This window comes from Thermostichus sp. OS-CIW-29, assembly GCF_054058195.1.
In genome coordinates, this window is record NZ_JBSSAB010000029.1 from 1 (window position 1) to 45,443 (window position 45,443).

38 protein-coding genes are annotated in these 45,443 nt (G+C 55.9%); 19 read left to right on the top strand and 19 right to left on the bottom strand.

Features of this window, described 5'->3' with window-relative positions; all coding sequences use genetic code 11:
* Positions 1-108: 108 nt before the first annotated feature.
* From rlmD to ACVWZJ_RS10480, 9 genes are all read right to left on the bottom strand, one after another.
* A complete protein-coding gene (gene rlmD / locus ACVWZJ_RS10440; protein WP_457395986.1) occupies positions 109-1,503 on the bottom strand; it encodes a 23S rRNA (uracil(1939)-C(5))-methyltransferase RlmD in 1,395 nt (464 codons plus the stop codon).
* A 151-nt stretch (positions 1,504-1,654) separates the two neighbouring features.
* Positions 1,655-2,842, bottom strand: a complete 1,188-nt coding sequence (locus ACVWZJ_RS10445; RefSeq protein ID WP_457395987.1) for a GNAT family N-acetyltransferase — start codon at positions 2,840-2,842, stop codon at positions 1,655-1,657.
* Entirely contained in the window at positions 2,827-3,015 is a 189-nt protein-coding gene (locus ACVWZJ_RS10450) for a DDE transposase family protein (protein WP_457395988.1), read from the bottom strand. Before ACVWZJ_RS10450 ends, ACVWZJ_RS10445 begins: the two co-directional genes overlap by 16 nt.
* 68 nt (positions 3,016-3,083) lie before the next feature.
* Positions 3,084-4,142: an ATP-grasp domain-containing protein gene (locus ACVWZJ_RS10455; RefSeq protein ID WP_414418888.1), complete on the bottom strand. Its 1,059-nt coding sequence runs from the start codon at positions 4,140-4,142 to the stop codon at positions 3,084-3,086.
* A gap of 36 nt (positions 4,143-4,178) precedes the next feature.
* Complete coding sequence (locus ACVWZJ_RS10460) at positions 4,179-4,997, bottom strand: alpha/beta hydrolase-fold protein (protein ID WP_457395989.1); 819 nt, start codon at positions 4,995-4,997, stop codon at positions 4,179-4,181.
* A 66-nt stretch (positions 4,998-5,063) separates the two neighbouring features.
* The gene (locus ACVWZJ_RS10465) at positions 5,064-5,717 is read right to left on the bottom strand and encodes an LON peptidase substrate-binding domain-containing protein (protein WP_457395990.1); all 654 of its coding nucleotides are present in this window, start codon (positions 5,715-5,717) and stop codon (positions 5,064-5,066) included.
* Positions 5,718-5,812: 95 nt separating this feature from the next.
* The gene (gene ruvC / locus ACVWZJ_RS10470; protein WP_457394499.1) at positions 5,813-6,361 is read right to left on the bottom strand and encodes a crossover junction endodeoxyribonuclease RuvC; all 549 of its coding nucleotides are present in this window, start codon (positions 6,359-6,361) and stop codon (positions 5,813-5,815) included.
* Entirely contained in the window at positions 6,336-6,854 is a 519-nt protein-coding gene (gene pgsA / locus ACVWZJ_RS10475; RefSeq protein ID WP_414329287.1) for a CDP-diacylglycerol--glycerol-3-phosphate 3-phosphatidyltransferase, read from the bottom strand. Before pgsA ends, ruvC begins: the two co-directional genes overlap by 26 nt.
* Before the next feature lie 78 nt (positions 6,855-6,932).
* Positions 6,933-7,868 (bottom strand): nucleoside hydrolase, encoded by a 936-nt coding sequence (locus ACVWZJ_RS10480; RefSeq protein ID WP_011432144.1) that lies wholly within the window; start codon positions 7,866-7,868, stop codon positions 6,933-6,935.
* A gap of 121 nt (positions 7,869-7,989) precedes the next feature.
* Between ACVWZJ_RS10480 and ACVWZJ_RS10485 the strand changes: the two genes are divergently transcribed.
* The 7 genes from ACVWZJ_RS10485 (at position 7,990) to ACVWZJ_RS10515 (ending at position 16,113) form a co-directional block, all read left to right on the top strand.
* Entirely contained in the window at positions 7,990-8,994 is a 1,005-nt protein-coding gene (locus tag ACVWZJ_RS10485; RefSeq protein ID WP_011432143.1) for a circadian clock protein KaiA, read from the top strand.
* A 2-nt stretch (positions 8,995-8,996) separates the two neighbouring features.
* The gene (gene kaiB / locus ACVWZJ_RS10490; protein ID WP_011430723.1) at positions 8,997-9,299 is read left to right on the top strand and encodes a circadian clock protein KaiB; all 303 of its coding nucleotides are present in this window, start codon (positions 8,997-8,999) and stop codon (positions 9,297-9,299) included.
* A gap of 28 nt (positions 9,300-9,327) precedes the next feature.
* A complete protein-coding gene (gene kaiC / locus ACVWZJ_RS10495; RefSeq protein WP_011432142.1) occupies positions 9,328-10,953 on the top strand; it encodes a circadian clock protein KaiC in 1,626 nt (541 codons plus the stop codon).
* Positions 10,954-11,133: 180 nt separating this feature from the next.
* Positions 11,134-12,291 carry a type IV pilus biogenesis protein PilM gene (gene pilM, locus ACVWZJ_RS10500; protein ID WP_238376866.1) on the top strand — a complete coding sequence of 386 codons (1,158 nt, stop codon included), beginning with the start codon at positions 11,134-11,136 and terminating at the stop codon, positions 12,289-12,291.
* 60 nt (positions 12,292-12,351) lie between these two features.
* Positions 12,352-13,059 carry a PilN domain-containing protein gene (locus tag ACVWZJ_RS10505; RefSeq protein ID WP_011432140.1) on the top strand — a complete coding sequence of 236 codons (708 nt, stop codon included), beginning with the start codon at positions 12,352-12,354 and terminating at the stop codon, positions 13,057-13,059.
* Complete coding sequence (locus ACVWZJ_RS10510) at positions 13,059-13,760, top strand: hypothetical protein (protein ID WP_011432139.1); 702 nt, start codon at positions 13,059-13,061, stop codon at positions 13,758-13,760. The genes ACVWZJ_RS10505 and ACVWZJ_RS10510 overlap by 1 nt, the downstream gene beginning before the upstream one ends.
* 262 nt (positions 13,761-14,022) lie before the next feature.
* On the top strand, positions 14,023-16,113 hold the full coding sequence (locus ACVWZJ_RS10515; protein ID WP_011432138.1) for an AMIN domain-containing protein: 2,091 nt from the start codon (positions 14,023-14,025) through the stop codon (positions 16,111-16,113).
* Between the two features lie 193 nt (positions 16,114-16,306).
* Here the strand turns inward: ACVWZJ_RS10515 and ACVWZJ_RS10520 are convergent, their stop codons facing one another.
* Entirely contained in the window at positions 16,307-16,873 is a 567-nt protein-coding gene (locus ACVWZJ_RS10520) for a DUF2854 domain-containing protein (protein WP_011432137.1), read from the bottom strand.
* 122 nt (positions 16,874-16,995) lie between these two features.
* Between ACVWZJ_RS10520 and ACVWZJ_RS10525 the strand changes: the two genes are divergently transcribed.
* Positions 16,996-18,537 carry an aminotransferase class I/II-fold pyridoxal phosphate-dependent enzyme gene (locus tag ACVWZJ_RS10525; protein ID WP_011432136.1) on the top strand — a complete coding sequence of 514 codons (1,542 nt, stop codon included), beginning with the start codon at positions 16,996-16,998 and terminating at the stop codon, positions 18,535-18,537.
* A 15-nt stretch (positions 18,538-18,552) separates the two neighbouring features.
* Here the strand turns inward: ACVWZJ_RS10525 and ACVWZJ_RS10530 are convergent, their stop codons facing one another.
* Both ACVWZJ_RS10530 and ACVWZJ_RS10535 read right to left on the bottom strand, forming a co-directional pair.
* Positions 18,553-19,995, bottom strand: a complete 1,443-nt coding sequence (locus ACVWZJ_RS10530) for a hemolysin family protein (RefSeq protein WP_457395992.1) — start codon at positions 19,993-19,995, stop codon at positions 18,553-18,555.
* Positions 19,996-20,230: 235 nt separating this feature from the next.
* Positions 20,231-20,491, bottom strand: a complete 261-nt coding sequence (locus tag ACVWZJ_RS10535; RefSeq protein ID WP_457395994.1) for a PepSY domain-containing protein — start codon at positions 20,489-20,491, stop codon at positions 20,231-20,233.
* Positions 20,492-20,867: 376 nt separating this feature from the next.
* On the opposite strand from ACVWZJ_RS10535, the gene ACVWZJ_RS10540 reads away from it, so the two are divergent.
* A complete protein-coding gene (locus tag ACVWZJ_RS10540; RefSeq protein WP_457395995.1) occupies positions 20,868-21,788 on the top strand; it encodes a branched-chain amino acid transaminase in 921 nt (306 codons plus the stop codon).
* A 65-nt stretch (positions 21,789-21,853) separates the two neighbouring features.
* Positions 21,854-22,372 (top strand): phosphoribosyltransferase, encoded by a 519-nt coding sequence (locus ACVWZJ_RS10545; protein WP_414329088.1) that lies wholly within the window; start codon positions 21,854-21,856, stop codon positions 22,370-22,372.
* A gap of 207 nt (positions 22,373-22,579) precedes the next feature.
* Here ACVWZJ_RS10545 and ACVWZJ_RS10550 read toward each other — a convergent pair whose 3' ends face one another.
* Positions 22,580-26,359, bottom strand: a complete 3,780-nt coding sequence (locus ACVWZJ_RS10550) for an FkbM family methyltransferase (RefSeq protein WP_457395997.1) — start codon at positions 26,357-26,359, stop codon at positions 22,580-22,582.
* A 203-nt stretch (positions 26,360-26,562) separates the two neighbouring features.
* On the opposite strand from ACVWZJ_RS10550, the gene ACVWZJ_RS10555 reads away from it, so the two are divergent.
* Positions 26,563-27,096: a type IV pilin protein gene (locus ACVWZJ_RS10555; protein WP_457395998.1), complete on the top strand. Its 534-nt coding sequence runs from the start codon at positions 26,563-26,565 to the stop codon at positions 27,094-27,096.
* A gap of 109 nt (positions 27,097-27,205) precedes the next feature.
* Here ACVWZJ_RS10555 and ACVWZJ_RS10560 read toward each other — a convergent pair whose 3' ends face one another.
* From ACVWZJ_RS10560 to ACVWZJ_RS10570, 3 genes are all read right to left on the bottom strand, one after another.
* A complete protein-coding gene (locus tag ACVWZJ_RS10560) occupies positions 27,206-28,156 on the bottom strand; it encodes a glycosyltransferase family 2 protein (protein ID WP_457396000.1) in 951 nt (316 codons plus the stop codon).
* A gap of 17 nt (positions 28,157-28,173) precedes the next feature.
* Entirely contained in the window at positions 28,174-29,493 is a 1,320-nt protein-coding gene (locus ACVWZJ_RS10565; RefSeq protein WP_457396002.1) for a 2OG-Fe(II) oxygenase, read from the bottom strand.
* Between the two features lie 159 nt (positions 29,494-29,652).
* Positions 29,653-29,796: a hypothetical protein gene (locus ACVWZJ_RS10570; protein WP_011432125.1), complete on the bottom strand. Its 144-nt coding sequence runs from the start codon at positions 29,794-29,796 to the stop codon at positions 29,653-29,655.
* A 171-nt stretch (positions 29,797-29,967) separates the two neighbouring features.
* Here ACVWZJ_RS10570 and ACVWZJ_RS10575 point away from each other — a divergent pair, with 171 nt between their 5' ends.
* From ACVWZJ_RS10575 to ACVWZJ_RS10585, 3 genes are all read left to right on the top strand, one after another.
* Positions 29,968-30,240, top strand: coding sequence for a hypothetical protein (locus ACVWZJ_RS10575; protein ID WP_457384947.1), 273 nt, complete (start codon positions 29,968-29,970; stop codon positions 30,238-30,240).
* A gap of 42 nt (positions 30,241-30,282) precedes the next feature.
* Positions 30,283-32,001 (top strand): glycosyltransferase family protein, encoded by a 1,719-nt coding sequence (locus tag ACVWZJ_RS10580; RefSeq protein ID WP_457396004.1) that lies wholly within the window; start codon positions 30,283-30,285, stop codon positions 31,999-32,001.
* Between the two features lie 201 nt (positions 32,002-32,202).
* The gene (locus tag ACVWZJ_RS10585) at positions 32,203-34,170 is read left to right on the top strand and encodes an O-linked N-acetylglucosamine transferase, SPINDLY family protein (protein WP_457396006.1); all 1,968 of its coding nucleotides are present in this window, start codon (positions 32,203-32,205) and stop codon (positions 34,168-34,170) included.
* 951 nt (positions 34,171-35,121) lie between these two features.
* Here ACVWZJ_RS10585 and ACVWZJ_RS10590 read toward each other — a convergent pair.
* Positions 35,122-37,386 carry a serine/threonine protein kinase gene (locus ACVWZJ_RS10590; RefSeq protein ID WP_457396007.1) on the bottom strand — a complete coding sequence of 755 codons (2,265 nt, stop codon included), beginning with the start codon at positions 37,384-37,386 and terminating at the stop codon, positions 35,122-35,124.
* A gap of 241 nt (positions 37,387-37,627) precedes the next feature.
* Here ACVWZJ_RS10590 and ACVWZJ_RS10595 point away from each other — a divergent pair, with 241 nt between their 5' ends.
* The 4 genes from ACVWZJ_RS10595 (at position 37,628) to ACVWZJ_RS10610 (ending at position 41,742) form a co-directional block, all read left to right on the top strand.
* Positions 37,628-38,845, top strand: coding sequence for an RNA-guided endonuclease InsQ/TnpB family protein (locus tag ACVWZJ_RS10595; RefSeq protein WP_457396009.1), 1,218 nt, complete (start codon positions 37,628-37,630; stop codon positions 38,843-38,845).
* Positions 38,846-39,051: 206 nt separating this feature from the next.
* Positions 39,052-40,020, top strand: coding sequence for an NAD(+) kinase (locus ACVWZJ_RS10600; RefSeq protein WP_414424646.1), 969 nt, complete (start codon positions 39,052-39,054; stop codon positions 40,018-40,020).
* A 59-nt stretch (positions 40,021-40,079) separates the two neighbouring features.
* Positions 40,080-40,718 carry a histidine phosphatase family protein gene (locus ACVWZJ_RS10605; RefSeq protein ID WP_011432118.1) on the top strand — a complete coding sequence of 213 codons (639 nt, stop codon included), beginning with the start codon at positions 40,080-40,082 and terminating at the stop codon, positions 40,716-40,718.
* A 64-nt stretch (positions 40,719-40,782) separates the two neighbouring features.
* Entirely contained in the window at positions 40,783-41,742 is a 960-nt protein-coding gene (locus tag ACVWZJ_RS10610) for a patatin-like phospholipase family protein (protein WP_011432117.1), read from the top strand.
* Between the two features lie 104 nt (positions 41,743-41,846).
* Here the strand turns inward: ACVWZJ_RS10610 and ACVWZJ_RS10615 are convergent, their stop codons facing one another.
* Together ACVWZJ_RS10615 and ACVWZJ_RS10620 are read right to left on the bottom strand one after the other, a co-directional pair.
* Positions 41,847-42,890 (bottom strand): DUF58 domain-containing protein, encoded by a 1,044-nt coding sequence (locus ACVWZJ_RS10615; protein WP_238376861.1) that lies wholly within the window; start codon positions 42,888-42,890, stop codon positions 41,847-41,849.
* Positions 42,891-43,151: 261 nt separating this feature from the next.
* Positions 43,152-44,309: a DegT/DnrJ/EryC1/StrS family aminotransferase gene (locus ACVWZJ_RS10620; RefSeq protein ID WP_457396013.1), complete on the bottom strand. Its 1,158-nt coding sequence runs from the start codon at positions 44,307-44,309 to the stop codon at positions 43,152-43,154.
* Between the two features lie 194 nt (positions 44,310-44,503).
* Here ACVWZJ_RS10620 and ACVWZJ_RS10625 point away from each other — a divergent pair.
* The coding region (locus ACVWZJ_RS10625) for a glycosyltransferase family 9 protein (protein WP_457396011.1) at positions 44,504-45,443 on the top strand (940 nt) is incomplete at its 3' end.

Below are 45,443 nucleotides of genomic sequence, written 5' to 3' on the forward strand. Positions count from 1 at the left end.
ACATGGCCGGCACTGCGTTTTTAAAGGGCGTCGGCTACGGTCGGCGCTATCCTTCCCTGCCCTGAAGGACGGGGCTTGCCGCGCCTTTTGGTCAGCGGTGCGTACTCTTCAAACTCGCTCCAAAAAGGCCACCCCCTCCACATGCCCGGTTTGGGGAAAGAAGTCAGCCGCCCGCCATTGGGTAAGGCGATAGGATCCCTCTGCCAGTAGGATCTGCAAGTCTCGCGCCAAAGTGGCAGGGTGACAGCTAATGTAGACGATGCGTGGTGGTCGTCGCAGCTTTAGGGTCTCGAGCACTTGGCGGTCGCAGCCGCGCCGCGGCGGATCCAGCACCACAATGTCGGCAGGGGGCAGGGTCGGCAAAACCTGTTCCACCGTGCCCTGGAAAAATTGGGCTGAGGCGATACCGTTGAACTGGGCATTGTAGCGGGCTTGGGCGACCGCTTCCGGCAAAGCTTCCACCCCCATCGCCCGTTTCGCCCGTTGCGCCAGCAGCAAGGTTAAGGTGCCGATGCCACAGTAGGCATCCAGGATGGTTTCCTCTCCCCGCAGGTTCAGTTGGTCGGCTATCCAGGTAAAAAAGGCTTCTGCTTGCTCTGTGTTGACCTGGAAGAAAGAGGTGCTGTCGATCCAGAGGGAAAAACCGGCAAATTCCTCCCGCAAAGACCCCCGACCGGCAATCACCTCAGTCTCCGGGCCGAAGATGGCATTGGTGCGGGCCGAGTTGAGATTGAGACAGACCCCCACCAGGTCAGGGTAGCGCTGCATCCAGCGTTCGGCCCAGCTTTCCAGATGGGGCAGGCGACGACTGCAACTGACCAAGGTCAGGAGCACCTCGCGGGTACGGCGACCGATGCGCAAACCCAAGTGGCGGAGATGACCTTGGTGACGACTTTCGTCGTAGACACTCCAGCCCGTTTCTTGGAGATCCCGCTTGATTTCCCTCAGGAACACATCCAGCCGCTCGTCTTGCACGGGGCATTGGTTGAGGTTCACCAGGCGGTGGCTGCCCCGTTGGTAGTAGCCCATGCGCAAGGGCTGGCCCTCCGGTTTGGCCATGGGGTAGGTGACCTTGTTGCGATAGCGCAGCGGCTGCCGGGATCCCAAAATGGGGACAGGCTGCGGCAGAGTCAGACCGCCAATCCGCTCCAGTGCATCCCTGAGGATTTGCTGCTTGGTGGCCAATTGCTGGGCATAGCTGACATGTTGCCATTGGCAGCCACCACATTTGTCCGCCACAATGCAGGCTGGTCGCACCCGTTGGGGAGAGGGAGAAATCAGCGACCGAATTCGCCCGACCAAGTAGTTGCGCTTGATCTCGGTTATTTGGGCCACCACCTGATCCCCGGGCACCGCCTGGGACACAAACACCACTCGCCCTTGTCCAAGTCCTACCGTGTGGGCAATGCCATCTCCCTGGGGGGTCAGGGCCGTGACCTCCAACGCCAAGAGATCCCCAGGTTTAACGGGATCAGGAAGGCCGGAAGGGATCGGATGTTCCATTAGGCTGTTTCGCCGAAATTCGAAATAACTATAACCATAGGTCAGGTCGTGTTGGCTGGAGTCAGCATTGCCGGAAAAAGCTGTAGCAAGGCAAAAAGCATGTCAGCCGCCAACTGCTTACGGGATTGAAAACCCCATCCAATGAAGTGGTTCACTCCTTGGTCAAAGCAGATAGAGAAGGCAAAACATCTTCTCGAAAAGGAACCTCGTTTTGATTCACGTTCTCCAGCTCGGCCAACATGAGAGGGTTAACCCGGTTTAGGTAGGGCACCAAAACCTGTTGTAGCCTTCGGCTGTAGAAGCGGTGGTAGCTGTACACAGGCGTGGCCGGAAATCCCCGTCGAATCTTATGGGATCCCCCTGCGCCGGGATCAAAGTTGCGGATCCCTTCTCGGATGGCGAGGGCAATGGGCTCGTAGTAGCAAACGTTAAAGTGCAAAAACTTCACCTCCTCCCGACAACCCCAGTAGCGCCCGAACAGGCGATCTCCCTTACGAATACAAAAAGACATCCCCACAATTTCTGCATTCCGTTCCCCGGCCACCAGCACAACTCGCTCCCGATAGTCGGGATAGAGAGACTCGAAAAAGCGGCGATTGAGATATTTGCTCCAGTTCCAAAATTGGGCGCAGGTGTTGCTGTAAAAGTCGTACATGAGAGACAACAGGCGGGGCGTGATCTCCTCTCCTGTGTAAATCTTGAGTTCTAGGCCGCTTTTTTCCATTGCAGCCCGCTCTCGCTTGATGTTGCGCCGCTGGTTGGCATTGAACTGGCTCAAAAAGTCTTCGTAAGAGCGGTAGCCGGGGTTGTGCCACTGGTAGTTGTGGGTGATCCGGGGCGTAAATCCATCCGACTCCAATTGAGTCCGCCAGTCCAGATCTACATAAAGCAAGCTAAACACCGAAATATCCTTCTCTTGGCAAAACCGGTCAATGGCTGCCAGCATCAACGACCACACCTCTGCTTCCGAATACTCGGGATGGACGAGGATGCGATAGCCCGTGGCCGGGGTGAAGGGGGCCATGCCGATTAACTTCGGGTAGTAGCGTTCCCCCAATTGGCCGGCAACTGCAGCCCATTCTTGGTCAAAGACAAACTCCCCCTGGCTGTGGCTTTTCAAATACAAGGGGGCAGCAGCAACCAACTGGCCGTCCGCCTCCACCAACAAGTGACAGGGCAGCCACCCTGTCCTGCGGCTGGCACAACCTGAGCTCTCTAGGCTGTGCAACCATTCGTATTCCAAAAAAGGAGAGGTGCGCTCCGTTTGCAAGGCGTGCCAGGCCCCTGCTGGGATCTCGCGAATATCGTGGCACCAGCGCCATTTCAAGCCGGTTGACATTTGCCTGCCTGGATCAGACCAACCCGCCGCCCAATCGCCTCAGCTTGGCTGGGAAAAGGCCCCCAATGCTCTTGTCGACTCAAGAGGGGATCCCCCGCCGCCAAATGCAGCACCTGGCAGGATCCCTGCGCCTGCTTGATTATGGACCACCCTGAAGCGGGGTCGGAAACCACGCTGCTGCTCCTTTGCCCGTCCACAACTTCCCCAGCGGAAAACCACACTTGTGGGTTCTGGTTTGATTTTAATCGGGATCCCTGGGCTCGTAGTAACGGTTGGCCAATTCCAAAGCCATCTGAAACTTCTGCTCGCGGGTGAGATCGGCCCGTCGGGCAATGTGGGCAAAGCGGTTGATATCTGGGGGCAGGAAGTCGAAAGGACGCTGTTCCCGCACGATGTCCAAGACCAAATCGCAAAGGGCCTGCTGGTAATCGTTGTAGAAGATCTCTCCCAAAGCCTTGAGCCGCCCATCGGGCACCGGATTGTTAAAGTCGATGGCCTGCAGCTCTCCCTGCTCGTCGATGAATAGCTCCACCGAGTTCATTTCATAGCCCAAAACTCGATTGATAATCCGACAGGTATTGATGACTTTCTGGCCCATTTCCGGCGTGAGAAATTCTGGATCAAACAGATATTCGCTGGCATCGAACTTGCGAAAGATATACTTGATCGGAATGATCTTTCGGCCAATGCAGAGGGCGCGAATCTGCCAAGGGTAAGGGGTTTTGACCTTCTCTTGGATCATCATCACCTGAGATCCAGAGCGGTCGTAAAAATAGAGGAGCTGCTCCATGTTGTGGGCTATTTCTACTCCAATGGCCTCTCGCCCCTCCGCCGGCTTAATCACAATTGGCCAGCCCAGATCTTCCGCCATCCCCTGCCAATCGAAAAACTTGTGATACTTAAAGTCCTCTGCTTTCAATGCGGGGGCTTCTTTAGGGGGCAGAATGTAAGTTTTGGGGATGGAGATCCCCAGCTCTTTGACCACCATGTAGGCAGCATCTTTGTTGCGCAGGTAGTAATAAAAGCTAAAGGGGTTGTTGATGAGGTAAACCCCCCGAAAGGCAAAGCCCATGAACAGGCCGATGGCTTGGGGGTAAAGGTAGCTGAAACGATCCAGGATCAGGCGATACTTGGTGCGGTAATCCAGGTTCACCTCGTGAATGGTGACATGTTCGGCCCGGATCTTGTAAGTTTGGCCGTTGCGAGCTTGAATAGGGGGAAGTGCGTTGAGGCGGGCCAGAGTATCGTCCCCAAAAGGCTCGCTGAAGTGCAGGCTGCCAACCCAATAGTCTTCAATCATCAAAGCTCTCTCAAAAGCTATTCCCTGCAAGGGATCCTACGCGAAGGCGCGGATTTGCGCTTGCCAAGTGGGCCAGTCGTGATCCCCCTCCCATACCTCCAGTTGATGGGGGATGTCGTTGCGGCTGAGCACTTCTGCCAGGCGCAGGTTGTCGCTGAGGCAGTGGTCGTGGCGAGCGGTGAGCAACTTCAGCTCGGTGTTGCGCCCGCCCAACTGATCCCAGAGTTGCCGGCTCATGTTGGACATATAGGCCAGCGGGTTGATGAAATACAGCTCCTGCTCTGCCCGTTGGGGATCCCAGCCGGTGACAGAGCCGAGAGCGGCCACATCGTAGGGCCCCCCCAGAGCCAAACAACGGCGCACTAGGCCGGGATGCCGACAGGTGAGGTTGACAGCATGGGTAGCCCCCAGGGAAAACCCAGCCACCACCAGAAACTCATTTTGCGCCTCGGCCTTGGCGTAGGGGATCAGCTCTTCTACCCAGTGCCGCTCCAACAACAGCCAACGATCCCGACGTTGGGGCAAGTCCAGCTGGCGGTTGAACAAAGTCTCCCAATCCAGGGTTTCCACGCAAAAAGCCTGCAAATAGCCCTGCTCCAGATGATGGCTGAGGCTGGCGATGATGCCGCGATCTTCCACGTCAAAAAAACGCCCGTTGCTGGTGGGCAGACAGATCAGCGGGTAGCCGTGATGCCCAAAGTGGAGCATCTCCATTTCCCGGCCCAGGATCTGAGAGGGAAAGCGCAAGTAGCGGCGAGCGTAGGCCATGAAAAACGGGGAAGGGATCCTCAAGAAATACCCAACCTTTCCGGGGGAAGCATTCTGCTCTGCCTGGTCGAGAAAGGCAAAGGGCACTCTCTGGAAAGGTCCACAAGAGCCACCAGAACAGATGGGAGCAGACCTGACCAACTGACAGGAACCTCAGGAAATTTCCGTGAACAGATCCTTGAGGGCCGTGCGGGCGGCCAAGTGCTTGCGGGTGGACTCGAGAATTTCGGCTTCCCGGCGCAGCCGCCTTTCGGTACTGACCATTTCCAGCAGAGCTTGCTGCTCTTGGGGGGCCCCATGGAAGTGGCTGGCCACCCAGTAGGACAGTTCTATGGGGGTGGTGGGGAGCTGCTCCGGCAACTGTGCATCCCGCTCCATTAGCTTGCCCGAGAGACGCACCACATCTTGAAGGAGAGTGGTAACCTGGCGCACCCAGCTCTGCAGGTCATCGGAAGGGGTGGTCGGCTCATCCTCAATCCATTCCACCAGCCCCACCCGGAAGGGTTTTTCCCGCACGTAATCCAAGACGCGGAAGCGCTGCTGCCCCAAGGTCAAAATGTCTATGCGGTCATCCGGCAATCGCTGCACCTGCAACACCTCAGCACAACAGCCCACCCGCACTGGGGATCCCGTCTGGGGATTGAACATCAGCACCCCAAAGCGGCGATCCGTCTCCAGAATGGTGTTGATCATCATGCGGTAGCGGTACTCGAAAATGTGCAGCGGCAGAGGTCGGCCCGGAAACAGCACCACCTCCGGCAAGGGAAACAGCGGTAGCTCGCGAACATCCACGGAAGAAGAAGGCATAGGGCTTGTGCTTCTCGCTGTACTGAGTCTAGCCCATCTTTATTGGCCAATCTTTATCTCTGCTAAAGGTAGGGGATTGACAGGGAGGGGATCCCTCAAGAGAAGCGGTGGTGCCAGACTGTGATGGCAATCGCCAAGGCATCGGCGGCATCATCCGGGCGGGGCAAGCTGGGCAGGTTGAGTTCCCGGGCCACGGCAGCTTGTACAGCCTGCTTGTCGGCGCGTCCGTAGCCTGTCAAACTTTGCTTGACTTGGGCGGGCGTAAACTCCACCGGCAACAGATGATGCTGGGCCAAGGTGAGCAGGATCACGCCACGGGCTTGGGCGATGGCAATGGTATTGCCCATTTTGTAGAAAAAAAGTTTTTCCAGCCCCACCTGATGCGGGCGCAGTTGGCGCAGCAACTGGCTCAAATCCTCGTGCAGCGTTTGCAGCCGCTCCGGCATCGAGTGTTGGCTGGGGGTGCTGATCACCCCATAATCCACAGGTTTCAACCCCGCAGATCCCGCCAGAATGCAACCAAACCCCATGGTTCCCAGACCTGGATCTAGGCCGAGGATGCGCTGCTCAGGTGGGGTGTCTCCTCTGTCGGCGAGGGGCGGGGGGATCTGACAAGGGCTATGGCCTGCCGGGTGACTGCGCATGATGGGGATGATCGGTGTGCAGGTAGGTCAGGCCCGAGATCAGGGTGAGAACCACCGCCACCCAAAAACAAGGGATCCCTCCCGGCCACCCCAAAATCAGCAAAGCAATGGCCAGGATTTGGGTTACCGTCTTGGCTTTGCCCCAGAAATTGGCACCGCGGATTTGGCTTTGGTTGACCCGCCAGCCGGCGATGGCCAGCTCCCGCCCCACCAGCAAAAACACGCCCCAAGCGGGGATCCGCCCCAGTTCCAGCAGGCCCAGCAGCGGCGCCAACACCAGCAGCTTATCCACCAGAGGATCCAAAAACTTGCCCATATCGGTTACCAAGCCATAACGGCGGGCCAAATGGCCATCCAGCCAATCGGTTGCCGCCGCCAACAGGAACGCCCAGAGGGCCAACCTCTCCCCCAGTGGGGATCGCAGGCTCAGGCCCAGCAAAACAAAAGGGATCCCTGCCAGCCGCAGCAGGGTGACGGCGGTGGGCAGGTTCACCCACTCCAGCTTGGCACGTTGGACGGCGCTGGGATTCTCCACCTTCGGATCTGGCCTCAAGGATCAGAACTATCAGAATTATCGGTAACGGCCCAGGCGCTCGGTGAGCAGGTGGTAAAACCCCTGGGCATCCACCCCAAAAGCCACCTGAACATTGGCGAGGCGACCACTGGATCCCCAGCGATCCACCACCGTCCGGCCCAGGTTCAAGGGGCTAGCCGTTTCCACCTCGACGTAGCAGGGCTTGAGCTCGAACAACTGCGGCTGTAACAGATAGGCAATCACACAAGGGTCGTGCAATGGCCCTCCCGGTAGCCCGTAGCGTTCTACGTCGACCTTACCGTAAAAGGTGAGCATATTGGCCACCGTCTGCCCAACGCGGGTGCCCAGGGCGCGGATGCGCTCAATCCGCTCCGGCGTGCTGAGGACCTGTTGGGTGACGTGCAAGCCCAGCATCACCACCTCCGGGATCCCGGCGCTGAGCACGATCTGGGCGGCGTGGGGATCGGTGAGGATGTTGAACTCGGCTGCCGGGGTAACATTCCCCTCAAAGGCGGATCCCCCCATAAACACCAGCCGCTGGATGCGCTCCACAATCCGAGGCTGCTGCACCAGGGCCACTGCCAAGTTGGTCATCGGGCCCAGCAAAGCCAAGGTAACCGGCTCAGGGGCAGCCATCAGGGTTTCAATCAGATACTCCACCGCATGCTGGGATCCCAAAGGCATCTGGGGCTCCGGCAGATCCGCTCCGTCGATCCCGGTTTTGCCATGCACCTGCTCGGCGGTTTCCAGAGGGCGCAAGAGAGGTCGAGGGCAGCCGGCATACACCCCCATCTGCGGCTGACCGGCCAATTCACAGATCTGTCGAGCATTGCGGCTGGTTTTGTCCAAGGAGACATTGCCGGCCACCGTGGTAATGCCCAGCAATTGCAGCTCTTCTGGCGACGCCATAGCCAGCAGCAGAGCCACCGCATCGTCTTGGCCAGGGTCACAGTCGATGATCAGGGGCACCATAGGGATCTCGGCAGCAGCTCACTCACCCCTAGTTTAGGTTTTTCTCCCGCTCTTTTCCTCTGGCCGGTGAGCGCGGATCCCGGTCAGATTTAAGATAGGAAATATATCTTCATCCTTTGTCTTGTTGCCTGACACCCATCCACTGCGCATCAACCTGTTGCTGGATTGGGAGCCGCCAGCAGGAGAGCCCCTAGCTTGCGAGGACTGGCTACCCCCTGAACGCTTTGTTGTCGAGTGTTTTCAGGATCAAGCTACCTTCCTAGAGGCTCTCAGAAAACAAGACGGCCATGTCGATTGCTTGGTGCTCCTGGTGGATCCCACTCGGCTGCAAGAGCTGCACGATCTGGGCAATCAGCTCTGCGCGTGGGGACTGCTGCTGCCGACGGTGTTGGCGATTGTGCTGGAAGAATCCCACCTGCAAAAGGAAACACCGGAGACGGAAGGAGAGATCCCTGCCACCTCATCTTTGGTGAAAGCATTGCTCAAGCGAGAGCAGTTTTTCTACCACAACGCCACCCTCGTCCGTCCCATTTCGCCACAGGAGCTGAAGGGGCAGGTGCGGGCCGACTGTACCGCTTCGGGATCCCCTTCCGTCTTGGAGCTGCTGGTGGATCGGGCCATCGCCTTGTTTCTGCAGATGTCTCCCACTTGCGGCCTCCCGCAGGGCCCAGTGCATCCCAGCGATCAGCCCTACCTGGCCTACAGCAACCAACAACAACGGCGGCTGGCGGAGAAATTGCGGGAACGGCTGGGCTACGCCGGAGTGTACTATCATCGTGACCCAGAGCTGTTTTACCGTCGCCTCCCGCCCCACGAGCAGCAAGCCCTCATGCGACGGCTGCGTAACCTTTACCAGGCAATCGTCTTGGACTATTTTCAATCTCCCGAGACCGTCAATGCCCGCATCGACGAGCTGGTGGCCTTGGCCTTTTTTGCCGATATCGGCGCTGCTCAACTGCTGGAGCTGCACATGAACTTGATGGAAGACTTTGCCAAACAATTGAAGCTGGAAGGCCGCAGCGAAGAGATCCTGCTGGATTACCGCCTTACCCTGATCGATGTGATGGCCCACCTGAGCGAAATGTACCGCCGCTCCATTCCCAAACCTGCCCCAAGGGATCCCTGATTATGTCCACTCGCAAAGCCTATGTTCTCAAGCTCTACGTGGCGGGCAACACCCCCAATTCTCTGCGTGCCCTCAGCACCTTGCAAGACATCTTGGAAAAGGAGTTCCGCGGCGTGTACAGCCTGAAGGTGATCGATGTCTTGAAAAATCCGCAACTGGCAGAGGAAGATAAGATCTTGGCAACGCCGACCTTGGCCAAAATCCTGCCGCCACCGGTGCGGAAGATTATTGGCGATCTGTCCAACCGCGAGAAAGTGCTCATCGGCCTGGATCTGCTCTACGAAGAATTGGACGAAGAGGCTTGAGACAGGCTGCAGGAGCAAGGAGAGTGGGATGAACCAGTCATTGGGGCCTTCTGAGCCAGAAAAGCCACAAGATAACACCGCAGAGGACTCCACCGAACCAACCCCAGACAACCACCGGGCGGATCTCTCAGAGCTGCGAGGGATCCCCAAAAAACAGACGGGCATCGAGGGCTTTGAAGACATCAGTCACGGTGGGCTACCCCTGGGACGCACCACCTTGGTCAGCGGCACCTCCGGCACCGGCAAAACCCTGTTTGCCATGCAGTTCCTTTACAACGGCATCGTGAAGTATCAAGAGCCGGGGATCTTCGTCACCTTCGAGGAAACCCCCGCCGATATCATTCGCAATGCCTCCAGCTTTGGCTGGGATCTGCAGGCCCTCATCGACAGGGGCCAACTGTTTATCCTGGATGCCTCCCCCGATCCCGAAGGCTATGAGGTGAGCGGCAACTTTGATTTGTCGGCCCTCATCGAGCGCATCCAGTACGCCATTCGCAAATACAAAGCCAAGCGGGTCTCCATCGACTCGGTGACGGCCATCTTTCAGCAATACGACCCTGCCGGTGTGGTGCGGCGGGAGCTGTTCCGCCTGACGGCCCGCCTCAAGCAGGCCAATGTCACCACCGTCATGACCACAGAGCGCACCGACGAGTACGGTCCCATCGCCCGCTACGGTGTGGAAGAATTCGTCTCCGACAACGTGGTGATCCTGCGCAACATCCTGGAGGGAGAGAAACGGCGGCGCACCATTGAGATCTTGAAGCTGCGGGGCACCACCCACATGAAGGGGGAATATCCCTTCACCATCACCAACGACGGGATCAACATCTTCCCCTTGGGAGCCATGCAGCTGACGCAGCGCTCCTCCAACGTGCGGGTCTCCTCCGGCATCGAGAAGCTGGACGAAATGTGCGGCGGCGGTTTCTTCAAGGACTCGATTATTTTGGCCACCGGCGCCACCGGCACGGGCAAAACCTCGCTGGTGAGCAAATTCCTGGAGCGGGGCTGCCTGGATGGGGAACGCTGCATTCTCTTTGCCTACGAAGAGTCGCGGGCGCAGCTGTCCCGCAACGCCTCCTCCTGGGGCATTGACCTGGAAGAGTTCGAGCGGCAGGGCCTCCTCAAGATCATCTGCGCCTACCCAGAATCTGCCGGCCTGGAAGACCACCTGCAGAAGATCAAAACCGAGATGATGGCCTTCAAGCCCTCCCGCATGGCCATCGACTCCCTGTCAGCCCTGGCGCGGGGAGTGAGCCAAAATGCCTTCCGCCAGTTTGTAATCGGGGTAACTGGCCTGGCCAAGCAGGAGGAGATCACCGGCTTTTTCACCAACACCACCGACCAATTCATGGGATCCCATTCCATCACCGAATCCCATATTTCCACCATCACCGACACGATTATCCTGCTGCAATACGTGGAGATCCGCGGAGAAATGGCCCGCGCCCTCAACGTCTTCAAAATGCGGGGATCCTGGCACGACAAAGGGATCCGCGAGTACCTGATCTCCAACGCAGGCATCCAAATCCGCGATTCCTTCCGGGGCTACGAGCGCATCATCAGCGGATCCCCGACCCGCATCAATGTGGATGAGAAAAACGAGCTCTCCCGGATTGTGCAAAACGTCCAGGCCCTCGAGGAAGAAGGGTTGTGAGCGGTTACAACAGTTCCGTGAGTGGGCGCGGCAACAGACCCGTTGAGTCAAGCGAATTTCCAACACCGCTCAACACCGCGCAAGCCCTGCACTTGCGGCTGGCAGGGAGGGATCGGCCCAGACAAGGATTTCCCCGCGGCCAATGGCGAACAGTGGTAACCCACCTACAAATTGGGTAGTATGCCTCTAGCAGTAGCGCAAAGGGCGGGGTTTCCCGGTGTGTTTAGCTTTTTCGGTGGCTCCAAAACCCGAACCATGCTTGGGGTGGACATCAACCCCGAGCGCATCGCCGTTGCCCAACTGAAAAAGCAGGGCAATGGTCGCTATCGTCTGGCCCACTACCACAGCGTGGACATGCCAGAAGGGGCGATGGTCGAAGGACGCATCCTCGATCCGAGCACAGTTGGCTTGATCCTGATGAATTTGCTCAATGAAAACAAGGTACCCACCAACCTGCCGGCAGCCACAGCAGTGCCCGTAAGGGAGGCCATCGTTCGTCTCATTCGCCTGCCTGCCGACCTACCCGCCGATGAGCTGCGCCGGGTGGTTTTGGAGCAGGAGGCCGAACTTTACATTCCCTATCCGCGGGATCAGGCGGATGTCGACTACCAGCCCTTGGGTCTCGATCTTTCCCAGGATGGCATTGAGCGCATCGAAGTCTTGCTGGTGGCCATCCCCAAAGAGGTGGTGGACAACTACCTGGAGGTGCTGCAGGCAGCCAATTTGCAGGTGCGCTGTGTGGAGCTGGCCAGCTTCTCCCTCATTCGCACCATCCGCGATCAGCTAATCCAGTACGGCCCCCAAGAGGCCGTGTTGCTCAGCTCCATCGGCTACGACAGCAGCGAGATCAGCATTTTGGTGAACGGGATCCCGCAATTTACCCGCACCGTCAACATCGGCACCATCCACATGCGGCAGGTGCTGGCCCAATCCCTGAATCTGCCGCTTAGCCGCACCGGCGACCTGTTGCGAACTCTGAGGTTACCCTTGATCAACCCCACCGATATTTTGGCCACGGGAGAACAGCCAGCGCCCAGCAATCCCGGTGTAGCAGCAGTAACGCGCGTTGTCTCCGATTTGGCGGATGAACTGAAGCGCTCCATCGACTTCTTTACGAGCACAGAAAGCAGCTCGCCTGTGGTGAAAGTACTGCTGGCCGGAACTGGGGCAAGCATCGGCCAAATCGACGGCTTCTTATCTCAGTCGTTGAGCGTGGCGGTGGAGTTGGCGGATCCCTTTGGCAACATTGTCGTGCCGGATTCAGTGGAACTGCCCCTGGAGGAACGCCCAGCAATGGGAGTGGCCCTGGGGTTGGCGTTACGGGAAGACACCAAGTAGCGGCAGCAGGCAGCGCAAGCTCGCCCAACCGATGGAATAGCGCACAAGGCGGTTAAAGAGATGTACACACCGGAGATCAATTTCCTCAAAGAAAGGCCGGATGTCCTCACCACAGCTCGAACAGGTGGGGGACCAGTAGTCGCAGCTGAGGCTGCAGAGGGATCCCAGAATTGGATCCCGGCCATTGGCCTGGGGGTTGCTGTTGCTGCTGTAGCGATGGGAGCTTTTTGGTATTTCCAAGACAGCTTTTCCCGCCAGAGAGAAACCTTGAGGGCGGAGCGGGCTCGCCTTGACAGTGAGCTCAGCACAGCCAATGCTGAGTTGTCCCAGCTGCAGAATGCCAATCAAGAGCTGCAAACCATTCGCGCCCAAACGGAAGGGTTCCGCTCCTTTCTGAGATCCGTCCAGCCTTGGTCGGCCATCTTGGAAGAGCTGCGGCGCAAGATCCCCGGCCAGGGGGTATGGATAACCAACATCAGCGCTTCCGGGGATACTGTCAATATCCAAGGAGGGGCGCTGGACTTTCCCCTGGTGAACGACTTTTTGCTCACCCTGCTGGATTCCAACTTTGTTACCAGCGCCGTCCTGAACAGCAGCTCCCGGGTGGACGGCACAGACGTAACCGAGCCCAGCGTTACCTACGGCATAACCGTAACCATCCGTACCCTGGGGGATCCTGACCCAGAATTTACCCGCGAGCTGGAGCAGCGGGGAGCGATAGGCTTGGTTGAAAAGATCCGCATTTTGCGTCGAGTGGAGGCGAACTGATGACTGGATCGGTTGAAGGTTTTCCCGACGAACAACTGGTGGTTCCCCCGGCAGGGCCGCCGGTACTGCTGGGCGTGGAGCTGACCCCCATTCGAATTGGTCTTTTAATCGGGATCACAGGGTTAGCCGCGGCGGGGTTTCTGGCCTTCACCCAACTTCGCCCCTTGATCGAGGAGGTACAGGCTTTGGAAAGGGAGGTAGCCAACAAAACCACCCAGTTGCAGGACATAAAGAGCCAGATTGCCAGTTTGCAAGATGTGCCCAATCAGGTCGAGAGAGCTCGCGTGGAGCGGGAACAGATCAGTGCCCTGCTCTCCACCCCCGAGAATGCCGACACACAACTGCTGGATCTCAACCGGCTGGTGCAGGGGCAGCCCAACAGCGAGCTGCGCAGCTTTAGCCCTTCTCCACTGACTCCAGCGTCTTCGGCCAATCCGGAAGTGCCTGGGATCATCGCTCCCGCCATCCAAGTGCAGACCACCCGTGTCGCTCTGCGTGGCCCCTATACGGAGCTGATCAATCTGATGGGAGATATAGAACGTCTGCGCACGCTGTTCCGGGTGAGCAACATCAGCTTAAATCCTGTTCAAGACACAGGGGAACTGGACGCTGCTTTTGATTTGATTGCCTACATCTACAACAAAGACGTTCCGTTGGGCACTGCTCCTCCACCTGAAGGGCAAACGGCACCTGGTCAGTAGCCCAGCCATGCCTTGACTCAGGGGGGGATCCTGCCAGTGCGGGATCCCCTTTGGTTTTCAGAAGACGGGAACAACCGCCGGTTCAGCACGGATAGTGTTGCCGAATCGAAGATCTGGGAAAAATTTCTTCCGAAACGGCTACAGGTAGTGGCAAAGTCCGAGATTTCGGCTTTGATCAGGGAAGCACGGGGTGAACGAGGCCAAAGGCACCCGTGGCGAGGTGAAGCAAGAATACGACTGGGTGAAGGAGTGAGGTGTGAGGATGATGAACCGTCGAGTTGCTTATGGGTGTGCGTTGGGCTTGATCCTGTCCCTGCCCCCATTGGCCTTAGAAAGCCGGGTCAATGAGGCAGCCGCTCAACAGTTGACCTCCGCAAACCCGCAACGCCTCAGCCGCATCACAGATATCCGCCTGGTGCCCAACGGCAACCGCATGCAGTTGGAGATCAACACCGAAGGGGGCGCTCGCCCACAGGTGTTCTTTACCCAGCAGGGACAATCTTGGATCGGGGACATCACCAATGCTCAATTGAGCGGAAGCCAGGGCCGCTATCGCCAAGAGTCTCCCCTGCCAGGGGTGCGCTTCATTGAGGCCTGGCAGTTGAGCAACGACAGCGTGCGGATAGAAATAGCCGGTGTGGCCGCAGCTCCCCAAGGCTTGCTGGCTCGGCGCAGCCCGACGCAGTTGGTCTTCGACTTTGAGGGCCTACCCTCTGCTCCACCGGCCCCCCTAGCGGCGGTTCCCCCTCAACCCTCGTCCAACCCAGTAGCGCCCGGCCAACCGGCGTCACTAAACCGACCTCAGCCCGTGGCTCCTGCTCCTCAGCCCGCAGCTCCTGCCCCTGCCTCCCAACCGGTCGCTCAAAACCCTGCCCCTCCGCAGACAACTCAAGCGGCTCCTCCTGCACCTGCTGTTCCTGCTGCACCCGTGATTTCTCAGGTCCCCCCTGTGGGCCAGCTCAACCAACCTCAATTGCCGCCGGGAAGTTTGCCCACCGAATCTCCTTTTCAGGGGAGAGCTGTGGCTCCTCCTGCTGGCGATATTGCCGTTGGCACAATCCTGCCTGATCCACCTACAGTGGATCTCGGATCCAATGCCAGGATTAGCTTGACCTTGAAAGATGCTCCTGTGGGCGATGTGCTGAGCTTGTTGGTGCGGCGAGCAGGGTTGAATGTGGTGCTCAACGACGTCCCACCCGATCTAACCATCTCTCTGGATGTGCAAGACTCGCCCTTACAGGAGACATTCAACTTTATCTTGCGGCTAAAACAGTTGCAAGCCCAGCGAAGGGGCCAAACCGTATTTGTTGGACAAAACCTGCCAGGGGTGACTGGGATCCTGGTGCGCAATTACCGCGTGAATCAGGCAGTCGCCACCGATTTGGCCAGTCGGCTGGAAGAAGTTTTGAACGCCGTTGCTCCCGGTGCCCAATTCGTTGTGGACGAGCGCACCAACTCCATTACGGTGATCGGCAACTCGCGGCAGCAGGACATCGCGGCTGCTCAGATTGCCCAATTGGATGTGCGTCGGCGACAGGTTTTGATTTCCCTGAGAGCAGTTGATATTCGCTTGGACAAAAACGAAAGCTTATCAGTTAACTTGGGAGGGGCATCTGGCAACTTTGCCCTTGGAACCTTGGGAGACGCCAACTTTGGTGGACGACCGCTCAATCAACCTGCGGGATCCTCGGTAAGCTCTATCGGCCCTGCAGGCCCATCAGGATCCATCACGGGAATATTTAACACTCTCAACCGGCTGCAGCAGTCTTTGGCTCTAAGAGTGCAGTCTGCAATACAAAATGGAACTGGAAAAATTCTAACTGACCCCAAAGTTGTGGTGGCAGATGGCGGATCCAGTCGAATTAGCATTGCAACCAGCGTGCCCGTTAACGTTGAAACCATCACCATACCCCAGGGCGAAAACCAGCCTCCAGTTGTTACTCAGCGTTTGCAGCGAGAGGATGCTGGGGTTATCCTTGACGTCTCAGAAGTTAGAATAGATGACAATGGGTTTGTTACCCTGACCATTCAGCCGGAAATTTCTATTCCTGTACCCAGTCAAATATTGGGAGGCGGAGACTTTGCAGGCATTCTACTTTTCAATATTGACAGGAGGCAGCTACAAGCATCTCAGCTCAGGTTAAGAGATGGGCAAACCTTTATTATTGCTGGCCTCATTCAAGACAGGGACATCGTTGACGTTCAAAAAGTGCCTTTCCTAGGCGACTTGCCTCTTTTGGGTGCTTTGTTCCGCTCTCAGAGTGTGAATAACGAGCGCAATGAGGTGGTCTTCATGCTAACGCCCTACATTATGGATGATAATGTTGCTTTTGGTCTTCCTCCCAATCCGTAAAATTCCCAATCCGTAAAATAGGGTTATGCCGAACTGCCAAGTTTCGTGACATCCTCCTAACACTGATACTATAGGCACAGCGCAGGACCCATAGCTCCCCACACCCCTCATGAGTTAACTCTCGACAGTCCTGAGTTACTGGCTGCATTAGCTTCGGGATCCGTTGAGTTGCACTCAGCAGCTAATGGCTTCTTCAAGTGGCCTGGGATCCACCTCGGGCAACAAGCGCCAATTCCACCTGATTTTCTTGGGGCTGCCCCAGTTGCACCTCCACATCTCGGCCAAAGAAGCCTTGCATTTTTTTCTGGTAGCTTTCCTGCCATTGTTGGAAGGGAACCTTGGGGGAATCGAACAGAAGCACCAAGGTATACCGGCCATCTCGCAGCTCTTCTCTGTACCCTCTCACCTTGGGCAGATCTGCTTCCAGAGGGCCGCGCAGACCCAGAAACTCCAGGGCATCTTCCAGGTGGGCATTAGCCCCGTAGCTATATTTGGTGATATCGGCGCGGACTTGCTTTTGAATTTCCGTGGCCTGCTGGGCGCGGGCTTGGATCACCTCGAGAGAAGGGGCGGCCAGGGCAGGTACCGGCTTGAGTTCCACTACCTTCATGGTCACCCCTCCCAACAGCAAGGGGATCCCGGCAAACAGGCCAATGAGATTGAGGGTGGGATCGTTGTAGTGGGCAAAGCCCCAAGCCGTGGCGGCAACGCCGGCCAGCAACACGAGAGTGCTCAGGGGGAAGGGCAGTTTTTCAAACATACAGGAGAGGAAGAAAGGCCACCTGAAAACCCAGGCTAGCAGGAAAAGCGCCAGCGGTGGACTTAGCCTCCATTGGGATGGATAATCACAAAATGCCCACCTGGTGTGTTGAGGAGTGGTCTGTGGTTCTGTCCAATCTGTCCAAAACCTCTCGTTGCTTGCGCTCGCTGGATCGCAAAGCCCAGGAGCGAGCACCTCTATTTGAGGCCATCCGCCACTATTGCAGCTTGGATAAGGCTCCTTTTCACACGCCAGGCCACAAACAGGGACGTGGGATCCCTGCCGACTTGCGGACCTTTTTGGGAGAGAACGTCTTCCGGGCGGATCTGACCGAGTTGCCAGAGGTGGACAACCTCCACGATCCCGATGGCGTGATCCGAGAGGCCCAGGAGCTGGCGGCAGCAGCTTATGGAGCGGATCGCAGTTGGTTTTTGGTCAACGGTTCCACCTGTGGCGTGGAAACACTGGTGATGGCGGTGTGCGATCCGGGAGACAAGATCCTCTTGCCGCGCAACTGCCACAAATCCGCCATTGCCGGGGTGATCCTCTCTGGGGCGGTGCCGGCCTATATCGAGCCGGATTTTGACCCGGAGCTGGGCATTGCCCACGGGATTACCCCAGCCGGTTTGGAGGGGGCCTTGGCGGAGCATCCCGATGCCAAAGGCGTTTTGGTAGTCAGCCCCACCTACTACGGGGTTTGCTGCGACCTGGAATCTCTGGCAGCCATCGCCCATGCCCACGGCCTGCCGCTATTGGTGGACGAGGCCCACGGGCCCCATTTTGGGTTTCATTCGGAATTGCCCATCTCGGCCCTGGAAGCCGGAGCCGATCTGGTGGTGCAGTCCACCCACAAGGTGATCTCCGGCATGACGCAAGCCTCGCTGCTCCACCTGCAGGGATCCCGTATCGACCCCAACCGGGTGCGCAACGTTCTGCAACTGCTGCAATCGACCAGTCCCAGCTATGTGCTGATGATGTCGCTGGATGTGGCGCGGCGGCAGATGGCACTGGAGGGAGAAGCCCTGCTGGGCCAAGCCTTGGCTTTGGCAGATCAAGCCCGCGCCCGTCTCAACCGCATCCCCGGCTTGCGCTGTTTTGGCCCAGAGCGTATCGGCTCCACCCCTGGTTTTTTCGATTTCGACCGCACCCGTCTCACGGTAACGGTGACAGAGCTGGGGTTGTTCGGCTTCGATGCTCACGACTGGGTTAACGATCACTTCCACGTGCAGCCGGAGATGTCCACCCTGCACAATGTGGTCTTCATTGTCAGCATCGGCAATACCCAGCGAGACATTGACCGCCTGGTGGAAAGTTTCGCCGCCCTGTCGCAACATTTTCAGGGATCCCGCCCATCCAGAGCGGCAATGGAAAAAATGCAGCGGCTGGCACAACTGCCCCGTCCTTGCTTGCCACCACAACGGCTATCACCCCGGGAGGCTTTTTTTGCTCCCATTCAGCGGGTGCCTTTCCAAGAAGCAGTGGGCCATATCTGCGCCGAGATCATCTCCCCCTATCCACCTGGGATCCCGATTTTGGTGCCGGGAGAAGAGGTGACTCAAGAGGCGGTGAACTATCTGCTGTTGGTGCATGAGGCAGGCGGCTTTATCAACGGCCCAGAGGATGTGCGCCTACAAACCCTGAAGGTGGTCAAAGCAACGGCCTAGTCCTCTCCAGCAGGTTTATGGACGGGTTTTTGCCGTTTGCGCCGGGGGGAGCAGCGGTAGGGAGTTTGCCGGAGTGCCGGGGCGGCGGGCTACCTTCACCCGATCCACCCGTGGCCCCTCCATGCGCACCACCTGAAACTCCATCTCTTGGTAGGTGAACTTTTCCCCAGCACGTGGGATCTTCTGCATGTGGTAGATCAAAAAGCCCCCTAGCGTTTGGTAATCCTCGTGCAGAGGCAGGTTGAGGCCACAGCGCTCGTTGATCTCTTCAATATCTAGCTGAGCCTGAATGAGCAGGGTATTTTCGTCGAGTTCTTGAATGTCCGGCTCCTTGGTGTTGGGATCCGGGCCATCGGAGAGCTTGCCGACAATCTCCTCCACCAAGTCTTGAATGGTGATCAGGCCCGCCGTGCCGCCAAACTCATCCACCACCACCACCATCGGCCAGTGGTGCTGCCTCATTTCGGGCAACAGTTCGGCAATCGGCTTGTTCTCCGGCTCAAAGTGGGCCTCGCGGATAAAAGGCGTGATGGGGCTGTGGAGGTCGATGGATCCCTTGGCCAACTGGCCGATCAACTCCTTAACGTGGATCAGCCCGCGGATGTCATCCAAAGACTCGCCGTAGACCGGGTAACGGGAGTGTCCTGATTCGGCCACCTCGGCCAGCACCTCTTGCACCGTTGCAGTTTCCGGCACCGCGTCGATGCTGGTACGCGGGATCATCACCTCGCTGGCCACCGTCTCGCCAAACTCGAAGATGTTGCTCAACAGCTCTCGCTCTTCCGCCTCGATGTTGCCCGACTCCACCGAGGAAGCGATCAACAGTTGCAGCTCCTCCACCGTCATGGTGCTGTAAAAGGAAGTGGCCTCGGGGATGCGGACGCCCAAGATGCGCAGCACACAGCGGGAGGAGAAGCGGAGCAGCTCGACAAAAGGATGCAAGAAGCGGCTTACCAAGCGGTTGAGCCAGGCCAGTTTGAGCGCAATCGGCTCCGAATAGAGGATGGCCAGAGTCTTCGGGATCAGCTCCCCTACCACGATCTGAAAATAGGTGAGCAGCGAAAACACCAGCACCACTGCCACCCCTCGAATAAGGGCCGGATCCAGGTTCTGAAGCCAAGCCAACTGCCTCAAGGCCAGAAACAGCGTCGGCGCCACTTGCGTAGCCCCGATCCAGCCCAACAACACACTGGCCAGGGTAATGCCCAACTGGGTGGTGGAGAGGGCATATTCCAGTTGCTCTTGGGCTTTTTGCACAAGAGCTGCCTGCCGGTTCCCTTCGCTGGCCAACTGCACCATCCGGGAGCGCCGCGCCGATACCAAGGAAAACTCGACCGCGACAAAGAAAGCGTTGATGACCAGAAGACCGATGACCCAAAGGAGACTAAGCGACGCATCTCCCCACGAAAGCTCAGTGTTGGGGAAAGTAGCCGCCGAGGCTAAAGGGGGGTCGTCCATCAGGGGGAGCAGCAAGACGGATAGACAGCATTCTAGCTCAGCCTGACCCCACCACCTGTCCCTAGCCAGCTGTCGAACCGGCTTCAGCCATCAGGCAGCTACCGTGTAGACGCTTTCCCCATGCCCAAAAGGAAAGGGATCCCCGGCTTTCGCAGTTCTCATTCATCAAGCAGTAACAGCTACAACCTTTTCCGGCAACGCTCACCCCCGCCTAGGCAAGGGCACCTCCTGAGTGCTAGTCGTCGATATCGACAATATTGCCGGTAGTGGCATCGATCTTGACTTCAATATCGTTGGTAAATTTCACTTCCCAAACTAGGCGCCCATCTTCGCGCTCCAACTCAACTTCTTTAATCACGGCATTGGGCACGGCAGATCGAGCGATCCGAATAGCTTCCTCAATGGGGATACCCAGAGCAAAAGATTGGGCAAAAGCAGCCCTCCGGCTCCCACCCGTCGACAGCATCGGGCTAGCGGGGGACAAAATGCCAAGCAAAAGTAAGGCAGCAATCGAAAGTTTTGCAGGCTTTATTTACAGATGCTTGAGCAACCACCTCCTTACCCTACCACCCTGAGACTCAAGAAGCCTTGCCACAAGGAGCATTGCTGCCTTCGCAAGGAGTTCATCCCCCTTGCGTCATAGGGTGTAGTTGCTCGGCCCCTCTTCAGCTACGAACTGTTTGCTTCTCCAATCCAACCCTCTCAGAAATGGACTGGCTAAACAACGCTGCTGCGGGGGAGGAATACCTCTACGCCTATCCCGCGTGCTGCTACTACAGGCAGGGAAGTCATGCCGACGTTGGAGCTCCCGGCACTGCACGAATCGGTGATAATATTCCTACCTCTCATTCCTACCCCGGTGGGTGCCGACCATGCCAGATTTTCTGCCCTACGCCTACTTTCAGGGCCAGATTGTCCCCTTTGCTGAGGCGAAGATCTCCATTGCCACCCATGCTCTGCACTACGGGACAGCGGCGTTCGGCGGCCTACGCGGGATCCCTGATCCGCAAAACCCGGATCAAGTTCTGGTGTTCCGTCTGGATCGCCATTGCCGACGACTGAGTCAAAGCGCCCGCCTGCTCTGTTTTGATCTCCCTGCTGAACGGATTGAGCAGGTGATCGTCGAGCTGATCCGAAAAAACCGTCCCTCCACGTCTTTCTACATCCGCCCCTTGGTGTACACCTCCGACCTAGGCATCTCGCCGCGGCTGCACAACATTGAGAAAGACTTTTTCGTGTACGGCTTGGAACTGGGGGACTACCTCTCGCCAGAGGGAGTCAGTTGCCGCATCAGCTCTTGGGCCCGGCAAGAGGATCGCAGCCTACCATTGCGGGGCAAGATCACCGGCGCCTACATCACTTCCTCTTTGGCCAAAACCGAGGCGGCGCAGGCTGGCTATGACGAGGCCATTTTGATGAACTCCCAGGGCAAAGTGAGCGAAGCCTCGGGCATGAACATCTTCATCGTGCGCAATGGCGTGCTGATTACCCCCAGCTTCGACCAAGATATCTTGGAAGGGATCACCCGCGACAGTGTCCTCACCCTGGCCCGTGATCTGGGGATCCCTACCCAAGAACGGCCCGTTGACAAATCGGAGCTATTGATTGCTGACGAGGCCTTTTTAACCGGCACTGCTGCCAAGATCACCCCCATTCGCCAGATCGAGCAGCACGTCCTGCCCCCCTCCCGCCCCATCACCGAGCAGTTGCGGCAGAAGCTGACGGCAATTACCGAAAATCGGGATCCGGCCTATGCCCATTGGGTGAAGGTGATCCCTCTGAAAGAAAGCTAGTCCCTAGTCGAGGGGAGAAGCGTCATTATTAAACTGAGCACTCTAGATGGGTAGAGGGGGATCCCTTGCACGAAATTTCCATTACCTGGGCCGACTACCACCGCAAAATCGAGGAGTTGGCCGTCAAAGTCTACGAAAGCGGGTGGGAATTTAACCAAATCGTCTGTATTGCCAAGGGGGGGCTGCGCATTGGCGATACCTTGGCCCGTCTTTTCGACCTGCCCCTGGCTATTCTCTCAGCCTCTTCCTACTCTGGGCCCGGTAACCGCCAGCGGGGGCAACTGACCTTCTCGCGGGATCTAGCCATGACCACCGCCAACCTGGGCAGCCACGTGCTGTTGGTGGACGATCTGGCAGACTCTGGCATGACCCTAAAGCGCTCTGTCCACTGGCTCAAGCACCACTACGGCTTCTACATCGAGGAGATCCGCACCGGCGTACTGTGGTACAAGGCTGCCTCCGTCTATCAACCCGACTACTATGTGGACTATTTGCCGGATAACCCTTGGATCCACCAGCCCTTTGAGCCCTACGAGCAGATGACGCCTCAGCAGTTGATGCAGTTGCTGCGCTCTTCCGGTTAGTTGAATTTGCTCAAATTGGCTTGCTCGCCGCGCCTACAGGGTCAGCGTCAGTTTGAGTTCTCGGCATGAGCTGTCTACTTACGATTGCCCATCCCTACTGCAAGCCTTGTTTACCAGAAAGGTGAAATAACCTATAGGACGGGAGCCACTCCGCACAGCTAAGTTTCTTGTGCATGGTATGCGAAAGAGCGAAACTCAGGCTCAGATCTAAACCGACATCATATCTGCAACTTTTCCTAGATCTGAGGGATGGATTGCAATAGTGTTTGAGGCAGCAATGGGGTATTGCTGAGGCTTTACTCTGGTTAGCTTATTCAGAAAACGGTTGTATGTATAAAACTCGTACCCCAAAAGTTCCAGTACTTTAGCTGTAGCAGTTCCAATGGGGCTACGCTTGTTCTCAAAAATGATGACAGGGTGGCTGGCGCTAAGCAACTCTTTACCGCCTGAAATCACTCGATCTTCTGCACTTTCTGCATCGATCTTGATGAGATCAATCTGGGGTTCACCTTTCGAGCGCCAGACGGAGTCCAAGGTAACAAGGTTCACAATTTTTCCATCATCGTTTGGTTCCCGTTCTGACATCTGCTTCGGATCATCGACAGAATTGAAGACACTAGCTCTTTCTTCCCTTAGCTGAATAGTGTCTTCATGATCCCCAGCGGCGGCTTCTATGAGGAAGACAACATCCTCTAGGGAGCTGGCACTTATTGTCTTCCGCATACACTGAAGACAAGAAGCCGTGGGCTCAATTGCGATTACACTACCCGTAGGACCTACTCGATGCGCAGCAAGGAAAGTGTATACCCCAACATTTGCCCCTACGTCGATTACATTCATCCCTGGTCTTAAAAAGTGCTTGCAGAAGCTAATCTCGCTCTCAAGCCATTCTCCTTGAGTAAGTAGAACGCGCGTGACAACACTCGAGAACGAAGGCTCGAGGGAGAGTCTGCAATTTTCATAGTCAAAATAGAGATCGGGCTGCGCAGGGAAAGAGGCTGTTTGCACTTGAGACACAACCTCCCACAGTGCAATTTCCTTGACCAGGCATGCTTGGCGATGAGTTGGATCAAGGCTAAGTATATGGTTAATTGGTATTAGCCCTTCTATCTTTTTCTGCGAGAGAAGCTCAATCGCTACCGCCAGAGCTGCTTGTTCATCATCTGGATCTATCGAATAAGTTAGGTTCCAAAATCGCATGGCTTCTGGGCTGTATACGACCCCAATATGAGTAGCTATCCATCTGGCTAAATAATAGAGGTAACTGTGTTTCGTGTAAGCATTTGGGCGGGCAGAAACTTCGCTTTCAACCCAGATGGGGAGATCTATCGCTTTGGAAGGACGTAAACCTGCCGCTTCTGTGCACAGAAATTCTAGTAGAGCGTAGGCATCTTCAAAGGCGCGAGGACGATCGCCCAGTACCAGTAGAGCATGTATTCGATTTAGCCAGCAGGGAACATGGCGGGGATCCTTAGCCAAACTTCTTCGCCACAGGGATAGTGCCTCTTCCCAAGCAGATTGACGTGTTGAGACTGAAGCATCAGCACTTAGGGATCGAATGAGCTCGATCCCAGCTTGGTTCCATTCATCTGGAGTTGAGTACAAGTCGTTGGGGTGAAACGTATAAGTTTCGTGGGATTTACCTTCCAGGATGTGGAAGAAAGCAGCTTCCATGCTGCGGGCATGTTCTCTTGGATCCCAAATCACCGACCAACGGCGAGAATCCTTGATTTGCCTTTTGATCCGATTAATCCACTCCGGATCATTGCCTAGTTGGATCCCGCGTTGGATAAACTCTTCCACCGACCAAGTGATGCAATCTTCAAGGCCTACATTTTTCAGCAAGCTATAGCTCATTCGGCCATAGTAATGGCGACCTACCAAGGTGAGAACTGGCACGCCCATGTAGAGGGCTTCCATAGTGTGGGTTGCGCCTGTGTAGGGAAAGGTATCTAAGACCAGATCCACCAAAGCCAGTTGGCCGCGATGCTCTTCTACAGTGCTGGTTTTGGCTAGAAATCGGACGCGATCCAAAACATCTAATTCTTTGGCTCTTTCCTGATAGCGCCTGATAACTGTGGCAATTTCCCCTGAGCCTTTGACAATTAGGATACCGTTAGGTACGACTTTTAGAATCTGCAGGTGAGCATCAATACATTCGGGGGTGCGCTTGTAGGCACTGGCCGCAGTTAGAAGAACAATATCTTGCGGATCGATTCTCAGCTTAGCTCTGAAATCTATCTTATCAGCGGGCAGGACGTCCAGATAGTCCACAGCACAGTAGCTAGGCAAGCGGATAATTTTTTCATGGTAATCGGCCTGCGCATCTTCAGGAAGGACATAGGGATCGGCGAAAAAGTAATCAAATTCTGGCAAACCGACAGCATCTCCGCCAAGCCAACCAATTTGGATAGGAGCGGCCCGCAAAGCTGCTACGATGTTGGCATCGTGACTGGTAAGGGAGTCCATAAAAACCATGATATCGATGCGATCCTCGCGTGCTTGAGCAGCTACCTGAGGCGGATTGGTTTCTCCTGGAAAAAAGCGAAAATGGAGATTTTCGTGAGAGCGAAACTTTTGATACATATTGTCATGACTGGCCATATCTTCATTTTTCCACCCCTGGTAGTAGTAGTAGACAACGTCCAGAAGATCGCGAGATAGGTTCCTGAGAGTAGCCTCACTGAGAAAGCCAACCGAGTGCCGATGAAAGCAGTTACCCAGAAAGCCTACCCTCAGCTTTCGCTTAGTTCTGCCAGATCCGCAGTAGTCTTGCTGATTCTTCTGCCAATATTCCGACCAAAGAAAGTCTCGCTGAGAAGCCATTAAGCTTAGGCAGTCGTTAAAGATTCTACCACCAATTTGTTGGTAATGACGAATCAGAGAGCGATCGTCAGTTAGATAACTCCAACAAAAGCAAACTCGAAATATAATGGATTTGGAAATTGTTAAGCTCTCAAGTAGATTTTCGTCATCAATTTTTAAGGACTCTAAGTTAGTTTCCCTTGACAAAATCAAGTCTATAATTTTTTGAATAACAAGGTTTATCCGTTCTGGCTGGGCAGCATGGATCAACTTTTCCATCGATTCTGATAGAAGGGATAGACGAAGAGTAAAGTTCTCTTGCACCTGTGAGCTCTCGGCCGCCGTGATGAGAGCTTCTCCTAAAATGGAATAGCCATCACTGGTAGAGTTCTGGAAGAAGGCGCGGGCTGCCCTCTGAAAAAAGTCACCGATTAAGTCCTCTATCGTCCACAAACCTTCATAGCGCTTCGCCTGCTCGGGATCCACAGCATGAGCCAGCTGGGCTAGCAAAGCAGCAAATCCGGATTTCTGGTCCTCCAAAAGACGAGCTTGTAAAGCTGTGGCCACCTCAAAAAACAAGCTCAGGTAGCCGTCATCCCATAGCCGCGCGAGCAATTCAGTGAGGAGCGGCTCCTGAGTAATGTCCAGGCTGCCCTCGCCTCCTAGGCCATCCAGCAAGGCTTGCCCATAAAAGCCAACTGCCAGCTCATCCTGAGCTTGCAGGGTCCGCATCAGCAAAACTTGGGTGTTGTCCCGCCGGCTTGGATCCAGCTCAAAGGCCATCTCCCGCAGCTTTAGACAAGCCTGAAGACGCTGCTGTGGATCCTGCGTTGGGCTATTTTCTAGACGGCCTGCGAGGGATAGTAACAAATCCAAGACTTTCTCCTGAGACAGGATCCCTGTTCTCACCAGAGGCGTGTAGAGCTGGTAAGCAAGGCTCAGCTGGCCAGCAGCCAAGGCCTGCTCCAGCGCCGATAGGGTAATTGCCTCTGGCTCAGAGGGGAAGGCTGGCTCATTGGCCAATGAAGATGGGGAGAGGTCAAAGAAACCCCACAGGAACTCCTGCCAATCCTTTGCGCCTTGCTCTCGGTAAAAAGCCACCAACCACTCCACAAAAGCATCGGGAGACTGCTGAAGCAGTTGCTTGGCTTCTAGGATCCGGGCTTGCAGCGTAGGGTTCATAGGTTGAAGGAAGAGTGCTAGTCTTAATCTGCCATGCTGAGGCCGGCTCAGCTAAACCACTGACCTGTGTCAGGCTCATCTGGCAAAAATCCGCAATTGCGCCAGGGAGCAGGCTGTTATGAATCGCCCTTGAGCGGGGTAAGTTAGCACTAGCAGGTGAGCTGCACAGTTAACTCTCTAGTTTGCTAAAGGATCTGGTACTCATGAGCGCAAAGTCTCGTCAGTCTCTGTTTCGGGCCAAGCTGGCTCAGCAAATTCTCTCCAAAGCCAAGGGCTTCACCCTGATCGAACTGCTGGTGGTAATTGTGATCGTCGGCATTTTGTCGGCGGTGGCGATCCCGCAGTTCTTGAACCAAGTGCGCCGCTCCCGCACGGCTGAAGCCCAGGCAGCTCTTACTGCGGTAGGTCGTGCTTCTGAAGTCTATCGGCTGGACTTCTCCCAGTATCCTAATCACTACACTAGGATTCAGTACGGCTGCCCCACAGACTACTGCGGCAGTAAGCAGGATAAATACATGAATGACCCGTGGAGCGCTCCCAACTACACGCTACCAGTGGCCACCGATATTTCTTCTGTTTCGCCTCAGGGAATGCGCTGGGACACCACAGCAAAGAACGATAAGTACATCAACGCTTCTGGCACCAGAATTCAATGCAGCATTGGGCTGGGATCACAGGAGACAGTTGTGGCTACTGCGGCTACCTTTGTTGGTAAGAGCTGCAACGTCTTTGACTAGTTTCTATCTCTACTTTATGTACTCCGTGGCTCCCTGTGGGGAGCTTTTTTATTTCAGTTGCTCCAGTCTCCCTCAAGAGTAGGCAAGGGCTCTAGGCTAAACCAGTGAACTAGAGCGAGGACAGTAACTGTGATGGGTAGGAGATGCGAGTAAGAATACCCTTTTCGATGAGGCTCTGGTTGATTGCAGGATTGTCATAAAGTACGAACTCTTGATAGAGGGTTGCCATGCAAGCCATATCTCCTGAGCAGTAGGCATCCCGTGAGGCCAAGTGAAAAGGGAAGCAGATAGGTGTAGATTTTGAGCCCCACCAGTAATCAGGAAATTTTCCTAGTTGGGCGTATTTCTTGTAGTAGTTCTGAAATCCGCAGTTCAAGTAGTGCAAAACGCAAGGTAAAGATGCTACCAAGGTATAATTTTCAGGAACATCAAAGCCGTGTACGCCATTGGGCAAAAGATCAGGATGGAGCCGAGCTGCCGATTTTCCATTTTGGTAAGCTAGAAAGTATTGGCTCTTACCAGAGATACTTCGAAACTGAGTGTAGAATTCAGGGTTCAAGGTAGCAGGATTCTTCTTAAATAACGTGACCTCGTGAAAGTAGTCGCCGATGTCAAATACTTCGGGAGCTGCCTCGTAGTTTAGAAACCTAACTTGGGATATGTTACTGCTTAATTGATCAAAATAATCTGAAGCTGACATCTGGCCAGGATAAAAAAGCTCATCTCCATCAATATGAAGAATCCAGTCCATTTCCTGCTCTAGAGCAAGCTGTATAGCAGTTTCTACGTTAAGGATCTGGCGAGCCATAACTTCATAGCCGATGTGGGGCTCACATGTGGGATAGAGAACATTCCATAACGCTTGTTGAACTTGTAGAGCTTCGTCGTTGGGAATAGCTGTTACATTGGAAAACTTAAGCGCTATCTGTACAGCAGGATCCTCTGGATCGTCAAAGAAGACGTAAATATGGTCGATCCCAATAGCAAGGTGATAGCGAATAAATGACTCTAGGCATAGGCCTGGATCTCGAACAGTGGTTACAATACAAACTCTGGCCATGGTGGAGCTGCAAGCCTTTAGGTGAATTGCTTGGCTCCTAGCCAAGTATTGATAGTGAAGCGGCTATCGGCAAAGGCTTGGCTAGGGCTAAATACCGGCAGGATCTCATGTAGGCAACTGCTGGAGAAGAAGACGATGCTGTTATTTGTAGGAGTTACCTCATCGTATGCCCCGTGCAGGATTGGTGGATGAGGTTTTTGCCTTTGGGTATCGTAGATGCGCAGCTCACCTCCTCGATAAGGCTTTGGCTCTTTGTGGAAGTAATATACGCAGCTCACCTGGCGGAAGGCAGTTTGTGGGTAGGAGTTATCGGTGTGGGCGGTAAAGAAGCAGCCATCATGGCTGGCAATCATCTCCATCTCAAAGATTTGAATGTCAAAGTTCTCAATGCCTAGCTCGGCGAAGATTTGGGGAGCAACAGCCGCAATTTTTTCTCGCAGCAGGGATCCATGCTCCTGAAAGTAAGCGAAGTCCAGCCTCAGGGAGCGGCGAAATTTTAGTGACTCTGCCTCGGTGTTGCTCTTGCTGTAGCTCTTGGAAGGGATAAACTTGTCTTGGTGGGTAATGGCATGTTGGAGAATGGCTTGGTTGAGCTCTTGAGGCAGGAAGTTATCCAGCTTGATGTATTTACAGGGGTAAAACCGGTTGGGTTCTGAGGGATCCGGCTGGGTAAAAGTCAGGAATACCGGGTTAGCTGCCAGCAGTGATCCAGGGCCAATTGCTTGGATGTGAGCGAGATCCTGCTCGGTTAACCCTTTGTGCTGGGGATCCCAAGTGAGGAGATGGATCCCTTGGCCTAGATTGGGCAAAATCTTCTGCAGGTGAAAACTGGGATCCACCCCCATCAAATCTAGGTTGGCTTGGGCTATGGCTCCGTAGCGGCAATGGTTAACTAAGTATAGGGCTAAGTCAGCCAAGTAATTCCGCAGTAGCAACGATCGAAGTAGATGGGTGCGATAATCGGTGAGCTCAGTCTGGAAGCAAACGCCAATCTGGGTCTCTGGGAACCAGTGCCATAGATCTGCTAGAAGGGCAGGAACAGAACCTTCCAAAAGTAGAACCCGTTCTTCTAATCCCAATTGAGAAATTTGAGTTTGGATATCTTCCGTGCTAATTGGCTTTTCGGATGAGTTCTGCAGAGGATCCCGCAGAATCACCGCCAGCTTTTCAGTATAGCGAAGCATTGCCTGCAGAATAGCTGCGGACTCTTCCCAGCCAATCTGGCAGAAGATCTGTTGGGCAGGGAGACGAGCTAAGGCCCAGTCCAATAGCTGGGTGAGACTCTGGGTTTGCTCCAGTTCTAAGGCAAGATCCTGTGCGAGGTCTTGGCGCTGCATGGAGAGGGATCCCTGACGTCTGCTCTAGCTTAATGTACCCGGATCCACCCCCAGTTCTCACAACTTTTAGGCCAGGCGCTCAGCCCTTTGCTGCTCCAGTTCAGCCTTGGCAGGCATCAGTTCCCCAGCGGCAGTGGCCCACAGAATCCAGGTGGCCTCCTACCCTCCCACTTCGCTGGGTACAGCCTCAAAACCTCGCTCGGCATGGGTGGTGGAGATGAGCAAGTCCATCTGGCACGTGTGCCGCCAGCTTTCCATGGGTATGCCATTGTCGTAGGAGAGCTCGTCTTGGGTAGGGGCCATCCAGGCAGGTAAACTGGATTCGGCTCTTGCAGACAGGGATCCATGGGGTTGCTTATAACCTATGCTCGGCTTATCGTTTTCCAGGGCAACAGAGATCCCTTGTTGTTGTGTCCAATCCTAGTAGCCTGTAGGAGCTAGAAGAACCTGCCGCTCAACTTGGGGAGTCGAGAAATGCAAGACATCAAGGCCAATGCTCCGCGAATTCTCCTCAATTGGCCAACTCCGCCAGACTATATCCCGCCCCCGCAGCTTTCAGATCGGCAGGTCAGTCTTTGCCCCAAGAGGAGAGCCAAGGGCTTTGGACTAAACTTTGTCAATCTCTCTAAGGAATTGGTGGAGTGCCCAGAGGGAGACTATGACCTCTATGACTTTGTGCAGCAGTCTGAGCAAATTACAAATAAGGAGTTTGACCTAGTTATTGTTTGGACTTCCAGCTTTGACTAGAGTAATCCCCTAAATACAAGGAAGTTTAAATGCCCCACACTCTTGCTAGCTGGAGACACCCACCACTGGAAACTTCCCATCAACCATCTCTTGGCCTACTGGGCTACTGAAGGCTTTGATTACGTCGCTACTGCCTATAACTTCCAGCATTTGCACTGGTTTGCCGCAGCAGGCGCTGAGAATCTTGCCTGGTTGCCTCTTATCTCCATGCGCACTGTTACCCACGATTGGGTGGAAGATAGAGAAAATCAAGTGGTCTTTATCGGCCAACAGGGATCCCGCCATCCCAGGCGTTGCCGGCTGGTTCAAGCCATAAAGAATGCAGATTTGCCCATCCTCATCAAAACAGCCAACCGCCAAGAGGCAGCCAAATGGTTTGCCCATTCTCTGATTTCCTTTAACTGCAGCCAAAATGGGGATCTGAACTTAAGGAACTTGGAAGTGATTTCCGTGGGGGGCTTTCTGCTCACCGACCAGCTCTCCTTCGCCTCAGGATTGGACGAACTTTTGGCGCCCGGCACCTACTGCGACACCTACAACTCCGAAGCCCAACTCCTGGAGAAAATCCGCTACTACCTAGACCATCCCCAGGAGGCCATTCAAATTGCCCGCCGCGCTTATCACACTTTCGACCAACACTGGCATCCCCGCCACCGCATTCAGAACCTGCTGGACTGGGTGTTTGGGGGAGAGCTGCCGGAGCCTTTTCGCTACTCCCCTTGCTCCGATGTTCGCTACTTTGTCAGCACGGCCAGCTCTGCCTGGATAGACACACGACTAGGAATCTACGAGCCCATTCAAGAGCTGCATCGCGTGCAGGAGCGACTGAGGGTATTTGTTGGCCGAGGCTGTCCTGGGGTGATAGCCGCGGACTTGCTGGACTTGCCGCGGCTGGAGCTGTACGTGGAAGAGGGGTTTGGGGATCCCTGTGGTCTGCTGCAGCAGAAGGGAGTGCCCGAGCGAGTTCATGAGGTGAGGGGGGAGCCGAGCAGTTGGCCCAGCTTTGATGCGGTGGTGTGCACAGCTGAGGACTTGCAGCGGCTGGGGCGGCCTGTGAGGGCTAACTTTGCTTTTGTCTTGGCAGAGGACCACCAACTTCTTTTGGCCAATGCCAGTAAGTTAATGGAAGCAGTGTTGACTAGCTTTGACTTTGGCAAACTCAGGTTTTCGGTAAGGCTCTACCCAGACACCGTTTTTTACGAGAGGACGTATCTTAACTTTCCTGTGTTTCTGTCTAGTCAGGTGCAGATGGTTATCGACATCGGAGCTGGGGTAGGCCTTGGTAGCGTTTGTTTTCGGGGTTTCTGCCCTGAGGCGGCCATTCATTGTTTTGAGGTGGATCCCTTGGCTTTGCACCTGCTGCAGCAGAATGCTCTTGGTTTGGGCAACTGCTTTGTGCACTCAGTGGGCTTGGCAGGGCAGGATAGCTGCAGGACTCGTCGCCTCTGGCCAGAAGACATCGAGACAGAGTGGGGAGTAGAGCAGGTGCTCCCTCTCCGGGGGGCAAGGACAGCTCTGAGGGAGCTGGGTTTGGAGTCTATCGATGTGCTCAGGGTAGCTACAGGTGGGAACGAGGTGGAGGTGTTGACCAGCTTGCAAGAGCAGCTCAAAGACATCAAGGTGATTTACGTGGAGTTTACTTCTGAGCAAGACCGCAAGCAGATTGACCAGATGCTGGATCAATCCCATCTCCTCTGGCAGGGGGAGATTTCTCAAGGTAACTACGGCTGTCTCTGTTACCTGAGCAGAGCTTACGTTTAGGTAAAGTAGCTGAACAAAGTAAAAAAATGAGCCACGGAGCGGAACAAATACGACTCTCTCTCAGATCTAAGCTTCCTCTTTAGGTCTACCTGCATGTTATCTTGCCTGTAAAGTCATCTTATCCCCAACTGAACTGACTATAACTGGAAAAAACTATACTGGGCAGACAAGTCAGGAGAATTTCTAGCCATCTTGTAGTAGATGTCAGACTGGATACTTACAAACAAACTTCTAGCCGGGATCCAAGCCCAGCAAGCAGGAGATTTGCGACAAGCAGAAGCCATTTACTCCGAGATCTTGGCGGAGTTTCCTGAGCAAGCCGACGCTTTGCACCTGCTGGGAACGGTGGCCCAGACCAAGGGGGATTTGGAATGGGCAGCTGCGCTAATTGCCGAGGCTATTGAGTTAAATCCTTGCGTAGCTCTTTATCATCACAACTTAGGCGTGGTCTACGAGTCTTCGGGCCAATGGGAGAAAGCCTTATCCTGCTACCGGCAGAGCTTAAACCTCAATCCCGATGCCACTCTTTCCGCCTTTCAAGCTGGCAAGATCCTCGTTAACTTACGTCGCTGCGAAGAGGCGATCCCCCTGCTCAATTCCCTGTTGGTAAACTCGGATCGAGCAGCAGGGATCCCTTTGGAAGAGGTGCATCTGAATCTGGCCATCGCCTGTCGAGATCAAGGAGAACACGCTGTTGCCTTGGATCACCTGGAGAAAGCATTGGCTTTGGATCCCCAGTTAGAACAGGCTCGTTGGTTTTATCATCTGTATCTGCCAGCAGTCTATCGGAGCGAGGAAGAACTCAACTCCTTTCGTGCTCGCTTTATCGAGCATCTGGATTGTCTTATTGAGGAAACTCCCCTAGAAACAGAGGAGCAACGTCGCACAGCGCTGTGGGCATCAGGACTGGGAACCAATCACTACCTACAGTACCAAGGCTACAACGACCTGGATTTACAGAAAAAATATGCCCAGTTTGTTCAACGCATAGTCAACGCCTGTTATCCCGATTGGAGATATCTTCCTTGCCAATCCCAACCAGGGGATCCCCTCCGAGTTGGGTTTGCCTCAGCTTCCATGCGAGCTTGCTCTTACAGCCGCTTATCTCTGGGTTGGGTTAAGTACCTAAATGCTAATTGGATTGATGGACAGGCTAACTCGGAGCGAAAGTTTCAAGTCTTCGCCTATCACTTGGATCCCAGAACCGATTTCATGACAGACCGGTATCGTCAATATGCCGATGTGTTTCGACACATTCCCACCGGACTTGAGGATGCAGCCCGACAAATCCTGCAGGATCAGCTAGATATTTTGGTGTATTTGGAGATTGGTCTTTCACCTCTTATTCTGCAACTGGCTTCCCTGCGACTGGCACCGATACAGTGCTCCACTTGGGCTCATCCTATAACTTCTGGACTTTCTACGATTGACTATTTCCTCTCCAGCGATTTAATGGAGCCAGAGGATGCTCAAGAACATTATAGTGAAACCCTGATTCGTTTACCTCATTTGGGCACTTGCTTCGAAAAGCCGGTTTTGCCTCAGCAAAAGCGCTATCGAGAGGATTTCGGCCTGCGCAGAAACGCAGTGGTTTACCTAGCTTGTCAATACTTGGGTAAATATCTGCCCCAATATGACTATCTTTTTGCCGCTATTGCTAAGCGAGTGCCCAACGCTCAGTTTGTCTTCTTGGCTCTGCCCAATGCTGCCATTGCTCGACAATTTCAGCAACGGCTCACCCGGGCTTTTTCCCTGTACGGTCTCAATGCAGAAGACCACTGTCTGGTTCTGCCTGGATTAGACCATCAAGACTACTTGGATCTCAACCGCTGTGCGGATCTCATGTTGGATTCCTACGGCTGGTCAGGTGGGATCACCACCCTAGAAGCCGTTGCGATTGGGTTACCTGTAATCACTTGCCCTGGAAAGCTGATGCGGGGCCGGCATACCTATGCCATTCTCAAAAGAATGGGGCTGGACAGTTTAATTGCCTCGGATCTGAAAAGCTACGAGGATTTGGCCGTAAAACTGGGATCCGATCCTGAGTTTCGCCACCATATGACTGAAGAGGTTCGGCAGCGACGCGACCTACTCTTTGAAGATCGAGAATGTGTGGCAGCCCTGGCCCATTTCTTCCTCACCAGGAAGCCCGACGCCAGTAGTGGTTAGCCCACTGCGAAAAAGGGTTTTGCTCTGGATCCCTTCCTGAGGACAAAATTGGCTCAACGGCCCCACTACGCCCTTGAAGCTCCCTTCTCGAGGTCAACAGCGGAACAGCCCCCCCAGGCCGGTGCAAGCCTAAACGTGGGAAAATCCTGTCAGTGATCTGCATTTTGCTGAGAATTGCTCAGAGCATCGTAATCTAGAGGAACATTGACATCCGGTGTCCGGAGGAGTGCTTATGCCAGGGCCAGCATCGAATGCTTCTAGAGCTCCGCAGGGATCCCTGCAGAGGGTTTTCTTGGGCCTTTTGGCCTCAGCTGCGGTTTTGGCAGGCTGTGGAGGAAGTGGAGGGAGTACAATACCGCCTCTGGTGAACGTCTGCGAACAAGCCTTCAGTCCAGGCCTTTTTGCATCGATTGGTCTGCGCCGACAGGGGGATAGGCGCAGTGGAACCTTGGGGCCAAATAGCGACTTGGAGATCTACTTCGATGAGAGGGACAATGTCATAAATGCCCGGGAAGTTCCACCTCCCCCTGGCACGTTTACCTTTTATGTCGATGGATTCCTTTACTTTCCTTCTGCAGCCAATGTTACAGGAGTTACTATCCGCCTAACTAGTCCAGTCTTCGACCCTGTGCTGGTCATCTTTGGTCTTGATGTCAACAGGGAGACTGATCCGGAATTCTTCTTCATCAACGATGACGCAAAGCCTGGTGATTTCACCACCTCCGAGCTGACGATCCCAGTACGGCTAGACCGCTGTTACTCAGTGCTGGTGCAAAGCTACTGGGCCCAGAATTCCCGCAGCGTTGCTCCGGGTAGCCCAGGCCGAGGTCCCTATACCCTCGAGGTGGTGAGGGAAACCTCTGCCGCGCCTCCTCCTCCCCCTCCCATCCAGCAGAAGCCTGACGACAGGGAAAACGGCGGTGGCGGAGACCGAGGGGGGGGTGTCGGCCTCTAGCTCTGGCGGGTGAGCTTGATGGCAAAGTCAGCGCTGCCACAGGTGGCTCTGCCGCGAATCACGCGCCCGTCAGGGCTGACCGTGCCACTCCAAGCAACGGTTGGGGTACCGCTACCCCCTATCCTGCCGCTAACGGAAAGTTGGTTGCCGATGAGCTGGCCACTGCGCTCAGAAAAGCTGGGGGAGGAAACGCTGATCTGGTTGCCCTCCTGACGAATGGAGACGGTTTCCTGGACGCCAGCCGCAACATTGACCTTGCACAGGGATCCCTGCCAGATAAAAGATCCTCCCTCGTAAAGCCACTCGCCGCTGAGGGCCAGCTCTGCCGCAGGTGTTGGCGTTGCTGGGGCAGGTGTGGCAGTGGGAGTAGGAGGTGGAGGCGGGGTGGGGGTAGGAGTACGAGGGACAAGCGGGGTGAATCGAGGGATAGGGGTAAGCGTCGGTGTCGGAGTGGGTGTTGGTGCTGGAGTCGGGGTGGGCGTTGGCACCGGAGTGGGTGTTGGTGCTGGAGTCGGGGTGGGCGTCGGTGTCGGAGTGGGTGTTGGCGCTGGAGTCGGGGTGGGCGTTGGCACCGGAGTGGGTGTTGGTGCTGGAGTCGGGGTGGGTGTCGGCGCTGGAGTTACCTCAGGGGTAGGCGTGGGGGTTGCTTCGGGCGTAGGGGTAGGCGTAGAACCGGGAGTTGGGATCCCTAGGATTGGTTTTACGGGTATAGGCTCTATGCGTATGGGCTCTACCTTGGGTTCGGGAGTTGGGGTGCGATCCGGCTGTTCCTGGGTATCGCGAACCGCTGGACGTGGCCACAGCAAAAAGGCGGCCAGCAAAGCCATAACGCCCAGGGATCCCCCGGCCAAAACCCACTTCAGGTTGCTGTCGGAAGGTTGCAGAACCGTTTGGGGGGCAGCTTGCCGCAGAGGGCGAGTGCGGGGAGTATCGGTTCGTGCCGGCGTGGCAGGGCGAGCGACGGGGGGATCCTGAACGGTCGGGAGAGCGTTGCTGGCTGGGATCACTGTGGAGGGCGTTTTGGGAGTTTCATCCTCACTTTGGGGGGAGGGATCCGGTGTTTCCGGCGAAGCTTCTGCTGAGGAGGGTTCCCGCTCGGTGATGTAATAGGGGATCCCTGCACCTGGGGAGGGGGGAGAGACCGGCTCATCTTCGATGAGATCCAGATCCTCATCGCGGATATCTTCAAAGGCTCCAGAAGCTGATCCTGTATTGCGGGTGGTTTGGATTGGTGGCTTGGGGTCAGAAGAGGGTGGAGCATCCCGTTGAGCCTTAGCGCTGCCGGTGGGCAGGATCACAGTGCTGGCTTGGCCACTAGAGAGTTGGGTGGTTGCCGTCAGGTCATAGGCTTGCAGCAGTCGTTCCCCCAGCTCCCGCATCGTTTGCGGTCGTTCGTCTGGGTTTTTTTTCAGGCAATCCATCACCACCGCTGCTAAAGGGGGTGGGATCGGCTGGGGAGCTGCCTTCGGGTTGATCTCGATTGGGCTTTCGTAGCAATGGGCGTGGATCCAGCTGTGCAGGGAGTCGGTTTCCAGCTGAAAGGGCATGGATCCCGTCAGCATCTCGTAGAGCACTACCCCAAAGGAGTAGATATCCGAGCGGGCATCCAAGGCTTTGCCCCGTATCTGTTCGGGAGAGGCGTAGCGAGCTGTGCCGATAAATCCTCCCCCTTTTTGGGTGCCCAGGCTGAGGGTGTGATCCGCCAGGGTTTTGGCCACGCCAAAGTCGAGGATTTTCAGTTGGGGGATAAGCTTGCCATTTTGAAAAACTTGCTCGATGAAGAGGTTGCTGGGTTTGATGTCGCGATGGATAACGCCTCGAATCTCGCGACCCTCTACCTTGGCCTGAAACGTGTGGGCAAAGTGCAGCCCCTCACAGGCCTGCAAGGCTAGTCGAACGGCTTGTCGAACCGGCAAAGCCCCTTTTTCTCGGATCAGCTTGCCCAGATCCTGCCCCTTGAGGTACTCCATCACCAAGTAGGCCTGCTCCCCCTCTTGGCCGTGATCCAAAACCTTGACGATGCGAGGATGCTGCCCCAGAAGGGTGCTAACGCGGATCTCTTCGGCAAAGCGACGGCGCAAGTCTGTCTGGAAGTCGCCCCGGCTCAGCAGCATGGGGGCATATAAGATCTTGACAGCTACCTCTTGGCCGTTGTTGTGTAAGTCTAAGGCGCGGAAGACGGATCCCATACCACCGCTACCAATTTCTTGAATCAGCTGGTAGCGGTTGCCCAAAATGCGGTTGGTGAGATCTGCGGTCATGGGTTTGCAGCTTGGAGAAGAGGAATTGCAGGGGGAATGTCCATACCATAAACCGAATTGCTGAGGTCTGCATCAGCCTAGGTCGCGGCTGAACTCAGGGATCCGGATTGGGGCCATCTGTTGGAAATGGCGGGGTTTTCAGTTGATTCTTCAAGGTGACTTCTCAGCTAGAAATCGCAGGAGCCCCGCCCTCTGTCCGTAGGACGAGGGTCGGGAGGAATGCGGAAGTTATGATAGAACCATGACCCAAGTCCTGACCGTCTCCTGCAAGCTCAAGGTGTCCCAGTCGCAAGCTGCAAAGTTGGATGCGACAATGGATGCCTTTGTGCAGGCGTTGAACTGGGTCAACCAGAACACACCCGAGAAAGTCGCCAACGCCGTTAAGCTCCAGTCTCTGTGCTACCGCGAAATCCGTGCTCGGTTCGGCTTGTCCAGTAACTTGGCCCAGCAGGTCTGCAGACGGCTGGTCGGCGCCCGTAAAGTTGCCCGACAGAAAAACCGCCCCGTCAAAGCGTTCAAAGGGGGCTTCGCTACCTACGACGCTCGTATCTTTTCGTTCCGCGAGAAAGACTGGACGGTGTCGCTGACCACGGTGGAAGGCCGAGAACGCTTTGAGCTGGCGATTGGCCGTTACCAGAGAGAACAGTTGGCGGGCTCCAATCCCAAATCTGCCACTCTGGTCAAGCGCAAAGACGGTTCCTACTTCATTCAAATCTGTGTGGAAGCGGAGCCATCCCCACCGCAAGGCACGGATAGAGTGCTGGGCGTGGATTTGGGAAGGACGGATATTGCCCATACGTCAGAGGGGGACAACTGGAATGGACAGCAGTTGAACCGAATCCGAGACCACTACTCCAAGCTGAGGGCGGTACTTCAACGCAAAGCCAGTAAGGGCACACGCAGTTCGCGGCGCAGATGCCGTCAACTGTTGCAACGGCTGTCTGGCAAGGAGAGGCGCTTTCAGGCGTGGGTCAATCATCGCATCTCCAAAGCTATTGTCTCTAGGGCAAAGGCGACAAACAGCGCTCTTGCTCTGGAAGACTTGACAGGGATTCGGAAAAGAGTCAATCAACAGCCACGCAGCAAAGCCGAACGGCGCAGGGCCAACAGTTGGGCGTTTTATCAACTCCGTCAATTTTTGGAGTACAAGGCTCTGCGTGCAGGGGTTGCTTTGATTCTTGTTCCGCCTGCCTACACGTCGCAGACCTGCCACCGGTGTTTGCACATTCATCCCGACCCTGCGCAATCCTACCGCAGTGGGAAGCAGTTTAAGTGTGGACACTGTGGATGGGAAGGGGATGCGGACTTGAATGGTGCGAATGTGATTGCGCTTTTGGGGGCTGCCGTAAACCAGCCTAGAGGCTCGTGGTTGGCTTGCCAACTGCAGGGCTACCGTTCGCGCCAGCGGGCCGGAGGCCTTAAGCCCGCCCTGTGCTGCGAAGCAGTCAGGGTCGGGTAGTTTACATTTACTTAACTGTTACTTAAAAGTTGTAGAAGAAAGCTCTGGCGGGGGCAGTGACGCTCAAGGGAGAGCTGCGGTGATCGGTTTCACCGTCCAAGAGAACATTTTCTGGTTAACTTTGGGGGGGATAGTCTGGATTATCCTGAGCAATCCCCAGTCTGAAGAAGGGGACAATCGACAGGGATCCCTTGATGAGGTTGACCATGGACTTGGGCTTGGTGGTGATTGCCTACAAAGAGGGGGATCGGGAGAGCAAAGCCGCCTGCCAGAGGTGTGCGGAGCAGTTGCGCCGGCGCGGCGTTACGGTGTTAACGGCTCCCACCGGCTTGCACCACAACCCCTACCCTGTCTTTCTAGAGGCCACCTCGGATCCCATCGATCTGGCGGTGGTGCTGGGGGGAGATGGCTCGGTGTTGGCGGCGGCACGATACCTAGCCTCCTATGGGATCCCGATTTTGCCAATCAAAGTGGGGGGTAGGCTGGGGTTTTTGGCCCAGTCGGAGCGGGTGCTGCAACAGGATCCCTGGGATCGCATTCAGGCAGGGGATTTTTTCTTGCAAGCCCGCATGATGTTGCAAGCCCAGATTTGGGAACAGCCGCAGTTGGGGCAAGGGGATCCCTTGGCCGCCCGTGGAGAGGGAAAACCCCAGGGCCGCCCGGTTAGCGAAGTCTACTATGCCCTCAATGAGATCTGCCTGAAGCCGATCAACCGAGAGCGGCTGCCCGCCGCGATCATGGAGATCGAGGTCAACGGAGAGATTTTGGATCAGTACCACGGGGATGGCGTGCTGGTGGCCACACCGACGGGATCCACCTCTTACACTCTGGCAGCCAATGGCCCCATCCTCGAGCCCACCCTCGACGCCATCATCATCACCCCTATTTGTCCCCTGAGTTTGTCCAGCCGTCCTATTGTCATCAGCGGCACAGCCAGGGTGGACATTTGGCCCCTTGCGGATCCCGAAGGGTTAACCCGCCTGTGGACAGATGGCGTGTTGGCTCAGTCGGTGAATCCCGGCCAGTGGGTTCACATTCAGCAAGCGCCTACACCGGCCAAGCTGATGATCCTGGAAAAAGATCTCTCCTACTTTCGCACTCTGCGGGAAAAATTGCAGTGGGCGGGCAGCCGCATCTACATCCCCACCACCAACCACCGCCCCGAGGGGGGATAAGGAGAGCTTAAAGTTGGGCAGCTAGAGTGGCAAAGTTCGCTCCCATAAGCATATTTCCCATGAGCCTGAGACTTTACCTCCTTAGACACGGAGAAACTCCCTACAGCCGTTCCGGCAGCTTTTGCGGCGCTCTCGATCCCGACCTCACCCCCGAAGGCAAACAAATGGCAGAAGCCTTTGCCGCAGCCTATGCTGGGATCCCTTGGCAAGCTCTCTACGTCAGCCCAATGCGGCGCGCCTTGGCTACCCTAAGCCCCCTGGCCGAGAAAGTTGGCTTGGAGATGCAGATTCGAGAGGGCCTAAGAGAAATTCACTACGGCGAGTGGGAGGGCAAAACCCACGCTGAGGCGCAAGAAGCCTACCCAGAAGCCTATTGGCGCTGGATGACCGAGCCGGCCTGGAACGCCCCTCCGGGGGGCGAAACCGCCGTGCAAATTGCCAATCGGGCCATGCCGGTTGTGGCCGAGATCCAGGAAAAATGGACAGGCGGCCACGTCTTGATCGTCTCCCACAAGGCCACCATTCGGGTTATTCTCTGCAGCCTGCTGGGCATCGACCTGGGTCGCTACCGGGATCGCATTGAGGTTTTGGCCGCCTCGGTCAGCGTGGTCAAGTTCGACCGCTATGGCCCCCTTCTGGAAATCTTAGGGGAACGCAGTTATCTGCCTTCCGATCTGCGAGAAAGGGCAGGTACCTAATTGTTAGAGGGAGCAAGGTTTAGGATTCTTGAGGTCTTTTGGGTCTCTTTTTGAGGGAGCAATCATGGGCAAAAAACTGGGATTAGCACTGGGCAGCGGCGGAGCGAGGGGATGGGCTCATATTGGTGTGATTCGAGCTCTAGAGCGGGCTGGGATCTCCGTTGACTACATTGCTGGGACGAGCATTGGCGCTTTTGTGGGAGCCATTTATGCAGCAGGAGAACTGGATGAGCTGGAAGACTTTGTGCGAGATCTCAACTGGAAGATGATCCTGTCTTTGTTTGATGTGGTCTTTCCCACCTGTGGCCTGCTGGATGGCAACAAAATTTATGAGCTGCTGACAGAACATTTGCAAGAGCTGTGTATTGAAGAGGCCGGGATCCCCTTTTGCTGTGTGGCTACCGACTTGATCACAGGCCAGGAGGTGCTGTTGCGTTCGGGCAAAATGGCAGATGCCGTGCGGGCCAGCATCTCTATCCCAGGGATCTTTACACCCTTTTACTACGAAGGGCGCTATCTCGGAGATGGAGGCATTGTCAATCCGGTGCCGGTGCGAGTGGTGCGGGAGATGGGGGCCGATGTTGTCATCGCGGTCAATCTCAACCATGTGGATCCCGCGGATGTGGAGTCGCAACTGGAAGAAACAGAGGTGGAAGAAACCCTTCAACGGCGACAGCGCTTGAATGCTGAAGGAGAAGTGATCGAAGAAGAAACCAACTTCATCACCCGCATTCGCAAACGCTATCAATCCCTACAACAAGGGATCCAAGAAAAAATTAGCCAATGGTTTCCAGATGAGCCCTCTGGTCCCAATATTTTCGACGTTATTGGCAAGACGTTGAACGTGATGGAGCAAATCGTTACCCGCAGTGTTTTAGCCGAACATCCGCCGGATTTGCCCTTACAACCCAAGCTGAGCCAGTATGGGATCTTCGATTTTCATCAAGCAGATCCGATTATTCAGGAGGGCTATCGACAAATGCGGCGGGCCATTCCAGAATTGCGACAAAAGTTGGAGCAGTGAACCACCACTTCTCCAGCAGTTCAACCTAAAGCTTTGCAAGGATCTGCAAGCCAAGCTTTCCAAACAATCTCAGATGGATCCTGCTATCAAAATGGGCCTGAAGCTCACTCAATTGGGATAAATTGCAACAGCGATCCCGTGTGGATGAGATGGGCCGGGGCAGATTTTCCATCCTGGTCGGGATGGGCCAGCAGCACACAGCGATCTTGAGGGGTGAGGTCAAACTTGACAGAGGGATCAGGTTCTCTTTCCAGTGGAGGGCTGAGCTGGGGATCCCCGACAAAAGTAAGTCGTGCCAACACGGTCAGCAGGTGATCTTGATGGGCCAGGTCTGACCCAAAAGGAGTCCGCTCTTGTAACGTAACAAGTGCTACCGGGTAACCTTCTCGCATCAAGTAGAAGAGGATCCCGGCACAGCGCTCTACAGCTCGCTCCAACTTGTCTCGATGGATCTCGGGCCTCTCTTTCTGGGGCTGCCAGCGGTTTTCAAAACAGAGGGTGATGGCCTGGGCTCGTGGACGCTCCAACTCCCGCACGATTAGTTGATCCCGTTTGGCCGAGATCTTCCAATGGACAGAGCGCACATCGTCCTGGGGGCGGTAGGGCCGTAAGCTCAGGTAGTCTCCCTCTCGACCGGGTTGGGGGCGCAATTGGTTGCCGCTGCTGAGCTGATCCCACAGCGCCAATCCTTGAACCGGGGCGAGCCGCGGAAACACGATCACCGTTTGGGGATCCCTAATTGCCACCGCCTTGCGGAAGAGTTCAAATGGGAAGCTGGTGGCAACTTCAAAACCTTGCAACTGCCAGGCTCCCCGCCTTGAAAAAGTCTGCTGATAAAAAGTGTCCACCTTGGCACCGGGATCCACCCGCAAAACATAGCTGGAAGGCCAATCTTCCCGCCTCAGCCCCTCAATGCGTTCGCTCACCTGCAACGAGAAGCTGGGCAGGCGCCGTTTGCGATTGACCAGCGTGAGACCCACCAAGACAGGCTGGCCGGCGAAAATGCGGCTAGGCAACTGCCGGCTGACCTCCAGATCTTTGAGGGTGATATCAGAGAGGGTACCGCTGATGAGGATGAGGCTGAGCAGCATCCCCAGCAACAAGTACAGGGGATTGTTGCCGGTGTTGAAAGCAGCAATACTTACCAACAGGGCGATCCCGACAAACCGCCCCCCAATACGGGTGAAGCGGAAGCGGCGCAGAAAACGAACCTGGCGCCTTGATTCCTGCTCTGAGGAGAAGATCCCCAGGCTTCCCGTCTGTTGAAGTAGTGGAACTAGTTTTCGGCTTAGTTTCCACAACACCGCAGTCCCCTCATCACTCCTTCATCCCCGGCCCCTCTCCAAAGGAGAAAGAGGTCTGGAATCTACAAGCTGCTTCAGTGTAATTTGAAATCACCATAACCAGTGCTACGGGCAGGTTTTTTCTGAGAGGATTTCAGCAATGGCCGCAGCCACCCGCTCTTGTTGACAGGTGGTCAACTCAGGAAAACACGGCAAAGACAACACCTGAGCCGCACATAGCTCGGCATTGGGCAGATCCCCCCGCCTGTAGCCCAGCCCTCGGTACACCGGCTGCAGCGGCAACGGCAGAGGATAGTAAACCCGACTGCCAATGCCCCGCTCCTTCAGACCCTGCTGCAAATCGTCCCGCCGCCGCGAATCCAACGGCTCAGAACCCACCACCCGCACCGTGTACTGGTGCCACACCGAGTTCCCCCCCACCCCCACCTGGGGCAACATCAAGCCCGGGATCCCTTGCAGCAAGCGGTGGTAACACTCCGCAATCCCCTGCCGCCGCCAGTTCCACTCCCGCAGATGGGGCAGCTTCACCGAGAGAATCACCGCCTGCAGCGCATCCAAACGACTGTTGAGACCCAAATGCTCGTGGTGGTACGGACGGGTCTGCCCATGCTCCCTGAGAGCCCGCACCCGCCTGGCCAGTTGGGGATCCCGCGTCACCACCGCCCCCCCATCCCCAGCCGCACCCAGATTCTTGGTGGGAAAAAAGCTGAAGCAGCCCACCTCTCCCCACGTGCCCACCGGCCTGCCCCCCCAGCAGGCCCCCACCGCCTGGGCACAATCTTCCACCACCGCCAAGCCGTGCCGCCGGGCAATAGCCAGAATCTGGGTCATGTTGGCCGCCTGCCCAAACAAATGCACCACCACCACCGCCTTGGTGCGGGGGGAGATGCTCCTTTCCAGCAGCTGCGGATCCAGGTTAAAGGTGCACGGATCCACATCCACAAACACCGGACGCGCCCCCACCCGGCTGATGGCGGCAGCCGAGGCAAAAAAACTGAAGGCACTGGTGAGCACCTCATCCCCCGCCTGGATGCCCAAAGCCTGCAAAGCCAGCACCAGGGCATCGGTGCCGGAATTGCAGCCGACGGCCTCCAAAGAGCCACCCCCCAAAAACTGGGCAAACTGCTCCTCAAAGCGCTGCACCGCCGCCCCGCCGATGTACTGGCCAGAGGCCAGCAGAGCCTCCACCTGCGGCTGCAACAGCCCGGCCAAAGCGCGGTACTGCCCCGTCAAATCCAGCAGCGGAATCGGCTCCTCCGTCATGGTGCTGCCTTTGCAGAAGGTGGCGGCCACAGCCCATCATCGCGGATGAGAGCCTGTGTACACAACGCTCTGGCCCAGAAGGGTTCTGGGGTTTGTCTTCCGCGGGTCGAGCTGGCCCTGAATCTATCCACCCAATCTGAGATAGAGTAAGCGGGGATCCCCTAGGCTGGATACAGCTTTCTACAGGATGCTTTATGCAGGTGGCTTCTCGAGCAGTTGGCGGCACAGCGCCTTTGGCCCCCCGCCTTTTGGCTTTGGTGCCGGGCGGGATTGGTGACCAGATTTTGTTTTTTCCCACCTTGGCCAGTTTGCGGCAGCGCTTTCCTGAGGCGGAGCTGGAGGTGCTGGTGGAGCCGCGGGCGGCGGCTGCCTACGAGGTTTGTCCTTCGGTGAGTCGGGTGCTGACTTTTCCGTTCAAAGAACAGCTGTCGTTGGGGGATCTCAGCGACCTGCTGGGGCGCATTCGGGAGCGGCAGTATGACGGGGTGCTGAGCCTGGGCCGAAGCTTGGGGGTCAAGCTGTTGTTGTGGCTGACCGGCATTCCCAAGCGGGTGGGCTATGCGCCGCCGGGGCCGGGGCGACCTTGGCTGACCGACCCGGTGCCCCTGAAGCCGGCCCAGTATGCGGCCCAGATGTACCACGACCTGGTGCAGGGGTTTGGCATTGCTGCGCCGGCGGGGTTGCCCCAGATTCGTCTGAAAAAAGCAGACCTGGAGTGGGCAGAGCAGGAACGCAAGCGCCTTTTGGGGGATGCCGCCCAAGATTATGTGCTGTTGCATCCGGGGGCCAGCCAGCTGTCGCAGGAGAAGGGAATTCAGAAGATCTATCCCTCTGCCAACTGGGTCAAGGTCATCAAGGGTTTTCGGGAGCAGCGGCCGGAGCTGCCGTTGGTGCTGGTGGTGGGGCCAGAGGATGAGCAGCTGGCGGAGGGCTTTCTGGCGCAACTGCCGGAGCTGCCGGTGAGCCGTCCTGTCCGGCTGGGGCAGCTGGCGGCCTTGATTGGTGGGGCAACGCTGCTGTTGTGCGCCGATAGCGCTCCCATGCATTTGGCGGTGGCGGTGCAGACGCCGCTGGTGGCGTTGTTTGGGCCCACCGACCCGCTGCGGTTGCTGCCTTCAGAGGGGCCGTTTCGGG

Bases quoted from the DNA above. Each gene is read 5' to 3' on its own strand.
- rlmD (WP_457395986.1), bottom strand. From the start codon at position 1,503: ATGGAACATCCGATCCCTTCCGGCCTTCCTGATCCCGTTAAACCTGGG.
- ACVWZJ_RS10445 (WP_457395987.1), bottom strand. From the start codon at position 2,842: ATGTCAACCGGCTTGAAATGGCGCTGGTGCCACGATATTCGCGAGATC.
- ACVWZJ_RS10455 (WP_414418888.1), bottom strand. From the start codon at position 4,142: ATGATTGAAGACTATTGGGTTGGCAGCCTGCACTTCAGCGAGCCTTTT.
- ACVWZJ_RS10465 (WP_457395990.1), bottom strand. From the start codon at position 5,717: ATGCCTTCTTCTTCCGTGGATGTTCGCGAGCTACCGCTGTTTCCCTTG.
- ruvC (WP_457394499.1), bottom strand. From the start codon at position 6,361: ATGCGCAGTCACCCGGCAGGCCATAGCCCTTGTCAGATCCCCCCGCCC.
- ACVWZJ_RS10480 (WP_011432144.1), bottom strand. From the start codon at position 7,868: ATGGTGCCCCTGATCATCGACTGTGACCCTGGCCAAGACGATGCGGTG.
- kaiB (WP_011430723.1), top strand. From the start codon at position 8,997: ATGTCCACTCGCAAAGCCTATGTTCTCAAGCTCTACGTGGCGGGCAAC.
- kaiC (WP_011432142.1), top strand. From the start codon at position 9,328: ATGAACCAGTCATTGGGGCCTTCTGAGCCAGAAAAGCCACAAGATAAC.
- pilM (WP_238376866.1), top strand. From the start codon at position 11,134: ATGCCTCTAGCAGTAGCGCAAAGGGCGGGGTTTCCCGGTGTGTTTAGC.
- ACVWZJ_RS10505 (WP_011432140.1), top strand. From the start codon at position 12,352: ATGTACACACCGGAGATCAATTTCCTCAAAGAAAGGCCGGATGTCCTC.
- ACVWZJ_RS10510 (WP_011432139.1), top strand. From the start codon at position 13,059: ATGACTGGATCGGTTGAAGGTTTTCCCGACGAACAACTGGTGGTTCCC.
- ACVWZJ_RS10515 (WP_011432138.1), top strand. From the start codon at position 14,023: ATGATGAACCGTCGAGTTGCTTATGGGTGTGCGTTGGGCTTGATCCTG.
- ACVWZJ_RS10520 (WP_011432137.1), bottom strand. From the start codon at position 16,873: ATGTTTGAAAAACTGCCCTTCCCCCTGAGCACTCTCGTGTTGCTGGCC.
- ACVWZJ_RS10530 (WP_457395992.1), bottom strand. From the start codon at position 19,995: ATGGACGACCCCCCTTTAGCCTCGGCGGCTACTTTCCCCAACACTGAG.
- ACVWZJ_RS10540 (WP_457395995.1), top strand. From the start codon at position 20,868: ATGCCAGATTTTCTGCCCTACGCCTACTTTCAGGGCCAGATTGTCCCC.
- ACVWZJ_RS10550 (WP_457395997.1), bottom strand. From the start codon at position 26,359: ATGAACCCTACGCTGCAAGCCCGGATCCTAGAAGCCAAGCAACTGCTT.
- ACVWZJ_RS10555 (WP_457395998.1), top strand. From the start codon at position 26,563: ATGAGCGCAAAGTCTCGTCAGTCTCTGTTTCGGGCCAAGCTGGCTCAG.
- ACVWZJ_RS10560 (WP_457396000.1), bottom strand. From the start codon at position 28,156: ATGGCCAGAGTTTGTATTGTAACCACTGTTCGAGATCCAGGCCTATGC.
- ACVWZJ_RS10565 (WP_457396002.1), bottom strand. From the start codon at position 29,493: ATGCAGCGCCAAGACCTCGCACAGGATCTTGCCTTAGAACTGGAGCAA.
- ACVWZJ_RS10570 (WP_011432125.1), bottom strand. From the start codon at position 29,796: ATGGCCCCTACCCAAGACGAGCTCTCCTACGACAATGGCATACCCATG.
- ACVWZJ_RS10575 (WP_457384947.1), top strand. From the start codon at position 29,968: ATGCAAGACATCAAGGCCAATGCTCCGCGAATTCTCCTCAATTGGCCA.
- ACVWZJ_RS10585 (WP_457396006.1), top strand. From the start codon at position 32,203: ATGTCAGACTGGATACTTACAAACAAACTTCTAGCCGGGATCCAAGCC.
- ACVWZJ_RS10590 (WP_457396007.1), bottom strand. From the start codon at position 37,386: ATGACCGCAGATCTCACCAACCGCATTTTGGGCAACCGCTACCAGCTG.
- ACVWZJ_RS10595 (WP_457396009.1), top strand. From the start codon at position 37,628: ATGACCCAAGTCCTGACCGTCTCCTGCAAGCTCAAGGTGTCCCAGTCG.
- ACVWZJ_RS10600 (WP_414424646.1), top strand. From the start codon at position 39,052: ATGGACTTGGGCTTGGTGGTGATTGCCTACAAAGAGGGGGATCGGGAG.
- ACVWZJ_RS10605 (WP_011432118.1), top strand. From the start codon at position 40,080: ATGAGCCTGAGACTTTACCTCCTTAGACACGGAGAAACTCCCTACAGC.
- ACVWZJ_RS10610 (WP_011432117.1), top strand. From the start codon at position 40,783: ATGGGCAAAAAACTGGGATTAGCACTGGGCAGCGGCGGAGCGAGGGGA.
- ACVWZJ_RS10620 (WP_457396013.1), bottom strand. From the start codon at position 44,309: ATGACGGAGGAGCCGATTCCGCTGCTGGATTTGACGGGGCAGTACCGC.